Genomic DNA, 57671 nt, shown 5'->3' on the forward strand with positions numbered 1-57671 from the left:
GCCGATATAACAAAATCCATTGCCACTTGTGACATTCTTGCGATTGTCGATGAACACCTTGATGCCCCCTCCAGCCCGGCCTGCTCAGTTAATATAATTTCCGCTGACCAAACGGTTGCGCCGCAAAGGCTAAAACAGCTGCAAGAGTGGGGTAAAATGGTGATTCGAGAACGGGTAAAGCATGACATTTCTGCCCTGGAGGTGGAAAAAAGACAGCTTGGCTGCCACTTTATAGATCATAATCAATCCGACTATTTGGGGCAGGAACTATTAAAAAAATTCAATTTGCCCCAGGATGTCCTGCAAGCATCGAATAGGTGGATGCAAAACGAATTGGGTGACAAATACCAGGTTCCCGTGCAAAAACTGGTCGCGGCGGTCGAAGAACAAGTCGACTGCTTGGTTCCTGCCAAAATAGAGAATATTAATTCGTTTCAGTTGAAGTTCCTCGCCCAAAACACTGTCCCGTGGTTTTTGGATAATAGCAATCCGCTGTCGCTTGTCAGCAGTGGATGCTCCTGGCCTTCGTGCTTCAAAATATTGAATCAAAAACAGTTTCTTTTGCACGTCATCGCTGCGGTGGATTTCTCAGTGATCTCAAAAATTGATGCTTGGGTCGACTACGCCAACTTGCCTGCTAATAAAAATACATACGAGTTTAGCCGCAACTCTGTTGCCCATCTTTTTTCCTGTGCTTATGACAACAAGGCTGGTGACAGCTGCCGTTTTTCTTATATAGTTCACTATATCGATCAACAGAAACCACCCTTACTGATCATTTGGCCTAACGTAAAAGATCAAGCGCCCATTGTTATCAATCCCACAGATTCAGGCCATATTAAAACCACGTTTGATGCCGGGGTTGTTAATTTTGACACACAAGTAGAGTCGATTTCGGTATCCTTTTTCTATCAAAATTCAAGCGCCAATACGGCGCCGTTAACACGCCAGTTTGAATTGAACAATGATACCAGGGCGATCACTGTGCAAAGTATCGTAGAGCGGCCAATCAATAACCCCTACGTTTACACTGTCACTTATCAGTTGAAAAATGGTGAGCAATACGCGGCTCCCTGCCAAACATCCAATGCCGAGACCATCTACCTCCTGGGACCTGTACTGCCCTATCAACAAGGTTTTTTACTGGCCGACCATGCCCACGATGCAGTCGCTGAGGTGCAACTGAATGTCTACTACATAAATGCACAAAATAATAAAGTTGAGCAAGCCATCACATTAACACCGGATAAACCTATAGCTACTATGGATGTTTACTCAGCCGATGGCATAACGCTGCCGATCCACTATCAGGGGGTCATCAGCCACAAAGAAACAAGGCCCGATACCCTAGTGTCACCAACCACCATAGTTTCTTCAATTGTTGTCATTGATCCTGACTATCGTTATATCAGTTTGAAGTTGGACGCCTCACAAATAAAGTGGGAACAAAGCCTGGTCCAATTTCAGTTCAATGTTTCGGCGCATAACTCGACGAGCAACGCAATGTTGACCCGTTCATTTTTATTTACCAAGTTCCACAAAAGTGTTAGATATTGGGGGTATTATACCCAAAGGCAGCTGCCACCTGCTTATCAATGGAATGGGGTCTATTCTTTTAATGGCTGGTTTTCAATTTATATCCCTGCGGTACCCGGTAGCAGCGCAGGTGAATTTCTATTGCCCGATACTCCCTCTGCCGATAAAATGCGGGACTTTATCAATATGGCCCACCAGGCACCTGGTGAACTTGATGCTCAGGCAATGGCCAGTGCCCTAAGTGCATCACCCTATTTACCTATTCAAGTTTCACCTGTGATCAAGGCTCATTATGGTGAACTTGATATGGTTGCTATTATTAGCCAAGCTTTTGGTTTTACCCTAGCTTCACGTAACAATATAGCCTCATTGGCCGTTGCCCTAAAGGTCGCAGATTGCCAACTAGATACTGCTATCTCCTTAATTAAAAGCCATTATCAGAACGAATGTCCAGAAGGGGCGGGCGATGTCATCACGCAAGCCTATAGCAATACAAACTGGGGACATGCGCAATCATTGGCCAGTGACCGGGTATCGCCACTGCTGGCGGCGCCCCAGCTGATGGAAACATATTCCATGACAACTGGGAATTTGCTTATCTCGATTGCCTCTGCCTATGACTTAGCCAGCGCTTCTGCCAATGGCATGACCATCGCCAGGGCGATGAAAAATGCCGGCAGCTCTTTAGATGAAACCAGTGCGGCAATGAATTTGCAATGCTCTCCGGCCTGGACTCCTGTCGATTATGGACAGGTGTTAGATGCCTACAATTGGTATTAAACAAAAAAAAGGAATCTTCAAAATGTTATCCATGTTAAACAGCCTTGTCGAAACCAGCTTTAGAGACCAAAAAACGCTACAGCAGGCAGCGGAAGGCGCAAAAGCCGGTGGCTTTGACGTGGTGCAAAGTGCCCCTATCTTGTATCTTAGGTATTCAGATACCGCGGCCCAGGATATGGCAACAGTACTTGCTAATATCTGGTCTGCGAGCATAACCCCCAAAATATTAACGACAGCACTGCAAAGCTGTTTAATCTTGGCCAATTCCCGTGCTTATGATAACGTCGTCATATTAAGTAGCGTGCAGCAGATATTTCCCACACCTGCTGCGAACTTTGCCAGTCCAACGATAGAGACCAGTCACTGCAATGTCAATACAGGTCCGCGAACCCTTTACAAAGGTAGATACTGGATATTGCACGGAAATAATCAAAGTTACTTCAATATCACATTTAACAATAGCTTTGGGGGGTTTCCTGCACTGACAAAATCGACAATGAAATTGACCCACCTGTCTTCGGCACCTGGCCCTTCTAATATAACCATCATAATTAACGGCAGAGCCTACAAAAAAAGTTATAACCCACCGTCACACAATTGGGTTTATGACAGTTTTGATATTAGCGATTTTATAACCCAAGGCAGCAATACAATAGAGCTTAAATTGCTCAACAGTGCTGCCACCAATTATTGGCTAAACCATTTTAGTCTCGATTATTCGTAGGTATGTGAGCCTTTACCAAGGCGCTTGCTTGCCAATCATATAGCCGGTTCATCCGCTGAACCGACTGTTTATTACGCCTGTGCGATATTGGCTAACTCAAGCAGATTACTGTCGCCGATAGCGTCTTGCAGGGTGATGGTTTTACTGGTTCCATCCCTAAACCAATACTTGGCGCCCCAACTATATTGCGGTTTATCTGCTCTCATATGTGAAAATCCCCAAGATGCAGATGGCATGTCCGGCAGTAATGTCACCGTCTCTATCTTTTGCTTGTCTGTGACGCTGCCCTGGTTTAAGTCGACCTCTATCATGGAGACTTTTTTCCAGTCGACTTGGCTGGATTTGATTTGGGCTGAGAACCACCATGGCACATCCAAACCGATTTCAATCGTATCAGCGACCGGCCTGATGGTCTCCTTGATAGCGATAGCGTCGCTGCTTGTAATGATAGTTCCCTTGTATACAATATTCTTGGTGCCGGGTCCACAGGCATAATAGGCTTCAATATTGGGCTTGCCTGCGTTTAAAAACACCGCTGAATCATCGCCGACGGTCAGCGAAATGCCGCGAATATCGGCCGCTTCAAGCCCTTTGGCGACAAAATTGACGGTGCCAAATTGTAGCTCGTTATGCACCAACTGCTGTGGTTTGGTACTGTACATCAGCTCGGAGGTATAGACAGGGTCAGTTTTACCTTCTTGATAATATGACAGGGTATAAGAATAGGTATTGAGCACCGACACATTATAGCTACTGGAAGCCAATCCGGTCTTATTGTCTGCAAACAAGGTGAGTTGTTTGGTTGGTGCGTCCTTTTTAAGCCCAGAGAAATAGACATTGGCGACGACCCGTTTGATTTGTGTCTTTCCACTCCCAAAATTGATGCTCGAAGCATCAAAAATTACGCTTTGAACGCCCATTTCAGGGGCTGCAATGGTCACATCGCTATCGCTTTGGCTGATCGCTTCAGAGCTGAAAGGATGTGAACCATCTTTAAAATTGACTTTGTATTGAATGGTATACGTATCGCCCTGGGTTTCATTCCAATCAGCACTGAAAATATGCTGCATCTGGCTAGCCGTAAACTGATAGCTGTTGGCCTGTAACCCGGGATATTGCAGTGTCACGGTGACATCACTGACCAGCTGTTCAAAGTCAACATGTACTTTTACCAAGGTCTGGAATAAACGTGCCTTGGTTAGCTTTCTATAATACGTATTGTCAAAGTCTTTCAGTACCGGTAACTGCGACTGCGGCCTTTCGATCCAGTCGATGACCTGGCTTTGCGAGTATCGCATATTGAAAGAATTGACGTACTTCATGACATAACTATAGGCATCGGTCGGCGCTATCTTGCCTGCCTTCATTTTATTTGCCTGAATGGATGCGATGATGTACTGATGAACTTGCTCTTGTTGAATTCGCTTGGCCCAGTCGGTCACTTGCTCAATGATTTCCTGGCTGGGCGGAACCGGACCCAGTTGAACGTCCAGCGCTGCCGCTTGGGACTGGTGCAGCATAACCGCAATCACGATTTTTTCCCTGCCGCCATGACCACAGGCTGACTGGACAAAATCTTTGACACCGTTAAAGGCATCTTCTAGTACCTTGGCAACATCCTTAACTCCCTCAATAATGCCTTCACCAATGAGTTTGGCCCAGCGCCATAGTTCCTTAAACAGGTTGATCAAGAATTCTTTTACCTTTTCCCAAATCAAAGCAACCAGGTTTTTAAACGCCTCGGTGTTTATATCCAGACCGATTGACCCCAAGCTGTAGGATTCTCCGGCCAATTTAAAGCGTGCCGCTAACTTGGCAAAGAAACTCTGCTCCATGACACCGATAGATTGAGTGCCTTCAACGCCGGTACCAATAGATATTGTGCCCAATGGCCCCAGGTCGATATCATCAACGCCGATACCCAAAGTGCCGTCAATGGCCATGTTGTCAATCGCACTGTAATGTCCCTTTAAGTCAAAATAAATAGCGGGCAACAGACTACCTTTAACCTCAAAATACGCACCCTTCTCAGTAATATTGGCGTATATCGACTTACTCAACCCCAGTACTTCAAGGGCCCCATTGATATAAAAGTGAGGGGGTATGAATTCTGGTATTTTTTCTTGTTCCCGGGTATAGGTCGATATCGATACTACCGGACCACCGTCCCCGACAGCGGCTCTAATACTGAACAGACTTGGTGTACCTATCACAATTTTGCTCATGGCGGCATTGGCGCTGAAGCCTTTGGCGGTATCTATTTCTATTTCTGCCTGAGCATAGAAGCCAAAAATATCAATTTTTCCGTTAATAAGAAAGCCTTGATTGAATACCAGATCGCCAATACTGGTGTTTTGCGGCGCACAATAAAACTGGGCATTGAGGCTAACTTCTACATTATTGCCCTTAACTTCAAAGGCATAATGCTTCATTTTGTCGCTGAGATCCGTTAGATACCAAATATCTCCCGTTTGTGCTTTAGCCAACAACACCTGAGACATCTGAGACGGGATATTATAACCTTTCGCTGACATGGCGGTGGCAATGGCGCTCAGGTCACGGTTATCCAAATCGGTTTCTACTGCAATAGGCAGGTTGAAGCGGTTAGTACCTTCCAGAGCAATCCCGTTCAGCACAGAGATAATAGACGAAGGCAAAATGTTGCCTGTAAAGGTACTTAGCACATCACCCAGATGTAAATCGCTCACCGAGCCGGCCACCATGGAATTTTTCGGGTTGGTCGAATCAAAAAATACAGCGATGGAGGAAGTAAATTGTTCAACATAGATAGTGCCAGCTATACCAAAGCTAGGTACACCTGCCCAATCACATCCGACCATAACGGCCAAGTTGCCTAGTTTGAATACGCTAAAATCAATCGGTTTTGGACCTATCATTGACCCCGCTATATAAACACCACCGGCAGTAAAGGCACCGACAACCGAGAACTTTTGCACACTTTTCTGGATCGTCGCATCTAAGGTGAGTTTGATATAAAGCTCTAAATTGCTATTTTTCAGCCGGCCACCAAGCTGACCTGTGACCGGCATATTGGCGAGCTTTCCTTGATATCCGAGATAAAGGCTGGAGTTTTCGCTGGGATTGGGGCTGACGCTCAAAGTGATATCCAACAATCCATCCAGGTTAAAAAGGTCGCTGAGCAGTTTTTGGCTGTTGTTCTGAAGATTGATTTCCCACTGGGCATAGAAATTTAATCCGGCCTGCAAGCCGCTAGCTTGAGCTGGGATTGTGACACTGCTGGTGCGGATTGTGGGCGCGTTGAAAGCGGCCATATCCGGGAAACTAAATTGCGGGTTATCAAAAGAGGATACGACCAGCATCAGTTTTTTCAAGGAAAAAACATCTTGAAAAACAGATAGCACGCCCAGCCCGTTTAAGCTGGCAATGGCACCTTGGTCAAGATTCAGGCCTGCGGCAAAGCCCCATTCATTGCCGTTTTTTTGGATCTGAAAAGCTAAAGCTCCAAAATTTTCGACTGTCGTTGCTAAAAGAAACGTGTAGTTGTTTTCGGCTTTTTGGATCAATACGTAGTTGTTTTTGAAATCTAAATCAAAACCTGATGGCAAAGATAGGCTCTGATTACTCAATCCGTTAATCAAGCCATTTAATGTCGTTTCGGGCAGCGCCGCCCTCATCTCGAAATTATTGCTTGGCACTTCATAGCTCATCCGCAAGGAGGCAATATCGGCCAACGCCAGGGTACCGCCAAAACTCCCGGTTACTGGGGTATTAGCTTTTTTAGTGAAATTCAATGAAACATCACTGATGATAAGCGGTTTGGGGCCTAGGTCAATGGTCCAGGGATTCGGTTGGTCTGCCATGGCCAGGGCCATGCTGTAGTATTTCTTCGGTGCAACGGCTACCCGCAGCGTATTGATAGTCAGATCGCTAGGGGTAGGCAAAACAGGTGCGTAGGTTTCGACGAGTTGTTTAAGTGGAATGGTTTCTTCTTTTGCAAGCGAGGCATAAACGGTGAAGCCATCGCTGCTTTGTGCCGCAATGTTGACAGGTATCCCTTCAATCTCAAAGGTACCACCAACCCTGACCGAAAATTCACGCTTTTTGCTGTCCAAGGGGTTACTCACCGAGAAAGTGGCTGACAGTGCGGTAATAGCAAAATGATCGGGCCACACTTTCCAGTCGATGTCAGGCAGACCAAGGGTAAAGCTGGCCCAGCTTAGCGCCAATGCAGGACTGTCCATGCTTAATTCAATACCGGCATGGGTGAGTTCAATCTTGCCAAGCGCTGAGCCCAGCTTCTGAATTTCAGTCGGTAATTGAGCGGTCAAATCACCGCCGCCGGCAATGTCGGCCAGTGATGTCATTTTAGCCAGGGACAAACCTTTGAAGGCACCCAAGATCATTAAACTGTTGGCGCCCAAATCAATCGGAATACCGACATCCAGGGTAATATCCGCACTGGGAATATTGAATTCGCCGCTGTAGCACTGCCACGCAACGTGCGATTCGTTCTCGTCCAGCCACTCCTGGGATGTCGGTGTATATATCTTCAATAACGTCTTTGAAAAAGAAACATTGCCTACCTTAAAACCCAGACCGATATCCGCTTGCAAGCGGATGCCCGGAATTTCTTCTTTGAGCTCCCAGGGAAATGTCATTGCTGGCAGCGCCGGTGTGACTTCCGCAGATTTTGGCAGCACTATGTTGCCGTAAACTGTTAGGGCATCATCATAACCAAAAATACTTTTGACTATTGCCAAAGGTCCCTGAGGGTGAAGCTTACTAACAAAGTTAAAACCTACTTTTAGCGGTACGTTGAATTCTGCTTCTGTTTTGGCTTCACTGCTGACAACATAATAAGCATTAAAAAGTTTCAGCTGATCGAGTAAAACGCTTCCATCCTGGGAATATGTTTGGGTCCAGTCTGCGACTTTTGGTAAATCCTTAAAACTGTTTGAAAACTTCCAATCATTGGGGCCTGGCATATCGCCAAGTAATTTGTACTTGAGCTGCACCTGGGCGATGCCAGATGCATTTAAGTAAAAAGTTGCCGTTAACGCCAAATTGGCAAGGTTCAAAATATTGGATACGCCTGACACGACGATCTCTTTGCCGTTGTCCGAATCTATTGATGCTGTGGCAATCACCAAAGGTTGCGAAGCAAAATAACTGGCAATCAATCTCTTTATGTCAGTGCCCAGATTGTCGGGAGTAATAATGAAGGTGTTATTGGTGACGACAACAACTTTCTTAAGGTCTGAAAAATTCATCGGTTTGTTCTTCTTATAGTAATCGAATAGGGTTAGTGATTGGCGAGTCAGCCGAGTGACAAATGAAAACCTTATCGGTTAAATAGGTCCTGTAATCGGGTAGACGACAATACGCTGAGGGAAGATAAAAACCCCGCCATCCTTGTTTGGCACACATTCATCACCGACTAAGACTATGCTGGCGTCCGCCACCGCATCAATGGCCATTAAGGCCTTAGAATTCATGTTGCTAGGGGTTGAATCTTCAGCTCCATTTGTGTATTTGTTGATTTTTTTTTGTTGCGAGCGCGGGGCATTCGCGTAGCCATCATTTCTTAAAATATAACCATTGACAGTCGCAGCAACAGAGGTATCGTTGATGGTCATACCGCCTGCTGTCAGTAGATGTATTTGTGCATCTTGAACATTACCTTCTTGAACGGGCCAGTCATGTAAAACTTGTTTGCACACTTTCAAACGAACGGCAGCCAAATGGTCGAGACATATATCAAGACCAAAATTTATTCCGCCACTACTGAAACTACGACTCTTGCGTACCGCCCATCGTTGATAAAAAGGGACTAGGTCGGCATACCCGCCTGGCGTATAGGCACTGGGCACCCCATCAATACCGGAGGCTATTTTTTTTTCAATAATCCGGGTTGGTTGGTTTACTGCCCCCCCCCTCACGTGTAAAGCGGTATTATAAAATAGCTTGTTAACAGCATCGGGTGCCGGTCCATTCCAGAGCACTGTGCCAGGTATGATCAGCCAATTATCAAAATCATTATGTTGAAACATGGTATCAAAGGCACTGATCACTTCAGCGGCGATAGCGGTAGGATATGTGTCACTATCATAATTAGCCCCTGTTGCCGTAGGAGGGCGAAAGTAAAATTCAGGCGCCATAAATATTTTCAGCGTATTGGCATTATCTGCCCCGAGCGCCTGAACACGATCCCATGCCCGTTTTACGACGGCAGCAAAGCGCAGCAAGCGGGCCTCTACGTCGGCACTCAGTCCTGCGGGAACCGGTATTTTTGCCACGGCTGGGCAATTAGTTCCCGGCGGAAAACCGGAAACAACACCACCACTAGCCAAATGAGTCGCGGTGGGTAATTCGTAAGCTATATATCTGAAGTGTGTGTACGGCATAGTTTATTTCTCTTTATTATTGCTGTGAAAAGGGTCAGTGGTATGGTTTGGCGAGATTAAACTTTGATCACTTTCTTTTCATAACTGTATGCAACGGACGCATTAAATGTCGATTCAACGCTGATCAGCGGCAAACGTCCGGCAACGTAAAATTCATAACGGATAGTAAAAACACCCACCGAATCGTCACCGCCAAAATACCCCTTAAACAGCTTAAGCGCCGAGGCATCAAGATTGACCAAAAAAAGCGCCCGGTTCAGTTCAAACGGTGACGGGGATGTTGCTATTTCCTGATTGAGCAAACCGTCGGCGCTGATATAGGAAAATATGGCTTTGATATCAAAACGCCCTGTCATGATCTGCGGCACTGGGGTTAATTGCGGATGCGCGGTTGCCAACATGGTTTTAATTTGTGCAAGATCGCTTTCGGGCACACTGAGCCCGGTTTCAAACGTGCAAAAACCACCCGCGTTGTCCCCGGCATATTCAACCAGTGAAAAATTGTAATTGCCACTTTCCAGATTGGTCAAGGTAGCGACAGGTGAGACAAAAAAGCTATTTTCATCAACATCTGACTGATAAGTCTGCCAGCTCTGGTTGTCTTTTGTGGTGTAAGTTTTTTTTGAGTCGATTTTCAACATAGGGTTTAACTGCCATTATTAACGGTTATTATTGTGTGAATGAAGGTAAAGTCAGGAGATTGGATGAACCTTGGGCTGTTTTTAAAGCGATGGTTTTTACCGTGCCGTCCTTGAACCAATACTTGGCTCCCCAGTAGTAGCAAACCTCCTCTTGGGGTTGATACTCGTATCCCCAGTATTGGGATGCGCGGCCAGACGGCAGTATCATGATGGTTTCGCTTGATAGTGGTGCGAGCGCGGTGCCATGGCCGATTGTGACTTCAATAAAAGACAAGCCGTGCCAATGGATGAGTGACGAATCAAGCTGGACCGAAAACCACCATGGGACGTCTGCTCCTATGTCGATGAGTGGCGTCTCAGGCCTGGTGACCGACCTCATCATGACAGGTCCTCCTGCGGTCATTATTTGGGCACTATAAGTCACCAGTTTCTGCGCCGGAGAAAAAACGCAAGGTATGCGAAGGTGCTCATTGCCGGGCCTCAATGGTACGGCTTGCCCGGCATTAACCGTTAGCATAATGGCGAGGACTTTCTCCGTGTCGCTAGCATTGAAACCACTGCCGACAAAATCAACATGGCCAAAGGTCAAGGGATTAAAAATAACCTGGGCAGATTGGTTACTAACGATATTTTCTGTCGTATAAACGGCAGCGGTTTTGCCGGATTGAAAATAAGCAACCTGGTAATGATAGTCATTATCGACAGGAACTTGTTCAACACTGCTGATCCGTCCAAGACTTGTCTGTGCATTTAGCATCAGTATTTTACTTGGGCTGGGTCTGCCATTATCGCTAAAGACAAGGGATATTTCAATTCGGTCTAACTGATCTGCTGCTTGGCCAAAATTAATATTGGATGCATCGAAGTGGACGCTTTGCAGCCCAAGGTCCGGTGTGGTTATTGTTACCTCTTGATCGGATTGAATACATGGCGGGGCTACAAACTGCGGTATGTGTCCTTTATACGTGGCTGTGTATTCAATCGTGTATTTGTCCGCTTGAGTGAGATCCCAATCGCATTCAAACAGATGAAAACTTTGCTGCCCGGTTAAAGTGAAGCTGTTTATGGCCAACCCTGTATAACTGACCTTCACGACAATATTGTCGATAATATTGACAAAATCTACATCGGCCCTGACCAATAGCTCAAAACGCTTGGTTTCGGCTGTTTTGCGATATTGACTATTTGCAAAGTCACCAAAGCCAGGCCACTGTAGCGTGGTTTTTTGACACCAGTTTACTATTTGGTTTGGTTTTTCAATTTGGCTTACAGAGTGTAGTGAAGCAAAAACATCTAATCCTGTCTCACCAGATCTTTGCTTGGCAAGCCGATAGGCCTCGGCTATTTTGTCATCTAATTGCGCTATCGCCCAAGCGTTGATCCGGTCAAGCATTTTGCTGTCAATGGCCACGCCCTTTGTCGATTTAACGGTCACGGAACATGCAGCGGATAATCTCAACAGACTGCGTAAAATGAAGTCGTCATCATCGCTGTAACGCTGGATATTGGCGATTAACGCACTGGTATCATTGATAGTTTTAGTCAATGTTTCACTGTAATGGGTAAACTCCTGAGTCAGGCTTTCAAGCAAGCCCCAGGTATCGTGTAAAAGCTGTTTAACAGACAGTTGGCTGTTGGTGAACTTCTTTGCACAAGAAGCCGCTTTTACTGCATTGAAACTGGCGCTCACCTCCACGGCGGGCAGGCGTCCCGGCGCAGCAAACTCGTAGTTGACCGTGACAAAACCGGTTGTCTTGTTGCCAGAGAAGTAACGGTTGAAAAAGGCCATAGCCCGGGCATCAAGGTTCACCAGAAACACGGCGTTATTTTGTCCGTAAGACATTGCAGACGTTTCCACTTTATTTGCTACCTGACCATTATTGTCGGCGTAAATAAGCGATGCTTTGGCATCTGCAGCCTTTAGTGCGATGGCGCAGGGTTTTAGCGTTGCATAGTGTTGCTGCAAGAATACAGTGATCTGCGCCATCTCCTTTGCACAAACACCCAGGCATGTTTCAAAAAGGCAGTAACCGCCACTGTCAACGCCGGGGTACTCTACCAGTGAAAAATTATAGTCTCCTGTCGCCAAGGTCACTAATTGCACCTTAGGCACGACGAAAAAATCATTTTCATTGAGTTCTGACTGATAAATCTGCCAGATTTCACCATTGTCAGCGCGATAGCTGATCTCACTATTTATATTTAACAAATCATTGTCTCCTGGTTATTTTCGTTAATCTGTCGGCTCTGATAGCCTGAAGGACCTCGCTAGTCCAGTAGATTGTTCCATTCTGATGGCTGCAAATGGGCAAGTTATCAAGCTGCTTTTTCCTCAGGCAGGCCAGCAGCCAAGCTTGCTGACTTAGAAAATGAAATGCTGGTTGTAAATCTCCGCCCATGGCAACGGCATTTTCAAGGGCAAAATAGAGTTCAACAGCATCGGGATAATAGGGGCACAAGGAGGCAATAAACGTCTCGCATCCATCAGAGTTAACGATAGCATCATTGATCATTTGACACGTTTGCTGGTAGCCAGCAAGGTCTTTTAATCCACAGTGCGCCAGCAGGGCGATGATGTTGGTATTGACACAGCAATCGACTGGGTTAGGGGTTTCAAGGTAATCCAACCAAGTCAGAAAAACCCCTTGTTTTCGCCAGTCGTCGCGCGTCAGGTTTGAATCGAAGAAGCGATGTTGTTCGAGCACCTTTTGAGCCAAATTTGATGCCACTTCAATGTTTTGACGATGATAAAGCTGCAATTCAAGAGAAATGATCGCGCTGTCATCGGCATCTTCGGCAATGCAAAATGAACCCAACCATGAAGGGTGGTCAGCTTTGGGCCAAAAACGATACATTCCGGCAAAGCGGCTGGATTGACAGCGCGCCAAGAATGCCAGGGCTCGTTCAAATACGTCCGGTAAGGTGTGCATCAGTGACAAATGGCGACTGTGCCTGAGCACCAGGGCCGTAACAAAAGCGTTCTCGTCTTCGCAACAGCTAGCGTCGGGAAAATGTACCAAGGACCTGAATGCGCCGCTGGCAAGCTGACTATTGCGGATCAGCGCCAATAGTTCTTTGTTGGCGGGGGCGGATTTGACAGAAATTTGTGTTGTGCTCTGGCTTTTCATTGGTTGCTGGCCTGTTGTGGTTTTGGCGCAATTTTATGCGGTCGCAAGCCTGTGTAAATAGTCGTGTTGGCATTGCTATCTAGGGCAATACCGAAAAGCCCATGGTTGCTTGTTTCGCTTTTGTTCAGACCTCCTTGCGCGGTGAATTGGTCGTAGTAATCCATGTTGCAATTCATTTTGTCGCAAAGTGACAAAATGGCCTCTCGGGCATGTCGGTCCGAGCCGAACATGGATGAAGCAAATGTATACAAGGAAAACGCCTTATGCTTTGTTGCCGGTGAAAAAGCATAACTAAACCCCATCTCGCGGCTGGGTAACTTTCGGTAAATAGCGCTTTGATAAGCGCCTTGCAACTGTTCAACAAGCGAGTCCCGTTGTTGCTCCATGCCAACAGGCTTCAAAATTTCATCTATTTCCCATGGTGCCATATCGACAATACTAAAATAACACTCGATATCTTTGCTTTTCAACGAGTAACCGATAATTTCCAGTTTTATTTTATTGTGTTGTGCGATCGGCTTGCGGTAAAGGTCGATATCGAACGGCAACTGGCGGTTAAGCCACTCGACGGCCATGCTATCGCCGCCTTCTGGTACTTCAATATAAAGCTTATATTCATCGGCGTCGCTGCAATGTTGCCCGCCGACCCAACATCCATACGACAGTTTGCCGCACTGTTGCATCGTTGAAAAAAAATCCAAATCCTGCTCGGTCAACGTATCGGGTTGCAGCTGTGACAAAAGCTCCAATGCATAAGGCAACACTTGCTGTGGAACCACCTCGGCGGCAGCAACATCGACAGTATACTGAATGCCGCGTTGATTGGTTTTAAAGGTAAATTCAACCGGAAAACCACCCGCAAGCGAGCTGAATTTCCAGGCGTCTTGGTGGGCATTTTTACTGAGATTCTTTTGCAGCAGGGTGGCCAGAGAATGGCTGGCCCTGTCGATAATCCCGGGAAAATGTACTTCACTTATGTCTAGCCACCGTTTCAAAGTAGCAGGTAAATTGTTGCTTTTGTCGGCAGTATTATTCATATTGCATACCTGTTTTTTAACTAGAGCCGGTTGGGCACGGGAATGTCAATAGTGGCATTCCCGCGCCTAACCGGATAAAGCCGTGTTGTTACTGTGATACTCTTGTCAATATTTTCTAGCCAACATTTTCAGGTACTGCAGGTATAGTGAAAATGTTAACTGTTTGATCCGAATACGTCACTTTTACAGGAGGACGATTGGTATACGAATAGGTAACCTCGCAATAATATGATGGCGAATCAGTAGCATCATGGGAGTAATACCAATATTGCTTGATTGGTACGCCTGACTTGAATTGCTTTGCCCTAAGTGGGCCACTAGCGGTTTCAGCGACATCAAACTGAACCTGAGCCAGACCATCTTCTTCGAACTTCAGTAATGATGGATCTACTGTCACCGAGAAATAACGTTTACCATCATAAAGTGGCAAGAATGTATCAGAAGTGACAAATGAAGGGATCAATATGGGTCCCTTTTGAGTGACCATGTTTCCACTAACGTTATATGGCTGGTTGCTTGGATTCAATGTCGTCGTTGTGAATATGGAAGTAAGAGATTTACTATCCGTTGGTCTCATTTCCGCTTGACCGACAAACTTTTCTTGGCCATCGCCTTGGACTTCGTTTACTTTTGCGTTAAATAACAGCACTTCGCTGTCTTCGGTCGGTAAATACATCAAGGTATACTGAACCTGTGCTATCGCCGATTGTAGGTAAATAATGTTGTCGCGACTCACTGTACTGTCGGCAGCTGGGGTATCGCCCATAACGATATTGGCGTTGGAGTCTACCGGATCGGAAACAAGCTCGGTGCCGTCTGTCATACGGAATTTAGACGTGTAAATATAGCCGTTGTAGATAGGTTTTGTGGTTTTACTGACAAAATTGTAGGTCAAGTCATGTTGGTACACTGGATGGCCATCTGCATCTTTCTCTGCCGTTGGAAATCCAAATAATATGTTTTGCATCAAGGGGTTGTTTTGGCCAGAGAGATCTTTGTAGAAGAAGTCAACCTCCAGTCCATGTACCGCGGTTTCGCCGTTTGCATCTTCTTTGTTCATAAATGGAATTTGGCTGGTATTGAACTCTACATTGAGAATGCCGACATCAGGGGCACTGATAGTGATCGTCGAATCCTTTTGATTACTGCGCTCAACCTTAAGCTGTGTGTTGTCGTTGTAGGTAACTAGATATGACCAGTTATATTCAAGATTGCCTCCTTCGGCAATAGGCGACTCGAACATGTGCGAAGCGTTTGTCGGGGTCAGTACGACACTGTTGTTAGGTGCGTTGAGCGTCGGATAATCAACATTCACTGTTATTGACTTGACCTTATCGGCATTGGGTAACTTGCGATCATCAACATTCATGCTAACCAGCAGGGTAAAGTGGCGTAGATCGACAGTACTGAACAATGTACTCCAGGGAGCGCTATCGTTCACGGGTGAAGGCAATTGGGAAACCGGGTTGATATGCCACGGAATAACCTGGTTCTCCTGAAACTTGCGGTGAAATGAATAAAACCAGGTTGCTGGCGATTTATCTGCTTTTAATCGTTGCCCTTCCTCGACCATTTTGGTGATCTGCGCATCTAATTGAGCTTGGCCCCATACTTTCATCGCATCCATGACATCTTCCGACGGTGCAGGTGCACCCGGAGTAACCACCACAAAGTTTTTGCCTTTGGGCATGTTTTGGGTAACGGTGTCGGTTATATCGTGGGTATTTTTCTTCCAGGTATTATGGGTTACCTTATCTTGGTAATCTCTGACAATAGAGGCGTCAAAATTAATTTCAACGGTGACTGCTGGGGTGACACCGTTGACTTTTTCAAAATATTGTACTGGCCAGCCTTTTTCACCTTTTTTCGAGTAGGTGGCGACAAAGTTTTTCATTTCTTCTGGTCCGAACTGGCACAGGAAAGACGCACGGTTTTCTCCCAAAGCAGAGCTAATGGCTTGTACATTCAGGTTTTTGCTTGGATCCGTGGGGCTGGGGTAGCTAAAGACAGCCGTACCGCCATCGAGGTATTGTAACTGAGATATATTCGGATTCGAACTCAGGCCTTGTTTCTTAATATCGCTAATGATTAGGTTGATAACGTTATTGGGGACTGCAAGCTCAACGGTGAATGTGCAATACCCTGAACCATTGTATGAATCCGACGTATTATACTGAACCGCTTTGAATATGGGCAGTTTGGTGTCTGGGTCGACAGAAATTATTATTTGGGGTTCAATATAAAACTGGTTTGGGTCCTGATAATCGGGATAGTAGCTGTATTGTAAATCACCGTCCCCGGTATAAGTGTACGATTTGCTTAAATCAAGCATGTTTTTCTCCAAGTTATTGTTGTTTATTAATGTGTTAAATTGCTAAGCCTATCATCGGCTCAAATGCATTGGTGTTGCTAGTTGTGGTATTGGTGCAACAGAGCGGTGCCAATGAATCAAATACGCTTCAGCTGATTAACTGATAACAAAAGTGATTTTGTCAATTTACTTTTGAGCTGTATCTCATTCGAACGATCACTCGCCCAAAATCAACAAGAAATTCTTTTCAGTAAATGATTATATAATCCTGAAAATTAATAAACCTTTGCCTTACCCCCTAAAACCTTTGTTTGGTGCATGAATACTCCTAAGATAAAACAAAAAATTAACAAGACACCTATGTTAACTAGCAGCAAAAAAATTCGACTTATTACGATGGGTATCTTTCTAATTTCTTAGAAATTCTTTTCAGTTAATGATGGTATAATCCTGAAAATTAATAAACCTTTGCCTTATCCCCTAAAACCTTTGTTGGGTGCACGAACACTCCTAAGATAAAGATTGCCTGTAATGCCTAGGCGATAATTTATACCCACGCTTGAATGCGGTTGAAAAATTATTAGAATCAGGATAATCCACGTGGTCACCCACCTAAAAAACACTCAAAACAATTGTTTTTAATGGCTTTTTGGCCAAAGTCATGCGTTTTTCATGCAGCCAGGCGAACACGGTTAAGCCATAACGGGTTTTAAAAGCATCATTGAATTGATTCCGATGAGTGCCCATTTTAACAATCAGCTCACCAAGTTTGATATCTTCACCAAGCTGAGTTTGCAGATATGCAGCGGTATTTTTGACCAAGGCCATGGTTTTTGCTTAATTAAGGGGGCCGCTTTTAAGCGATCTTTGCTTGGTAAGGTAAAGCATGCAAAGGGCTTGCGCAGCTTCAAAATAATTGATGGCATGGGCTGTCCTGAAGGTTAATTCCTGAGGGATTAACGGACAGCTAAAGTGGTCAAATACACAAAAGTACGCAAAAAGTACGCACGGCGGTGTAACCCGCATTAAAAAAGTATTGCATTGTTATCGGTATTGCTGATTTAAACCGGGATATAACACAGTTTTTGAGTGTAAAACTAAGTTATTTATCTGTCTAAAATTAACAATACACCTATGGTAACAAGTACCCTAAGAAATAGTTTTCCGACTTATTACGGTAGGTGACTTTGTAATAATCCGCCAACGAGCATATAAGACCATCAATTTAAACGTAAACTCAGCGACCTAATAAAAGAGCTGATAAAAGAGCTGATAAAATCACATGTTGAGGTCATAGCGCATCAATAGCTTTACCCTTTTTTGAATAGTTTTGATGATCAAATGACTTGACCCCTTTTTGCTTTTCTGATTTTCTGATTTTCCTAAAATGCTGCAGAATGTCGGGGCCATCTGTCGTTATTTTATGAGCAGTGGCAAAGTGACACGTATTATGATGTTTGCCTATTTAACGACTTAGACTAAAATGCGCAAAGTGCCACACCGCTGACAAAACCACCCAGTATTTGCAACCACTCAGGAACCAAGCTAACTTTGGGAGGAGCTTTTAATAAATTGATATAACTTGTATTAATGCTTTCATACATACTGAATGCTTTATAGTAACCTTCTGACCACGCTTGGGCTTTTTCTCGCTCCAAATCTAATTTTTCATTGGTTAATGTTAATATGCTGGCAGTTAACGCACTTATTTGGTCTTTTAACACCACCTCTTCATCACAGGCAACAGCATTATTTTTTGTTTGTGTCATCAATTTTGAAACATCAATGGGCATGGCTAAAAACTTATTATGAAATATACGACCACTGGAGGTTGTTTCTGGTAAAAGAATAATCTTTACATTCTTGTCAGTAAGCTCGTAGGCGTGTTTAAAATCATTCGCTATGGTTTGCTCATCTGTTTCCACTGCTATTTTTTGATTGGCGACATTTAAATCGTCCTTTAAAGTGGCAATATCTGCGACGTATTGACTTATTTCTGTCTTTTTATCAGAAATTTCTGCAGCTAATATTTCTTGTTCTTTGGTTAAAACAACCACGTTTGCCTTTAATTCAACCGTTTCAGTTTGCGCTTTATCTAACGCCTCTTGTGCTTTATTTATTTTATCTTGGGCACCGTGCCAGGCTTTATAGTAACTTACGCCACCGACTATCAGCACTAAAAGTAGTACGCCCATTACAACCGTTTTTATTGTGTCTAGCATAAGTTTTCTCAGTCTCTATGACTTGTGATATGTGCTTTTAGCCTTTAGGGACAAGTCGTAAAGTTGTTCTCAGACAAGGTCACATTTCTTAAGTCGCAGCAATCTTGTAAATTAAGGCGATTACCGCCAGCTAGTAGATTAAATGCTACGGTATTTCCACCGTCATGCTCTGGTGCTATCAAATCTACACATGTATTCGTATTCTCTTGTAAGCAACGCAGCATTGCTTGGATTTTAACGCATATTGCAGGCTCTAACTTTGCCGCAATAATAAAATTTTGTTCAAGTGTATTAGCCATAGTTAGGGCTACTTTTTACCAATTTTTGTTATGCATCTAAGGCGCGTAATGTGTCAACCATATTATTAGCACGATCTTTTACCTGTCTGGCCCACTTAGAATCTAAATGCTCGTCCGCAGCATCGTTATAGCTAAAATCACCATTTTTTTCTACGGCAGATGCCAGTTTAAGCAAGCCGCTTTTAAACTTTGAATACCCATTAGCACCAATGTTAAAACACATTTCTGTCATAAAACGCTGAACAACATAATTTCCGTCAATATTCATACCGTGAGCAGCAGCTAAATTCTTCGCTGCACTTAAATGAATGGCAATATCATCTGCAAGTTGTTTGATTACATCTTTATCGTTAACACCTGCACGGCTATTATAGGCTTCACTATTCGTTATTAAGTGGCCAATACCCACAGTCTCTAACCCTTCTGTGTCCAAATAAGCGGGCCATAAATCATTGGCTTTACATTCCACGAAATTACAGCCTTCAGCAATTTTTACTTGACCAGATTCTATATATTGATAAATAAGTTGTTTCGTACCTTCATGCTTTATTATTGATGCCAGTAGTGCATCATCATCTTTGAATATCCAACGTTCCTGTGCCATGTGTGTCCTTTTATTCGCTCTTGTTAGCGGGGAGCGGGGGAGTTATCGAGTTTTTTTTCATCCTGTGATGGATCACTGATTGATGCTGTAATATCACTTAATGGCATCACGTTCCTCAGTATATTGTTTATCGCAGCTGAAATGGCTTTGGGATCACCACTATTGACCTGCTGCTGAAGGCAGATCAAGTCTCCTACACTTTTCATCTCTTTGTCTAGCCTGTTTATCTCTTTTGTAACTTGATTATTCACCAATGTTTTTGTACTGCCACGAAACAGCGACTCGAAGGTTTCGACTAGTCGATTTAATATAGTGTAAGCAAGGTCAGCAGAAAAGCCACCGAGTATAGCGAGTAATGGCCGGACAATTCCATCTTCAAGGAATTTACCTTCGGCGTTGGCGGCATCGAATGCCTCTTCTGATATGAGTACGGCCAGTATCAGCCCCGAAATCAAACCTAGGAAAAACCGTATCCAATACGAAGCTTGGTAGGTTGGGTCAAAGGTACCATTGGTAATATAACTATTGGCTTTATAAAGTGCATTAAATGAGGCTCCCAGCCCCGCAGCCGAGAGATAAAAAAGCAAATTGAGTAGGAGTTTCGAACCATCGGATTTGAGTATATTCCCTCCTGATGAATTAACTTCAGGAAAGAGCGCCAAGCCAATAAACATTATAAGTGAGATTAAACCAGCAATCATTAATTGACGTATCAGTGATACTGGCCCAAGAAAGCTAAGCCTTACTTTATGTTTTTTCTCTTGGTCGAGCAACAATACTGTGCGAGGTTTTGCTGGTTCAATGGTTCGGGTTAATGCTTCATGGGCTTTTACCAAAGGTTCAATGGGAAGATCTAAGCGGACACCATCAACGTAACCATCATTATATTCATCTATTTGATAGCGTTCCAGTGTACTAATTGCACTGGTTGGAATGTTAGAGCCATTAGTTAGCGCATATTGAGCCATTGCGTGTGCTTCTTGATAAAGCTGTTGACGGAGCTCGACTTTAGCCATAAAACTGATGGGTCTGGTGCTGGCTGTTGGAGCACTTTCTGGTTGAATATCGGGATCACTGTCAGTACTGTTCATTCCGAATTTTCCTATTACAATCCAATATTATTGATTAAAAACTAGAATCACTCATCAGCCAGAGCGCCAATACTTTTAAAAAAATCAACAGATTACTCATTACCACCAGCCTACCCAAAGAGATTTTTCAGTTTATTACTATGGGATACTTTCTAATTTCTTACTCGTATCTAATCAAAATCACTATATAACCCTAAAAATTAATAAACCTTTGCCTCATCCCCTGATACCTTTGTTTGGTGCACAAATTATCCTAAGATAAGGATTGTCTGTAACGTCTTGGCGATAATTTATACTCACGCTTGAATGCGGTTGAGATATTATTAAAATCTGGATAACTCACTTGCCCAGCAACATGCGTTTTTTAAGCAGCCAGGTAAACACGATTAGGCCATAACTGGTTTTAAAAGCATCATTGAGTTTATTACGATTAGTGCGCATTTTAACAATCAGCTCACTGAGTTTGATATCTTCATCAAGTTTGGATTGCAGATATGCAGCGGTATTTTTGGCCAAGGCCATCGCTTTTGCTTGATTAAGGTAAAGACGTACAAAGGTGCTTGCGCAGCTTAAAAATAATTGATGGCATGGGTTATTCTGAGATTTAATTCCTGAGGGATTAACGGACAACTGATATAGTCAAATACCCCAGAGTATAAATCTCATGCTTATTACGTTTGTTAACATCAACAAGGGATAACACTGGGCGGTGTAAACTAGATTGATAAAATATCGAATTTTGCCCATCTTTGACTGACTTGAGCACCGTTTGGTCATGGCTTTTGGCATCAACAATGGTCAGGCAACTCTTACTTATCTTTTCATTGTCGATTTTTAAGATGCGGCTTTTATTGTTGCCTTCATTGCTGATTTCAATCGGTAATTAACAAAGACACCCATGATAACGAACCTCCCAAAATTAATTTTCAACTTATCACTATGGGTACCTTTCTAATTGTCAGCGAGCAGCGTTGTCTTTGTCGATATGCACGACCACATGAGTATGATTACTCATTACCGCATAGGCACTAATATCAATAGCAAACACTGAAGTCAACATGATCAGTCGGTCTTCTACCCAACTCCGGCGATGCTAGTAACTTTGATCGGAATAGGTATCCACACCATATAAAAATGAAAGACGTATACACGCGGCACGCAGTGATAATAAGGCGTATCCAGTAAACTGACTTGGCTAAGACGAGCTTGAGGCATAAAACACCCATTTGATTAAAAATAATATAGAGCTCTAAGAATGTAGTGTTGTATAAAATTTAGTCAGGGTGTCTTGGTAAATTGGGGTACGTATATTTTTGTACATAAAAAAACCTTCGATAAATCGAAGGACTTCTTATTTGGAGCGGTTAATGAGACTAGAGCTCACGACCTACAGCATGGCAAGCTGTCGCTCTAGCCAACTGAACTACAGCCGTCTGAGTGTTTTTGGGCACTTCTGGCTTAGGCGGCACATATTGCGGAGGTTTTCATATTGTCCAGTGCTCGTTTTTAAACTATTGTAAATGTCTACAGTAACTGTACCTGAGGTTCTCATATCTAGATGGCAAGCAAACCTGTAGCTATACTCATTGCCTCCTTGCCCGCCTCTTGGCCCTCCCAATAGGCTGCCTGCAATGTTCCATAGGCCTTTTCATTAAGAGCCTCTCCAGCAAAGCATATTCGTCCCAAAGGCTTGCTCAGTTGAGCACGGGCATTCAGAGCGGTGGTGCTGGCCTGACCGCCACCGATTTAGGCCGTATACGAGTAGGCGCCAGCCACAAGAGGATCTGCGTTCCAATTGGTGGCAATCTTTGTTGAGCGCAGTGCTATAGTTGTATCTTCATAGGCCTCTGTAAGCGCTGCTTTAAACGCCCGATACACATCACTATCAGGCATCGCATCAAGCTGCTCTGCAAAGTCACCGGACATGTGGGCAATTAATACATTTTTTGGATAATCGCTGTGGCGATAAAATTGCCACATTTCTTCAGGGGTATTGTTGTTGCCGTCATTATATAAATAATAATTGGTATTCTCTTGTATCTCAGGTGGCATATGAGCCAACTCAACTGCGATTTTTTTATACGACCCCATACGCAATGCCTTTAAAGCTTTTGTGTATATAGCTGGTAAAGCAGGTTTAAAAGCAATACTACCGGCTGCAAGTACGCCAACTGATACCGTGACGATACAGGCATCTACCATAGTTTTTATGCTGCCCCCCCTTCGTAATCACCTTTACTGCATCATCGGTATAATGAATACTCTCTACGGCTGTATTTAGATACTGGTGAAAGCGTGAGCCGTACTGCGTCTGAATGCGAGCACCATATGCGGCTACAACTTTACCCAGACCTTCTTTTACAAACATATACCAGAGCCCTGTTCTTCCCGTGCTCTATCTGCGGCTATATATTGCCACGGTTCGGCCGCTTCGGTAAACGGACCATAAGTAGACAGTGCCAAGCCAAACCATTCATCTTGTGACTGTAATGATGGTTTTACCATAACCCGTGCATTGGGATGTAGTGGCATAGTTAATTTGGCCACCTAACTAGAGGTGTTATTATACACCTCATCAAACCTTAGGTACACTATGACAAAAAGAACAAAACCCAATTTTACACCAGAATTCAGACTTGAATGTGCTCAATTAGTCGTTGATAAAGGCCACTCTGTACTTGAAACGGCAAAAGCAATGAATGTAGGTAAATCATCACCAGATCAACTTGAAATTCGACAGCTTAAAAAGCGTATTGCTCGTATTGAAGAAGAAAAGGAAATCCTAAAAAAGGCTGTGGTGATATCAAGTGGTCAGTGCAACATAATCAAAGCCCTTAAAGGGAGTCATGCTGTTAAACGTTGCTGTGATGTGTTTAATATTCATCGCAGCAGCTATAAATATTGGGCAAAGCAAGTGAGACGTATTAAACCTGAAAAGGTTAAAGCACTTGCCATGGTAAAAAACATTTACGCTGAAAGTAACAGCTCTGCTGGTGCTCGAACTATCTCGGTTATTGCCACAACAAGAGGCTTGGCTATGAGTCGCTATGTTGCTACTCGTTTGATGAAAGAGCAAGGCTTAGTCAGTTGTCAGCTGCCTAGTCATAAATATAAGAAAGCAACGCAGCCTCATGTAGCGATACCTAACACACTTGAACGCCAGTTTGCCGTATGTCAGCCTGATCAAGTTTGGTGTGGTGATATAACGTTTATTTGGACGGGAAATCGCTGGGCTTACCTGGCTGTTGTGATGGACTTATTTGCCCGAAAGCTAGTGGGTTGGGCAATGTCATATTCACCAGATACAAAACTAGCCGCGAAAGCTTTATCGATGGCATTTGAGTCAAGAGGACGACCAAAAGGCGTTATGTTCCATTCAGATCAAGGTAGCACCTATACGAGCAGAAACTATCGACAACTATTATGGCGCTATCAGATTGAACAAAGTATGAGTCGACGAGGAAATTGTTGGGATAATAGCCCGATGGAGCGATTCTTTAGAAGTTTAAAAACAGAGTGGATACCGACAACAGGTTATGGCTCATTTATTGAGGCTGAAAGCTCAGTTGTTAACTACATCATTGGATATTACAGCAAAGTTAGGCCTCACAGTTATAACGGAGGATTAACACCTAATGAGTCAGAGAAAAGATACTGGCTTGAATACAAATCCGTGGCCAGTTTTACTTGACCACTACAGGATAGGCTTTATTTGATTCATAGTCTTTGGTAATATCTGTATTCACTGCATTGACATCAGGATCACTGGTGGTGCAGATAGTTTCAAATCCATGTCCACGATCGACACGCATCTCATATCCATCGACATCTTCTTGTAACGTGAACCCAAGATTTTCCGCTATTGTTTTCCATGGATTATTTTCTGGATCCTGCAGGTACACCGGACCCATATCAAATGCCAAACCTTTTATACTGTAAGCATCTGTATGCGCCCTAACGCCATAGTAACTTTTTGCCTCAAAGAGGTGGACCTGAGCCTCGCTATCACTCGATAAAATCTGATAAGCCGCAGCGATACCCGCCGCACCACCACCAATAATTGCATATTTTTTCATAAGAAAGTCCTTGTTTTTATAATTATTTTAATAGAGCCTAGCGAGCAACGATAAGCGTCTGTTGCCAACCAAAGCATGCTGGAGATAGGTCACGTGACCCGCATTAATTTCTTGCACGGGGACCACTGTTAAAATCGGGTGATCACCTCAGACCTCTTCAGATCGTGTATTTACAATGTTTTTAGTGTCTCATTGGGTATACTCCACCGCTTGGTTCCCCGGAGTATTAATATTGTTTGTCACACCAAGGGACCAGAGTTCCCGCGTATATCAATGATCCAAGGCCATCATTACCGAATACTCACTTGCACCAGCTACAGGCGTTAAACTAAAAATTAACAAGACCCCATGATAACGAACATCCAAAAAAAATTTCAATTTATTACTATGGATGTCTTTCTAATTTCTTATTCATTTCTTCTTACAGAACGACTATATAACCCTCAAAATTAATAAACCTTTGCCTAATCCCCTAATACCTTGGTTGGGTGCACAAATGATCCTAAGATAAGGATTGTCTGTAATGCCTCGGCGATAATTTATACTCACGCTTGAATGCGGTTGAAAAATTATTAGAGTCTGGATAACCCACGTGGTCACCCACCTGCAAAATACTCAAAGTGGTTGTTTTTAATAATTTTTGAGCCAATGACATGCGTTTTTCATGTAGCCAGGCGAACACGGTTAAGCCATAACTGGTTTTAAAAGCATCATTAAGTTTATTGCGATTAGTGCCCATTTTAACAATCAACTCGCTGAGCTTGATATCTTCACCAAGCTTGGTTTGCAGATATGCAGCGGTATTTTTGGCCAATGCCACGGTTTTTTGCCTAATTAATGGTGAAGCCGCTTTTGGGCGACCCTTTCTGGGTAAGGCAAGGGTGTACAAAGCTGCTTGCGAAGTTTCAAAATAATTGATGGCATGGCTTATTCTGAGCGTTAATTCCTGAGGGATTAACGGACAGCTGATATAGTCAAATACTCCAAGAGTATACAGTTCATGCTTATTACATTTGTTAACATCAACAAGTGATAAAACAGGGCGGTGTAACCTAGATTGAGAAAATATCGTATTTTGTGCTTCGTTAACTGACTTGAGCACCTTTTGGTCATGACTTTCGTCATCAACAATGATCAGGCAGCTATTGCTGATTTTTAAGATGCGGCTTTCGTTGCTGTCTGCATTGGTTATTTCAACCGGGATATAACCCAGTGTTTTTAGTATGTAACTAAGTTGTTGTTTATCTGGCGAACAAATTTTAACCAGCAAAACATGTTTTTTTTCATAGCTAACTTGCTTGCTATTAGTGTGTTTATCAAAAGGTGCTGAAATATTGTCAAGGCTATGTAAAGGTTCATCCATGTGTTTTTCCTAACCAATCTGTTGTGTGTTTTTGTCATCCATTTATTGTTAAATAATTTAGTAAAAAAATCGCAAAACTACCTTCCGGTAACCTTCTGATTTTCAGGCTATTGATTTTATTGTGTTTATTTTATTTTATTTGTAGAGGTGTTGGCTATCTAAAGATTTAATTTTCAAGTATTAAGGTTAAGTGCCAAAATTAATGTCTCTTATTGGTCAACAAAGAAAGCGCAATAAACAAGCATTCAAACACCAGCGAAAAGCAGCGTAATGAGTGGAAGTTAAAGTTCATAGAACCCGTTGAAGAGTTGTTAAATTGTGTAGATTCTTAAGACGAAAGTAGCCACTAACAAAGAGTGTGTTAGCAACATCTTTAATAAAAGCTATTTAAGTAAAAATATAATTAAATTAACAAGACACTCATGACAAGAAGTAACCCAAAAAATAGTTTTGCGATGTATGACTATGGGTGTCTTTCTAATTGTTCTAATAGATGTGTGGCAGAATAAATCATTAAAAAAAACGCTGGCACTGGACGATCAGCGTTTGGATTTTGTAAACTAGAAATAGGTATCAACAGCGTGGCTGGCGCATCACAAAAAATGACCGACGAACACACCGTGATACACAATGGTAATGCGGGTATCCGTCAAACAAATTAAACTGGCTCGTTTCTGAGTCATCTAGCCTCCAAAAATCGATTGTTACCAATCGCTTAACTAAAAGCTAGTCCAATTCACTATATATTTAAATTACATTGGGTGACTCTGAAAACTCATAAACGGATCTTAGTCTGGTTTATTTACAATTCTGGGGTCTGGACTAGCGTAAGTATTTCCGTATGTATCTTGTACCACAAGTTGTACCGCAATCTCTTCTTGATCTAGATCGGTATCACTTAGTGTCAGAATTTGTTTATCTTCAGATAAATTTGCAGTAATGTCGCGAGGTGCATCTATAGGTACATAGGCAACTAGAGGTGCTGCAAATGACAACCCTGTACTGTCTGAGTCACTTAATGTAAAAACTACATCTGTTGATTCAGTAATATTAATCTTGCCGTCTGGCAAATAACTAAACGAAGCAATTCCATTCGTTATATTGACGGTAACAGTGATATTTTTGCTTGCTTTACTCATTTTCAATTTTCCTTATTTTGGGTTGAAGGTTTGGTTATTCTGAAATCGCTCACTTTTATTCTCATTTCTTCTAAATATGCTAATTCTGTCTTGACTTTATTTCGTTCCCCAATGCAGTCATGCGCTTGAATATAAGGTAATAAATATTCAACACTGCGACTTTTTTTTACTAAGGGGTCTAGAAGTTCAATGACTTGTTTGCATGTTTTAGACAGATCAAACATATTATTGTCATTAATAAGATGAGAGGCCTCTAGTAGTTTTAAATGTGAAAAGGCTAAAGTCTCTCTAGCATCGCTTATATTCGATGGATTTTTAAATTCTAAGTTTTGTAGGGAGTGTTGAATTAAATTAGAACTTGCCTTCCAGTTACCAACAGTTTGATAGTATTTGATAACTGCTACAAGGGTATTTGGATCTTGAATTTTTCTAATGTTTTTTGGACTCATTTTGGTTAAAAATTCATCATTTTCAGGTATTCCTATTTTCTTAGAAAATAATAATTTTGATAATTTTATTTTGAGTAAATCCTTATTCCATACTTCATTTCCTGGATCCTGCATCAATACTTTTTGTAAGGTTTTAAATGCTTTAGATATGTAAATATATGCTTGTGAATAAGCATTTTGATAATCTAAAAGTATAGCTTGCCTCCAATGTAAATAAGCTAAACGTTCTAACAGGTTTGCATTATTCCCTTCTAATGCTAGAGCCTCTTGTATTATCCCTTGACCTTCTTCTAGCAACAAAAGTGTTGCCTCTAAGTTACCTCTATGTTGCTCAGTGGTCGCTAGCCATAATAGAGCATCGACTTTGTCTGAATGCATTACACTATCATTGGGATATTTTATTAGGAGTTGGTTTGTTTTACTCAATGATGATTGGAATGCTGTTTTAGCTACATCATAGCGTTGTTGTCTTAAATAGAGTGTCCCTATTACGCTTAATGCATTATATAACTCAATCTTTCCATCCATATTTTCTGGCTCTAACCGATTCATTTCCATACTGTAATCACGGTACAACTCAAACGACGGCTGAGCACTATCAAAATCACTTTTGTCATACGCCAACTGCCCCAACCAAAATGCATTGGCACCTAAAGTCTTTAATAACTCTAAATTATCATCCTGTTCTATATACAGCTTATCTAGTATGATTTTCGCAGAACTAAAAGCCTGCACCGCCTCATCAGTTTTAGCTCGAGAATACGCCACCTCCCCCATAGCCCCTAAAGTTTGCGCATGTTGAAACCTTGCTTTAAAGTTAAGTGAGCTGTTAGACAATGAAAACAAACCACTATCGTCGTAATCGTCCTCTTGCTGACTAAAATACTCCAAGGCCTTATTACTAATGCCATCGAGCAAATCCATACGTTTAACACTGCGCAATTTGTCCGCAAATTCACCAACCATAAAACCCAATAGACTTTCGGCTTCTAAACGCTTTTGCAGTGCTAGGCCCTCAGCTTGTTGGCTTTTTACGCTCATAAATATAGCGGTAAAGGTTAATAAACATAATAAGGTGATGGTTGAGCGAGTTAACCAGCGTTTAGTTTTAACTTTTTGTTGTGAGGCTTTTAGCAGATCCAGTTCATCGGCATCTAAAGTAAAAACTGGCATATTTTGCAGGCTAAGAGCTTCTTCTAAGGGTTTTCCTTGTGGTAATAAGTAAGCCGAACTTTTGTCTTCCTTAAGCCAACGTTCAGTTAATTGCTGCAAGCGAATTTTAATCGTAAGACTGTCTTTGTGAGCAGAGATCCATTCACTGGCCCTGGGCCAACGTCTTAATAATGCTTCGTGCGCTAAACTAAAACAAGGTTCGTTATTTTGCAGGTGAGACACAAATAAACGGCTATTAACCATTGCTTGGACAAAAGAGGTTTCACTGGTCTGGGATAATTCTGACCAACGCGCCGTGCGACTCGTAATCGTTTCGCCGTCTGGGCTTAATGTAACAAGGCGTGATAACACTGCGGCTAATTGTGATTGATGCTCGGCGGGTAATTGTTGATAAATTTCCTCCGCTTTTTTACCAATTGCCCCTTCAATGCCCCCTAGCGTTTTATATACTGACACCTGCAATTCATCGGATTCACTACGCTGCAAATATAATTCTTGTAAGGTATATTGCAACATGGGCAAGGTGTCTGGGTTATTGGACGCTTCAGCACATAACATTTGGTCAAGGGGGGTCGCTGAATCGGCATCGACTGACCATGTTAAGTTAGCGGCTTTCGCTGGTAATCTGATCATTTGCATCAGTTCAGCGTGGGTCGGGGCAAGTAAGTCAAAATGTCCACCGTTCCCTTTATTTGCCATTAGGCTGGGGTGATTCACCACCAAAGGATAAAAATCGTTTCGACAAGCGCTGATGACAATAATGGCACCGCTGGTGGCGAGTTTTTCAATTAATATTAAAAAAGCAACTCGTTCATCATCACTAAAAACAGGTGACGACAACAGCACTTCAAGCCGGTCGATAAATAATAAAAACTGCGATTTGCTATAACGTTGCTGTGTTTTTTTAAGTGCTTGAATACATTGTTCAATTGAAGTATTGCTGTCTTTTTGCAGCTGTTGGGCCAAGTTTTCGGCACTCATACCTGCAAATACTGGCTGGTCGTTTACGTCCCAGTCGAGCATGGCAGAGGCTAAATCTATGAACAGTCGTTCAAGGCTGATGTCGGCAAAATCAATACTGGTGTGTGATATCACGCCAATACCGTTATACCCATTTTTGCTGGTTAACGCTGGCAATAAACCGGCATTCACTAAAGATGATTTGCCTGTGCCACTGGGGCCTAATATTAAGCAAAAAGTATGTTGGGCACTGATTTGGTTTGATAGTCGTTCTAAAAGGGTTGAAATCTGAGTGTTACGGCCAAAAAATACTTGAGCGTCTTTGCCTTCAAAGGCCACTAGACCCGGAAACGGTGAGGCTCCCTGCCAGTTTTTTTGTTCCGCTTTTAGCTCGTCATCAAGGGGGAAATCTAGCTTGGCAATAATGTGATAGCCGCGTTTGCGGATGGTCTCAATATAAGTCGGTGTACTGGCTTTATCACCTAGAGCTTTACGCAATTGGGTAATGGCTTTGTGTACTGGGTTGTCGCCAATATCCATCCCCCAACATTGGGTCGCGATATTATCAGCACTTAATACTTGCCCTTGCTGCGCGCATAAAAGTAGTAATACATCCATTGCCTTGGGCTCAAGCTGTTTAATAAGCTCGCCACGGCGCAAAGTATTGGTACTTGGATTAACTTGCCAATCTCCGAGAAAAAAAAGTGAAGTGTCCATCAACACACACCATTTCTCTCGTTATAACGAACATCCATCGGGTCTGTATCAGCTCGGTTATAAGTATTGAGCTGATGAAGAAAAATTTTCTTGCCCCATTTTTCAAAGCGAACTAATCGTTTATCTCCCCGTTGGCCTCGGTCAAGTCCAATATTCTGAGCACCAAGCCCTTGTGAAAAAGCACTTTGGAATAAAAAGTCTTGCTGATAATCTTTCGCTTTGACAAAGTCACTATAACTTTGAGTGCCTGCGCTAAGCGCGGCTATTGAAAACGTACTACAGATAAATATTAAAAAGACACGAAGTGTGAATTTCATCGTTTTTTCCTATTTTATTTTTAGTTCTATAAATATTTATTCAAGTCATTCCATTATTTTTGTTATCATTGGCACAAAGGTAAAGGTTAAACGATTTCATCGCTACCTTCCATAATAAAATAATAAATTAAAAATGCAGCTGCTATTATTTGCTATGTAACGGCACTAAGTAGCCAACAATTTTATGACTCAATATATCAGAGTCTTACTCTAAATCAATTAGGTAACCCGATGCAACGACTAGCACCAGCTTTACGCCAAGATAATGTTCCACTCGATTTAATTTCGCTGATTAAAACAATTTTAGCGGCAACTAAAGAAATTTCATTTCGTGTTAGCCAAGGCCATTTAAGTGACTTAATGGGGTCAACGTTGGATGAAAACATTCAAGGTGAAGTTCAAAAAGAATTAGATGTTGTTGCAAATGAACTACTAAAAGATATTTTACTGGAGTCTGGTTTTGTTAAAGCGATCTCTTCTGAAGAGGAAGATACCTCAGTTGCTGGTGAAAAAGACGGGAAATACCTTGTTTCTTTCGACCCACTTGATGGTAGCTCTAATATTGAGATTAACTCATTAATTGGGACTATTTTCTCTATCCATGAAGCGCCAAGCGATATGGATGCTAGTGATCCGGATATGTTTAAGCAAGCAGGTAATAAGCAGATTTGTGCCGGCTATGTATTGTATGGTCCATCGACGATGTTGGTAATGACAACAGGCAGCGGAACTCACTTTTACGTGCTAGATCGCACCCACGGTGGTTTCTTATTAGTTGAACGTAATGTTCAAGTGCCTACCGACACACAAGAGTTTGCCGTTAACATGTCTAATCAACGCTTTTGGCAAGCACCAATGCAGAATTACATTAGTGACTTACTCGCTGGCGATACCGGCCCGCGAGGAAAAAACTTCAACATGCGCTGGATTGCAGCAATGGTAGGCGACATTCATCGCGTATTAACACGCGGTGGGCTTTTTACTTATCCACAAGACAGTAAAAACCCGAAACAACCTCACAAGCTGCGATTAATGTATGAAGCCAACCCAATGAGTTTTCTCATTGAACAAGCCGGCGGACTAGCAATGACCAGCGAAGGCCGCATTATGGATATGCAGCCAAACAGCATACATCAGCGTGTCGAAGTTATTATGGGTTCTAAAAACGAAGTAGAAGCGTGTTTAGCTTATTACAAGTAACTAACACTTTTCGTTTACCAATATAAAAAAAAGCTCAATTCATTGAGCTTTTTTTTATTATTAAATTTAATATCCCCTTCATATTTTTACGATACAATAACTAATATAACTGGCTTGCTTTTAACGAAATTTTTATGAAAAAAACATTTGAAGTATTTTGGCGTTTTTTAGTCTTAGGTTGTATCAGTTTTGGTGGACCTGCTGCGCATATTGGCTACTTTCAAAAAATATTTGTTGAGAAGCTTAAATGGTTAGATCAAACAAGCTTTGCAAACTTGATCTCGTTAAGTCAGTTTTTACCCGGTCCTGGCTCTAGCCAATTAGGTTTTGCTATTGGCCTAAGACAAGCTGGACTATTAGGCGGTATTGCCGCATTTTTGGGCTTTACACTCCCCTCATTTACACTGCTTTATTTACTTGCTATAAATATTACTGGTGCTGAACAACCCTGGGTTGGTCACGTAATTCATGGCTTAAAATTATTAGCGGTTGTTGTTGTTGCTGATGCTTGTTTTACGATGTTTAAAAGCTTTTGTAATAATTACACGCATAAGTTAATTGCGACTATAACAGCGATTGCTTTAATTGCTTTACCGAGTTTAACGACGCAAATGTTCATACTTATCATCGCCGCAGGCTTTGGTTTTTTCGTCAATCAGTCATTAACATCGGTTAGCTCTGAAGTTGCTAAACCTGCAGTACTCACCTCAAGACAGTTTAAAATACTGCCATTGACTTTGTTCTTCGTCATTCTTTTTGCTTTACCATTATCAATCTATGCTGGGGTGACTAAAGCCCCCTCTGAACTTATTATATTATTTAATCAGTTCTACCAAGCAGGCAGTATGGTCTTTGGTGGCGGGCACGTGGTATTACCGTTATTGCAGCAAACAATTGGTGAAGCGTTATCTAACGATGTTTTTCTTAGCGGTTATGCGGCGGCACAAGCAGTGCCTGGCCCAATGTTTACCCTCGCGACTTTTCTAGGTGCTGAGCTTTTTACACAAAATCCATTATTAGGTGCTGCAGTCGCCACTTTAGCTGTTTTCTTACCCGGATTTTTATTACTGTTAACCTTTGAGAACTCTTGGCATTCCTTAGCAAAAAAACCGAGAATAGCCAGTGCAGTGATGGCCGTAAACGCCGCGGTCGTTGGGTTATTATTTTCTGCACTTTATCATCCTATTTTTAGTAGTGCTGTTAGCTCAGTGGTAGAATGTAGTTGTGTACTATTGGGATTTTATTTACTAAGAATAATCAAACTCCCTATTATTGTTTTAGTACTCACCTTTGTTGGTTTAGGTTTATTACTCGCTCAGTTAGCCCATTTGAATATAATTTAGTGCCTTAATGTAAGCTTTAACTTTTCACTCGCGGTGTTTATTTGCTAAAATATTGTCAATTTAAAACATTGCCTCAATATAACACGCTAAAACGAGAATTTTTTTATGCCTAATTACGCTGTTGGACACAAAACTCCTGATTCAGACTCGATCTGTTCAGCCATTGCCCTTTCCTATTTAAAAACAACTCTAGGTGAAGAAACCCTACCAGCCCGATTAGGAGAGCTTTCACCAGAAACAATGTTTATTTTAGACAAGTTTGGTTTTGAGCAACCTGAATTAAAAACAAGTTTTGCTGGTGAAGGTATTTACATTGTTGATCATTCAGACCGTATTCAAGGACCTGATGATATCGATGAAGCAACAATATTAGGTATTATTGACCATCACAAATTAGGTGACATTACCACTTCTACACCTCTAGAAATTTGGGTTCGCCCTGTTGGTTGTACCAATACCATCATTAAAATGATGTACGATTTTTACGATGTAGAAATTCCAAAAGATATTGCTGGTGCAATGATGTGCGCTATTTTATCAGATACCGTTATTTTTAAATCACCCACCTGTACCACTGCTGATATCAAGTGTGTTGAAGCATTAGCTGAAATTGCTGGCATCAGCGACGCTAAAGCCCTAGGTATGGAAATGTTTGAAGTTAAATCAGCCGTATTAGGCACACCAGTACGCGACTTAGTTTTACGTGATTTTAAAGATTTTAATATGCATGGTAACTTAGTGGGTATTGGTCAATTAGAAGTACTCGACTTAGCAATTTTTGATGATATGAAGCTTGAACTGTTTGCTGACATTGCAAAATTAAAAGCCGAAGGTAAGCGCCATACTGTTTTATTATTACTTACTGATATCATGAAAGAAGGCTCTGAAATGTTAGTGATCAGCGACAATGCTGACTTAACTGAAAAAGCCTATGGCAAACCACTTGTTGACGGTAAAGTTTGGTTAGATGGTGTACTAAGCCGTAAAAAACAAGTGGTACCACCACTACAAGACTCTTTAGTTTAACGATACCCCAGTCAATAAAATGAAAATTAATAACTCTGCTCGACTTAGCTACCAATTAATGACAATTGACGACGCAGAGTTATTGTATCAACTTGATCAAGACCCTGAAGTGATGCGTTTTATCAGCGATGGTAATCCATCTTCACGCGAGACTATTTATAACGTTTTAGTGCCTCGCATGCAAAAATACTTGAACTCAACAAAAGGTTGGGGAATATGGCAAGTTAATAGCACTGAAACCAATGAATACATTGGTTGGGTACTTGTTCGGCCAATGAATTTTTTCTCTACTTCACCTGAATTTGATAACCTAGAACTCGGCTGGCGATTTTTTCAAACTTCGTGGGGCAAAGGCTTTGCCAGTGAAGCGGCGCAACATATTAAAGATGTCTTAGCAGCCAAGTCTGAATACAAAAAATTTAGCGCGATTGCTGACGAAAATAATCTCGGTTCAATTGGTGTCATGAAGAATATAGGTATGTCTTACGTTAAAACATACAGACACATCGACCCATTATTTGAATTTGATGTCGCGTATTACCAGATAAAAAACGCATAAACTCAGAACAATCAATAAAGATTTAAAATATCTTACGTTTTAAAAATAATTCTCTTTTCTTGTAATAAAATTGCTAATTATCATACTAAGTTCACAATGATTAATTTTTATAGTTTTAATTAAGGAAAGAAAAACCATGGAGCTAGTTGTAACTCACGTCCAAAAAAATTATGCCAATGTAGCCGCGATCAAGAACCTGTCATTTAACGTTAGCCAAGGTGAAATTTTTGCTTTGTTAGGGCCAAATGGTGCGGGTAAATCTTCCTTAGTACGCATGTTAACGGGTTTTACTCAACCTGATAGTGGCACCATAACATTAACCATGGACGGAAATAAATACTCATCTATTCCTTCTCATACCTTAGGATATTTACCTGAAGATAGAGGTTTATACCCTGAAAAATCACTGATGAAGAATTTGATATATTTTGCACAACTTAATGGTGTTGATAAAAAGTCGGCAATAGAAGAAGCTGAATTTTGGTTAGAGCGTTTTGACATATTAGAGCGCAAAGACGATCAACTGAAAACCTTATCTAAAGGCAACCAGCAAAAAGTCCAATTAATCACTGCCGTTATTCATAAGCCAAAATGGGTTATTTTAGATGAACCATTTTCCGGTTTAGACCCCGTCAATCAAGAAAAAGTCGTTATATTTTTGTCTGAACTAAGAGCCAAAGGAATGACCGTTATATTAAGCGCTCATCAAATGGCTATGGTGGAAAAATTGGCTGATCGGATGTTATTAATGAACTTAGGCGAAGCAGTTTTATACGGCAGTTTACAAGAAATTCAGCAGAAAATTGATTCATCAACGCATTTAACCGCGCAATTTTCAGAAGAGCTTGATTCAAGTAAAGTATCAGAAATACTGGCTGATACCAAACACAGCTTAACTAACAACAAAACGCTTGAGCTGAGTTTAACACCTTTACAGTCAATCAATGAGTTACTTCAACGCTTAACCTCCATAGGTGACCTTGAAGCTATGCATAGCAAAAAAATGGATTTACATCAGCTTTATCTAAATGCTATCGCTAATCACGGAGCTATAAACAATGATTAAAAAAAATAGTAAAAAGCAGCAAGTTTGGTTAGTAACGTCTTGGGAATTCATGCATTTTTTCAAATGGAAACAAGAAATAATATCAAAGTTAATCATTGTCGCCATTGGGTTAATAATTATGTTGTGGCAATATATAAAAGATGATCAACTTACTGTTTATAAAGTTGCTGTACCTGCAACGATGTCACAACTTCAAAATAGTGATAGCTTTGAATTTATTGCCAGTAACGCCCCTCTTAAACAATTAAAAAAACAATTAGCCCAGGAAGATAGCTGGGACGCGGTATTATCAGAAACACCGTCTACAAACTCGGTAAAACAAATTACTCTTTACAGTAAAAACAAACAAAGTTGGCTCGGCGAGTTAAAACAAACGCTGAGTCAACAATATACCGTACAATACGCTAGTAGTTTAGGTTTGGCGGAAGAACAGTTAAATGTTTTAAATCAATCCTCTATCTTTGAAAATAAGTACTTAGATGAGAGTATAAAGTCTGATAATAGCCCCGCGAAGGCAACGGCAATTGCTATGATTGTTATTTTGGCTATTGGTATTTTCACTTCTTTTGGTCAACTGTTTGTCAGTGTTACGGGTGAAAAACAACAACGCGTAACCGAGCAGTTATATGCTTGTATATCAGCGCAAACTTGGATCGACGGCAAAATTTTAGGTCAAATGTTACACTCAATTAAAGCCATGATCACAATAGTGATTACTGGCATGTTGGGCTATGCCTTTGTTACCGTAATTATTAAAGGCGGTATCATTGATTTTTCCATGATAGATTGGTCATTACTGCCCTGGTTAATACCATTTGCCTTAACCGGTGTTTACCTTTGTACTGCCTTTATGGCAGCAATTGCAGCAGCGATTGACGATCCGAACCATAGCGCAAAAACAAGTATAATGCTGTTACCCTTAGTACCGATGATTCTGGCATTCATCACAATGGATGGTCCTTCTGGTTGGGCTTTAACCTTTTTGAGTTTCTTCCCTTTAACTTCCTTTGTCGCTATGCCAGTAAAAATGTCGCTTATCGATGTTCCGCTTTGGCATTCATTATTATCGCTTAGTTTATTGGTGATTTTATGTTTTTGGGTAAGGACTGCTGCTGCAAGGTTATTTAAAATGGGCATGAGTATGTACGGTAAAGAGCCAAGTTTTAAAGATATGATGCGTTGGGTGGCAAAAGAAAAGTAGTACATTTTTACTTATAAAATAATAAAGCTCACCGAAGTGAGCTTTATTTACATTAATAATACGCGGTTAAATTTTACAATTAAACGCGTTCAATTACCGTTGCAATACCTTGACCTAAACCGATACACATAGTCGCTAAACCTATGCTGACATCTTGACCTTCCATTAGGTTCAATAAAGTACCTGTGATACGCGAGCCAGAACACCCTAATGGATGACCTAAGGCGATAGCGCCACCGTTTAAGTTAATCATATCTTCAGCTCGGTCTTCTAAGCCTAAAGACTTAACACACGATAAGGCTTGAGCCGCAAAGGCTTCATTAAATTCAGCTAATTCAATATCAGCTAAAGATAAACCGGCACGTTTTAATGCTTTTTTCGTGGCTGGAACAGGACCAAAGCCCATCGTAGACGGATCACAACCTGCAACCGCCATACCACGAATACGCGCACGAGGCGTTAAACCAAGCTCTTTTGCACGATCAGCTGACATTACTAACATTGCTGATGCACCATCAGACAACGCTGAAGAAGTACCGGCCGTTACTGTCCCGTTAACTGGGTCAAACACTGGACGTAAACCGGCAAGCGTTTCAATCGTTGTTTCAGGACGAATAACTTCATCATGTTCAACAAGCGTTAACGCGCCCATTGCATCGTGTCCTTGGGTGGCAACAATTTCATTGTCCCAACGACCAGCGAGCTGTGCTTCATAAGCTTTTCTGTGTGAACGTGCTGCAAAAGCGTCTTGTTGTTCACGAGTAATACCAAACTGCTTACCAAGTAACTCTGCGGTTAACCCCATGTTGCCAGCCGCACGAGAAATATACTTACTCAAGGCCGGATCAAAATCTACGTCGTACATCATAGGAACGTGTCCCATGTGCTCAACACCACCAACGATAAAGACATCACCTTGGCCACACATAATATTGGTTGTTGCATCATGCAAAGCTTGCATTGATGAACCACATAAACGGTTAACCGTTACCGCGCCAACAGTTTTTGGAATGTCAGTTAATAACTGTGCATTACGCGCAATGTTAAAACCTTGTTCTTTAGTTTGCTTAACGTTGCCCCAAATAATATCTTCAATTAATGAAGGGTCCAAATTAGGGTTACGCACTAATAATTGCTGCATTAAATGCGCTGATAAACCTTCAGCACGAACGTTACGAAAAACGCCAGCTTTAGAGCGTCCCATTGGTGTACGAATACAATCTACAATGACTACTTCTTTCATGTTCTTCTCCTTAGCTTATGCTGTTTTTACGTCTGTGTTGAAATAAGATTTACCTGATTTAGCCATTTCGCGTAATCCGTCAGTTACCTGATAAATTTCACCTAAATGCGCATACTTATCGGCCATAGCAATAAAGTTAGTTAAACCTAACGTTTCTAAATAACGAATTGCACCACCTCTAAACGGTGGGAAGCCAATACCGTAAATTAAGCCCATATCAGCTTCAGCGGCAGTATCAACAACACCTTCTTCTAAACAACGCACCACTTCATTGACCATAGGGATCATTAAGCGAGCAATAATGTCTTCACTACTGAATTCTTTTTTGTCTGCACAGGTACTTTCAAACAATGCGTAAGCATCAGCAGAAGCTACTTTTGTTGGACGGCCGCGCTTGTCTTGACCGTAATCATAAAAGCCTTTGCCATTTTTCTGACCAAGGCGCTTGTTACTATACAAAGTGCTTACTGGGTCATTATCGATTTTTGCCATACGCGTAGGAAAACCAGATGACATGACACCCGTACAGTGATCGGCGGTATCAACACCAACAACATCAAGTAAGTATGCTGGGCCCATTGGCCAACCAAATTGTTTTTCCATAATTTTATCAACAGCTGCAAAATCAACGCCTTCAAGCATTAATTGGCTAAAGCCAGCAAAATATGGGAATAAAACACGGTTGATATAAAAGCCAGGGCAGTCGTTAACAACAATCGGTGACTTACCCATTTTAGCGGCGTAAGCAACAACAGCTGCAACAGTTTCTTCAGAAGTTGCTTTACCACGAATAACTTCAACCAATGGCATTTTGTTTACCGGATTAAAGAAATGCATACCACAGAAGTTTTCTGGACGCTTTACACTTTGCGCTAACAAATCGATAGAAATTGTTGAGGTGTTAGAAGTTAAAATCGCATCCTCAGAAAGAAAACTTTCTACTTCAGCAAGTACCATACCTTTTACTTTAGGGTTTTCTACTACGGCTTCAACCACAATATCAACATCTTTAACACTATCGTAGCTAAGTGTTGGTGTGATGTTATTTAACACGCCAGCCATAGTCTTAACATTCATGCGACCACGTTCAACTTGCTTGGTTAAAATGCCAGCAGCGGTATTTAAACCTAAATCCAGTGCCGCATCATTAATGTCTTTCATGATGATTGGCGTACCTTTATAGGCAGACTGGTAAGCAATACCTCCGCCCATAATGCCAGCACCTAATACAGCGGCTTTATTCACTTGTTTAGTTGCCATTTTAGCGGCTTTCTTTGCTTTGCCTTTAACCACTTGGTCTGCCATAAACAAGCCAATTTGCGCGGTAGCAGCATCAGTTTTAGCAAGTTTAGCAAAGTTAGCATTTTCAATAAGCATCGCTTCTGTTCTACCGAGTAAAGCTGCAGCTTCGATAGTTTTTACCATCATCATTGGTGCAGGGTAATGTTTACCGGCTTTAGCGGCGATCATACCTTTACACGTATTGAAGGTCATAATTGATTCAACAGGGCTAAGTTTTAGCGCGTCGAGTTTCTGTTGACGTTTAGCTTGCCAATTTAACTTGCCTGCCATTGCTTCTTTAAGCATGCTAATAGCCGCTTCACGCAAATACTCAGGGGCAACAACAGCATCCAATAAACCGACAGCCATAGCTTGTTCTGGTTTAAAAGCTTTACCGGTAGACATCCATTCAACCGCGTTATCAGCGCCAATAATTCTGGGTAAGCGCACTGTGCCACCAAAACCAGGAATAAGACCTAATTTAACCTCAGGTAAACCTATTGAACATGTTGTATCAGCAATACGGTAGTCACAAGCTAAGCTCATTTCACAACCGCCACCTAAAGCAAAACCATTAAGCGCAACAACTGTTGGCAAATTAATGTCTTCAAATGAGTCAAAAACGTCTGAACCACCTTTGATCCAAGGAACAAGTTCCGCTTCTGGCAGTTTAAACATTGCTAAAAATTCAGTGATATCCGCACCAACAATAAAGTTAGACTTTCCAGACGTCACTAAAACGCCTTTCGCATCGCTACAATTATTAATCGCAGCAACCACTTCAATATATTCTTTAAAAGTTTCCTGATCGAACTTATTCACTGAGCCTTGTGCGTCAAATTTAAATTCAACAATGCCGTCATTCAGTAATTCGGCAGAAAGGTTTTGACCTTGAAATAACATGCCTAGTTTCCTCGTTTAGTGGGATAAAAATAGGGTCTGATACCGATTAAATAATAATTTAATGATCAGTTTTTATAATAATAGACGATTGAGTGTGCCTTGAAAGAAAAATAAATGCAAATTATTTAAACGGGCGTTTTAATTAGGTGTATTAATCTATCGTTTTTTAGCTAAATCACTAAAAAACAGCTTAGTCGAAAGCTCATTTATCGAGTCGACAGGTCAATAGACTAAGCAGTCATTAAAGATGTGATGGACCATTTAACGAAGTAAGAAATAGACTTGACCATTTGCTCAGTGCAAACCTACCGCGTTAACGTTCCTGTGAAAAAGATAACATTAATGTATTCAAAAGCGTTTACAAGACATGTAAACGCTTTTGAAAGCCGTTAGTCACTTTGTAAGGCGTCGATAGGGTCAAGTTTTGATGCTTTGATTGCAGGGTAAACACCGAAGGTTAACCCTACAAGTGCACAAATACTAAAAGACAAAATAATTGCACTCGTTGACCATGATACGGCCCATTCAGAATAAAGCGCGATAAGCTCTGAGAGCATGATCCCAAAAAACACCCCCAAGATGCCCCCCATAATTGAAATAGTAAAACTCTCGGCAATAAACTGTAAACGAATATCTTTTTGCGTGGCACCAACCGCTCGCAACAAACCAATTTCTTTGGTTCGTTCTAATACGGTAGCAAGCATAATATTCATAATACCGATGCCCCCCACTAATAAAGAGATACCGGCAACACAAGACATCACAATATTAAATATTTGTTGTGTCTGTTTTTGCTGAGCTAATAAAGCGGCGGGAATAACCAAGTTATAATCATCGACTTCATTATGGCGACGGTCAAGTAAATGACTCACCGCTTTCGCGGCGCTAATAGGATCAACACTGTCATCAAGTTTGAGTTTAATGCTAGTGACTTCACTTGCAAGTTTCTTACTGGCAAATTTATGTATCGCTGTTTTTAAGGGAATAAACACCTGACGTTGGTCGCCACCGAGTTTTATGCCCTGAAACTCCTGCTTCTTTAAAAAAGGCGCTTGTAATACTCCGACCACTTTAAACCAAAGGTGATTGATTTTAATATTTTGGCCAATAGCATTACCTTGTGGAAAAAGCTGCTTTGCTGTCGATGAACCAAGCAGTGCCACCTGAGAAAAGTTTTGATCGTCAGTTTCGTTGAGTAAACGCCCCTGTGCTAAATTGAATTTAGATAATGCAAAAAAGCTGGCACTTACTCCTGTTGCTTCACCATCACTTTTACCCTCTCCACTAAATATACTGTAAGTATCTATTAGTTTTTGCGCACTAAATGCCGTAACAAAGGGTAATGAACTCGCACTGATTTCACCATCTCTGATACTTAGCCCTGTGGAGTGCTTACGTTGTTCTTGTAACTCTTTCTCTTCAAAAACCTTCCCTTCTATGATCAAGTTATGCAGTCCCATTGAGTCGATCATTTTCATCGCTTCAGCTTCAGCTCCCTCACCAATATTAAGCATCGCGATAACTGCGCCAACGCCGAATATCATACCGAGTAACGTTAATAAAGTACGTAGCTTATGCTGGGCAAGCTCGGAAAAAGTATCGAGAAAAATCGCTAAATATTTCATTAACTATGCTCCTTATTGGTTAATGCTATTTTCTGACCTTCTTTAAGCCCTGATAAAATTTCAACATGACTTAAACTTGACTGCCCTAATGTAACGGGGGTAGAGATGTAATCGCCATTTTTATATAAATAAACAAAAGATTGTTTCGCTTCTACAAATACGCTCTGCAGTGGAATAACCATTTTCTTACTGGTGGCGATAATTTCAATATTGGCTTCTAACTTTCTTCCAGGAACAAATAGCTCAGTGTTTTGCTCTGTTAAAACAACAATAACTTCAAAATATTTTTGCGGATCGCCCCGCTTTATCGACGTAGGAAAAGGGGCAACTGTTTCAACAGTGCCTTTAAAGGGTTTATCCGTATAGGCGTTTAAAGTAATGCTTACCGGTTTATCTATCGCTAAGTTTATTGCTTCACTTTCTAAGACGAATAGCTTCACTTTCATGTTACTGATGTCAGGTAATTCAGCGATTTTTTGCCCTGGCCATAGTGATTGCCCTTCGCGAGGTTTTTCACCACGCCAATTGGCTTTATAAGCAAGTAACCCATCGTGGGGTGCTTTAACTTCTAGCTTTGCTAAACCTTCACTCAACTGCTTTAATTTACTCTTGCTTTGCGCTTGCTTCATTTCTAACAAGCCCATGTCTCCTGCTGAACTCGCGCTAAAACTATCATTTTTCCAATAAAGATATTCTTCTTTTGATCCCAAGTATTGGGTGTTTTGTAATGAATCAAGTATCTCTAATTTTGAACGTATTTGATCATCATTGATTGAGAAATTTTCAGCAAAACTTTTCTCTTGCCCCACCATACCAATATCTTTACTTATTGAGTCAAGTGCTTGGTTGAGCATACCTGTTTTTTCAATGATTTCTTGTTTAGTGATTGATAATTCGTTACGTCTATCTTTGCTTTGAATTTCCATGGCTTCGCCGTCAAAGCGTGCAATAACATCTCCTTTTTTAACACGTGAAAACTCTGGTGCTAGCCAAGAAATATTTTGCGGTCCTTGCCTGCTTATCGGTGCACTTATAACGGTTGCTTTTGCTGCAAACAACTCTCCTTTTGCAGGTACATTAACCACAAATTCTTGCTGAGTAACCTCATATAACAAAGGATCACTTTCTTGGCCTGAACAGCCTGTTATTGCAATAAACAGTAAACTGACAATTAATGTTTTTTTCAGTATTTTTTGTTGTGAATATCTCATAAAGTCACTATATCTCCTTGTGATAAGCCACTTTTAATGACCACTTTATCTCCCACAATATGGGCAATTTTAATCCTTTGAATATGATCAGATAAAAGACCAGGAATTAACACACTCCCTTGACCATTCTCTAACTTAACCGCTTGAGAAGACAAGGTTAACGCGTTATCGATCACTTCAGTAACCACCTCTATACGTGCGGTCATCCCAGGACGTATAACAATGTCTTCAGGTTGTTCAAAAGCAATGATTGCATCGAACACGCGGCGTTTATCTTGAGAAGACTTATCACGAAAAACACGACCTAATTCAACAATTTCTCCCTGTAGAACAATTTCTTGTGTACCATCAATCATGATTTTAACTTGTTGGTTCAGCTTGATTTTGCCACTATCAGGTTCAGCAATTTGTGCCTTTAATTGCATTTGTTCAATAACGGCAAGCTCAACAACCGGCTGACCAAATTGAATACTCTCGCCAACCGCTGGTTTTTCTCCTTGAAAGTTTGCTCGATAAATAACCATACCGTCAATAGGCGCTTTCACTTTCAAACGTTCTATATCACTTTTAAACTCATCAACTTCAGCCCTTAATCGATGTACCTTCCCTTTAGCTAACTTTAAATTTAGTGCCTTATTATTCTCATGAAATTTAAGTCTTTCTTTTGCAAGAAAAAAATCATTTTCAGCAATAGTGAAATCAATAATCGATTTTTTACGATCGTTATCAGAACGACTGTAATCGATAATATCAGCCTTGCGTTCTGCTTTTTCATAGTCCATTTGCTTTTCAGCGATACTGAGAATCAGCTCTTGTTCTGTCTCTGTTGCCTTAATTTCCTTATTTTCTAATTCCTGTTGAGCACGTGCTAAATCGGCTTGTTTATCAACCAACCTATCCATGACTTTTTTACTGTCAAAAGCAACAATCAATTCACCTTTTTTAATACGCGTATTCTCTTGTGCAAGCTTTTTAATTTGATACTGCCACATACCAGAAACAGATGGAGGGGCTATCATTGCGGTTTGCTTTGACTCTAATTCACCACTGGCGGTTACAATAAGCCTTACCTTTTCTAACTTCACTGTTTCGCTGGGTACTTTTTCACATGCACACAACAATACTAGCCATATAATGGGCAGATATTTATTCACTTGGGTCTACTCCTGTAAACTCTAATTGAGCGCTCATGCCTGGTAACAACGTTAAGGCTTCGTCAACGGTAAAAGAAAAAACAGCGCGATAATAAACATCGCTTCCCCATTCTTTACGTTCTTCGGGTTGGCTAGATATTTCGGTTAATGTTGCAGCAAGGTTATATTGTGGAAAGGCGTCAAGTTTGAAATCTACCACTGACTTTAATTGCAAATTTTTATAGTCAACCTCATGGACCCAAGCTTCAACGTACAAACCATTCACCGAAGGAATTTTGGCAATTTCCCACGAAGGTTGCGCTGTCATACCGACAAACACTTTCTCTCCGTACCATGGATGAGTACCATAAAGAACAGGACCAGTGCGCTCAGCATAACCACTCATTTGCTTGAGTTTATATTCATTGTATTGCAACTTATCTTGATGTTTTATGATGGTAATTTTTTGCTTAGTCACTGCAACCGTATTAGCTAGGTTGACTTGCTTTAAATTTTCAAGGGCTTTCGCATTAGCGACAACCGTTTTTTCGAGCTCAAGTTGGTTTTTTTGGTATTCATACTGACTTAAATGCACAACAGAAATACTGGCATCGATACGTGCTTTATCAAGAAGCAGCGCGGTTCTTTTTTGCCCGTAAGTTGCTTCCAAAAGTGATTGTTCTGCCGTACTGGTAATTCGAAATAACTCTTCATTGGCAGCAATTAAACTCACTTTTTCTTGTTCTATTTGACTTTGGATTGAGCCACTATCAAATACAACAACTAAGTCGCCTTTTTTGGCAATGTCACCCTCAGGCAACAACCACTGCACTTGTACATTCCAACTATCTGTTTTAGGAGAATAAAATGTTTGATTGTCACTGGCTTTAATTTGACCTGATAATATTAAAGGGATTTGCGTTAAGGCTAAGGTACAGCAACTATAAAAAAGTGTAATGCTTGATATTATTAGTTTTTTATACATAATCGGTCCTCAATCACGTTACCATCTTTCATACGGATCATTCTGTCAGCATATGCCGCAATATCTTCTTCATGAGTTACCATCACAATAGTTTGTCCTTGAGCATGCAATTCACAAAGTAAACCCATGATTTCATAAGACGTTTTTGAATCTAGGTTACCTGTCGGTTCATCAGCAAAAATGACTTCAGGGCGATTGACTAAAGCTCGGGCAATAGCAACACGTTGGCGTTGCCCACCAGACATTTCGAAAGGTTTATGATGCCATCTTGAAGTTAAGCCCACTTTATCGAGCATTTCCATGCCGCGTTTTTTTGCATCCTCGGGATCTGCATTACTGTAACGTAAAGGTAAAATAACATTATCAAGTGCTGTTAATCGGGGTAATAAATGAAAGGTTTGGAAAATAAAGCCTATTTTTCGATTACGTATTTGCGACAAGCTTTCATCATCAATATTTTTTATCGACTCTCCCGACAATAAATATTCACCTGACGTGGGTGTATCGAGGCAACCCAAGATACTCATTAAGGTTGATTTACCTGAACCCGAGGTTCCCATTACCGCAACGAATTCATTATTTTCAATGGTTAATGAAACATTATTCAGTGCTATAACTTGTGTTTCACCTTCGCCATAAATTCGACTGATGTTATCAATCTTGATCACTATTACGCTCCATGAAAATTAATCCTTATTAATGCGATAACTTTTACCCAATAAATAAAGGTAAAATATCTAATACAACAATATATCGTTTTAAAATTTAATCACAAACGTCTGAATTGTAATAATTTATTTCAATAAAGACAAAATTTAGTAGCCAAAACTTTTAGAAAACATGTCAATGAAATATTAGAAAAATATCGAGTAGGTTAACCTTTTTTAAACATTCAATACGATAAGTTATAGATACAACAAGTTAACTATATGTATATATCACGTTAAATAAAAAGCAGTACTAGGCTATTCTCAAAGATTGACCGGCTATTTTTTAGACAGTCTTTTATGTTTTTATATACACCTATACTCATTTTAATAATCTAATAAGGATACTTATGAGAATCAAAACTATAATTTTAGCGATAGCAATCACTGCATCAACAGCATTTACTGCATTAGCAGCTACACATCAGTCTGTATCAGGCTCTAGTATTTGGGGAGATACTTATGGTGAAGCTTATGGAGGAGCATACCAAAACCTTACATCACAGTATCCTGGCGTTCATGAAATTAACGTACGATGTCTTGATATGAAAGGTGCTTGGAAATGTTATGCAGCGGAGTTATAGACATTTAAATATATATGTTTTTACTGTATCGATTACAGTTGAAGGAGTAAACATAGAAAGCCAGGATAATATATCTTGGCTTTCTTTTAATGAAACAAAAGATTAGTTAACGTTAATTATTATTACGTAAAAACGTTAAAAATTCATCAGCAGGCATGGGTTTAGCGTAAAAGAAACCTTGTACTTCGTCACACCCTTGAGCAATTAAATGGGCTTGTTGTGCTTCTTCTTCAATACCTTCAGCAATAACTTTTAAGTTCATTTGCTTACCTAAGTTTATAATGGTGTCAGCAATTAATGATTGTCCTGGCTGTGCAATATCAGTAATAAATGATCGATCCACTTTTAAACGGTCAAGTGGTAGTTTTTGTAAGTAACTCATTGAAGAATACCCTGTACCGAAATCATCAAGAGCGATACTAATACCTTCTGCTTTTAATTTAACTAATGCGTCAATAACAACTTGAGGCTCGTCCATTAAAATATTTTCGGTTATTTCTAATTCAAGCTTACTCGGTTTAACATCATGTCTAATCGTTGCTTGAATAACACTGTCAACAAAGTTATCACGTTTAAATTGAGGAATAGAAACATTCACTGAAATACCTACATGGTCAAATTTCTGCTGCTCTAATACTTTAATTTGTTTACATGCTTGGTTAATAACCCAGTCACCAATCTCAACGATTAAACCTGAGTATTCTGCAAGAGGAATAAACACGGCAGGTGAAATAAATTTACCTTCAGCGGTGCGCCAGCGCAGTAATGCTTCAGCGCCAATAACCTTGCGTGCTATTAAACTCAGTTGAGGTTGATACCAAAGTTCCAAACGATTATCAGCAAAATCAGTACGTAATTGCCTGATCATACCTAAACGCCATAGGGTTTCATCTTCCATTTCTTTTTTATAATAAACAAAATTCACATTGTCGCTTTTTTTAGCTAAATTCAATGCGATGTTTATTTGATTAAGCACTTTTACCCCTTGTTCCCCTGCACTACTTTTTGAACATAAGCCAAAACATGCCGTAACCGGTAAACGCTGTTCACCCGCGGTAAATGAACGATAAAATAATGACATTAACCTATCAGGATTTACGCTATCAGCAGGGCCAATAACACCAAACACGTCAGCACCCATACGAGCAATTTGACAACCGTTGCCTAACTCTTTCATTCTTTCTGTTACCGCAAGGAGAAGTTTATTACCTAAATCTTGTCCCAAACCATCATTGATATCACTAAAGTGATTAATATCAATTAAGGCAGCAACAAGATCTGTCTCTTCTGATTGAATAAAGCGGTCAAGTAAATTAACAAACTCTAAACGATTCGGTAATTCAGTAAGCCAGTCACGATATGCGGCATTTCTCAACTTTTGAAATAAATGAACATTTTCATAGCCGATCGCTACATTGGCTAAAAACACTTCAATTAATTGTATTTGAATTTCTGTTAATTCTTGCTCAAGCTCAAGATAAATAACAGCACGGTATCCACCACTCGCTAAATACAATGCCGCATGGTCATGATTATAACCATGTTGCTTTTGGGTAAAACAACGGCTAATGCGGTCTTGTAATACGTTGCTATCGAAGCAAGATATTTTTTGATTTATTAATTCGGTGCTATGCCCCATTTGACCTAAAACATGTAAGCTTAAATCGTCAGAGCCTTCTATTATACCTTGCCCACGGGCACAAAAAACACTGCAATGGCTCTTACTCAACTTAATTAATTGCGACAATACACCTTCTGCATATTCATGAATACTATGGAGTTCAAGCAGGTCTGCAGTGGCACTAATAATTTTTTCTAAACCAAGGCGGTTTTGGTTTACTGAGTGAATTTGTTGGTATGAACGAATAGCAGCATATACTGTTGTGACTAATTTACGGCGAGTTAATTCTGTTTTAGTTTTATAGTCGTTGATATCATAATCTTTGATGACACTCTCTTCTGGTGCGTAACCTGGCTGACCCGTTCTAAGTACGATACGTATATCTTGGCGGCAGAGCGTTTCGCGAATATGTTTAACAACATTCAAGCCAGCATCATCAGTTTCCATGACAACGTCGAGTAATACCAAAACGATATCCTCGTGCTCTTCAATAAGCAGGCATGCATCGCGTCCAGAATAAGCGTGGATATACTCTATATTTTTACCTAAGACAACTAAATCGGAGAGTGCTAACTGAGTAACAGAGTGAATTTCGGGATCATCATCAACAATCAATACTTTCCACGTTTCAGCACTACCATCATTTAGAATTTCATCTTCATCACTATCATCAATAAATAAAAAGTCGTCATTATTATTTTCAGAAGCCTGCATATCGCCCTCAATTAACCAGTGAAACATAACTGATTAAGATTTTTTTAACATCAAATTTATTATGAACTATATTCCCAATAAACTACATAATAAGAGTCAGTTAAATAATATTCAACCTAGAATTACAATTATATTCATAATTTCAATTGCTTCCTTATTTTATGTTAAGTTTAGATTAATAAAGAGAAGATTGCTGATTTTAATTTTCCAGCGTATGCTTAGAAAAAATAGTAATAAAAATAATATATTAGTTACGGTAATTTTTTATGAAAGACATAAACGAACCCTCAACTGTACCCCTTGTTATTACTGACAAGCCTGTTAACAACGAAGTCATAAAAACAACATCTACCAGTAAAAATGGTGGCAATAAAAAAAATGCAGGGGTTTCCTCGCAAATGCAGCTTTTAGCATTAGCTAAGAACTTCGTACTTGATGGCGGGTTAGCTTCACTAGAAAAACAAATGCCCTTGGAAGAAAGAACTCAAAAAAGAGCACGAATTTCTGCATTACGAAAGCAAGAAAATCTTGAAGCAATTATTAAAAGGTCAATCAATTACTGTTCTGCGACAGAGTTCGCAAATAAAGCAGACGCGGATTGGTTTAGTACCTTCACTGAACTCGCTGAAGATGTTAGTAATACGACAATGCAAAACTTGTGGGCCAAAATCCTCGCGGGTGAAATATCACAACCCGGTTCGTTCTCAACTAAAACGCTTAAAATTTTTCGTGCGATGAGTATTACCGAGGCTAAATTGTTAGCAAAGGCTTGCAGTTTGGCAGTGACAGAGCCAGCGAAAAGAAATATTCGTATTATCTCAGGAGCCTATCAGACACCAAGCTTGTTCAACTTTTTTAGTAAAAACAGAGAGCAAAACATACCCTTTAGTCAGTTTTCATTAAGCTACGCTGACTTACTCATTTTGGCTGATAATCACCTCGTTTTTATACAAGAAACAGAGTCTAACCCCATGGATAAGTCAGAAGCGTTTACTTTTAATTTTAACGGTAGGCCATTAACACTTACGGCAAAAAAGTCTTCCTGTGTACTGAAGTTTTATAAATTTACCCCGGTTGGTAGCGAGCTGGCACGTCTGATCAGCGATAATGTTGATGATGCTTATTTACAGCATTTGAAAAGTGCAATAAGTGAGAGTTTTTCGGTTGTTGAAGGTTGATGTTTGCGGGTACCAGCCCCCAAATTCCCTCTTATTGAAAGACAATTTTCTGTTCCATAAAAAATCAGTGCCTACATTTATATAGGCCAATTGAATATGACGTTAACAGTATTAAACATAAAAAGGACAAGCATCCAAGATGTTTGTCCTTAAGATTAAATCTTTAGTAAGACTTACTTTAAATACCGTCACCGTCAGTATGTAGGCCACATTCTCTCGCCATGCCAGAAAAACGGGTATCACTTTCAGTCATACCTAACGTTAACGGTCGTGTACTGTGCGTGTCGCCAACGGATACATAACCTTTGTCCCATAATGGATGATAAGGCAAATTATGCTTCGTTAGGTACTCATGTACATCTTTATTACTCCAATCAATAATTGGATGAACTTTAAAGCGACCGCGTAAAATACTGACAACAGGCAAACCTTGACGATGCTCTGATTGCTGACGCCTAACACCAGAAAACCATGTTGCCGCATGCAGTTCATCTAAACCACGCTCGAGGGGTTCAACTTTATTACGGCGATTATAGGCTTTTAAAGATGCCTCATCTTTCGCCCATTCTTCGCCATATTTTGCTTGTTGCCATGCCGCACTTTCAGCTGCACTATACACTTGTAAGTTCAAGTTCAAACGTTCGTTGAGCTTTTCAATAAACTGATAGGTTTCAGGGAATAAGTGTCCGGTATCAGTAATAAGTACTGGGATATTTGCGTCAACTTGCGTCAACATATGCAACATAACCGCCGATTGAATACCAAAACTTGATGACAAAACAAACTGCGACGGTAAATTTTCCATCGACCACTCAACACGCTCGGTGGCGGTTTGCTTTTCTAACAACTCATTCCATTGATTTAACCATGGCTTAGGCAAAGAAGCGGGGAAACGGTTATTAATCGACGCCTTTATCTCTGTAACATTCGTACTGCTGCTTATAACTTTAGTCATGAAAATCTCGCTTGCTGTTTTTCACTTCTGCGATAATACCGGTGCGGATAGTAAAGTCGCCAAACGCTTCTCTATCCGTGCGCTCTGAAGACCAACGCCCCACTAGCGCATCCATTTCATCAAGAATATCTTGTTCGCTTAAGTTTTCTTTATACATTTTTGGTACACGCGTTCCGGCTAAGTTTCCACCTAAATGCATATTGTATTTACCCGGACCTTTACCGACTAAGCCAATTTCGGCCAACATTGCACGGCCACAGCCATTTGGACAACCCGTAACCCGTAAAATAATACTTTCATCACTCATCTTGTGTTTCGCTAAAATCCCCTCAACATCGGTGACAAAACCGGGTAAATATCGCTCGGCTTCTGCCATCGCTAATGGACAGGTTGGAAATGATACACAAGCCATAGAGTCTTTACGTTGCTTTGAAACAGTGTCATTCATCAAGCCATATTCACGAGCAATCGCTTCAATTTTTGCTTTGTCTTCGCTTGCCACTCCGGCCACAATTAAGTTCTGATTGGCTGTCATACGAAAATCACCTTTATGAATTTTCGCGATTTCAGCAACACCTGATTTAAGGGGTTTACCTGGTTTATCAAGTAAGCGACCGTTCTCAATAAATAATGCTAAGTGATGTCTACCATCAAAACCTTCAACCCAACCGATACGATCGCCACGTTCTGTGAACTCGTAAGGACGTGAGGTTTCAAACGTAATACCAGCACGTTGTTCAACTTCCGATTTAAAGGTCTCTACACCGACTCGGTCAAGCGTGTATTTAGTTTTGGCATTTTTACGGTTTACTCGGTTACCCCAATCGCGTTGTGTTGTAACAACCGCGGTCGCAACAGCTAAGGTATGAGCTAAAGGCACATAACCAAAGTCGTCTGCTTTGCGAGGATACGTTGACTTATCGCCATGGGTCATTGCTAAACCACCGCCAACGAGTACGTTGAAACCGACTAACTTGCCGTTTTTAGCAATCGCGATGAAATTTAAGTCATTGGCATGAACGTCAATGTCATTTTGTGGCGGAATAACGACCGTTGTTTTGAATTTACGTGGTAAGTAGTTACTGCCTAAAATAGGCTCTTCAGTTTCTTTACCTTCAGGGCCTTCAAGCTTTTCACCGTCTAACCAAATTTCGGCATAAGCACGAGTTTTTGGTAATAAATGCTCACTAATTTTTATTGCCCATTCATACGCTTCTTGATGAAGTTCTGACTCAATAGGATTAGAAGTACATAAAACATTACGGTTAACATCGCCAGCAGTAGCAATTGAATCGATACCAATACTGTTTAATGTTTGATGCATTAATTTAATATTTGGCTTTAATACGCCATGAAACTGAAACGTTTGACGTGTTGTTAAACGTATACTGCCATATGAGGTACTTTCTTGAGCAAATTTATCAATAGCTAACCACTGCTCTGGCTTGATAATACCGCCAGGCATACGAGCACGTAACATAACGTTATGTAATGGTTCTAACTTTTGCTTGGTGCGTTCACCACGAATATCACGGTCATCTTGCTGATACATACCATGAGTTCTAATAATATGATAATTGTCGGCAGTAAAACCACCTGTTGTCTGATCTTTTAAGTCATCAACGATTGTGCCACGTAAAAAATTACTGTCTGCTTTTAAACGTTCATTATCAGCTTGCTTACCTTCAACAATTAGTGGGCCTGGACCTGTTAGTACGATATCTTTATTTGTTGTCGTCATTAGTAAACATCCTTCTGGAAACGCTTCGCGTTGCGTAATTCTTTTAAATAGTCTTGTGCTTGTTCGATGCTTAATTTGCCATGCTCAGCAATAATATCGACTAAAGCGAGTTCAACATCTTTTGCCATACGGCTCATGTCACCACAAATATATAAATGTGCGCCACGCTCTAACCAAGCAAAAACTTCGCTGGCTTTTGCACGTAAACGATCTTGCACATATATTTTTGTTGCTTGGTCACGAGAAAAAGCTAAATCAAGGTTTGTTAACAAACCTGATTTTAAATAACCTTGCCATTCAACTTGGTATAAAAAGTCTTGTGTGAACGTTTGGTCACCAAAAAACAACCAGTTATCACCACTTGCTGTCGTCGCTTCACGTTCTTGCATGAAGGCTCTAAAAGGCGCAATACCTGTCCCTGGGCCAATCATTATTACCGGAGTATCGCCATTTTCAGGTAAACGAAAATTGTCGTTGTGTTCAATGAAAACTTTAACCATACCGCCTTCTTCAAGACGTTTACCTAAGAAGCTTGAAGCCCCCCCGGTTCTTAAATGATCATTGTCATTGTATTCAACTAAGCCTACAGTTAAATGCACTTCTTCTTCGACTTCCGCTTGACTAGAAGCAATAGAATATAAACGCGGGGTGATTTTTCTCAGAGCATCAGCAAAATCTTGCGCGGTAACTTCAGCCGGAGCCGCTTTGACTACATCAACAATTTGATGGTTACCCGCATATTCACGAGCAGCATTTTTATCTTCGCTTAAGGTAAGCAAGTTTTTATCTTTTGATTTATCAGCCCAAAAACTAATAAAATTAACCGCTGTTTGGGTGATTTCTAGTTTTGATGTTAACGCTTGGGCTAACGATAAACTTTCGCCCGCCACTTCAATGTTTTCATCTGCTGACAAATTCAATACTGAAATAAGTTCTGCCACTAAGCTTTCGTCATTTTCAAACCAAACACCTAAAGCATCGCCTGCTTGATAAGTTATACCTGAATCAGCTAAATCAATTTCAATATGGCGAACATCTTTCGCTGAATCACGGCCGGTAATTTTCTGACTTAAACTTAATTCAGCAGCATAAGGTGCTTGTTTAGTATATTCACTCATTGCACCTGCTGTTGGCATAGCAACGACATTGTTGGTGTCTACTTCGCTACCAAACAATGCTTTCGCTTTATTAACGACACTGTCTGACCATGCTTTTACATCTGCGTCATAATCAACATCGCAATCTACACGTGGCGACATTTGCTTTGCACCCAACTTACTTAAGTATTCGTCAAAATCTTTACCTGTTTGACAGAAAAACTCATAGCTGGTGTCGCCAAGAGCTAAAACACTATAGTATAAGTTGTCGAGCTTAGGGGCTTTCTTCGAGGCTAAAAATTCATGTAATGCAATGGCGTCATCAGGTGCTTCACCTTCGCCATTTGTACTCGCAACAATTAGTAAGTGTGTAAGATTCTTAATACTCTTAGGCTTAAAGTCGCTCATGCTTTTTAAGTCAACGACCATACCTTGCGCATGTGCTTGTGCGGCTAACGCTTTAGCAACACCTTTAGCATTTCCTGTTTGCGAACCAAATAAAATCGTTAGCGTTGCCGCCGGGGCTGCAACAGCTGATGGGCTAACGCCTGCGGATGCACCTTCAGATTTAGCCGCTAAATAACCACTTGCCCACGCAAGTTGTAACGCAGAGTAACTGCCAATAGTGTGTTGTAATGATGAAAGTTGATTTGCATCTAGCATAGTTTTCTGTAAGTTCTGTTGGTTTGGCAACATAAGGTCAATTCGCCCATTTAAATTTAATAAAATAATAATAGACTGGCTTTGCCGATAATAAAAAGAATAGAAAAGGCTTTTTTATTCCAAAATGGAATAAAAAAACTTTCAAACTAACAATGTTTATTGGTCATAGCTTTAAGCTATTCTTTTTCTTGATCTTTATATAAGAGACGACCACACTCTTAATAAGCTAACGTGATAGATGAAGTTATGGAAAAAGTAGCGGCGATAATTATTGGTGCAGGGGTTGTCGGGTTAGCCATTGGCGCTAAATTGAGTAACGATGTAAATAATGTCCTTATTATTGATAAAAACCCCCATTTTGGCGAGGAAACTAGTAGCCGTAATAGTGAAGTTATTCATGCTGGCATTTATTATCCTCAGCACAGTTTAAAAGCCAAACTCTGCGTAAAAGGCAAAGAAAAACTTTACCAATATTGTAAAGACCGCAATATTCCCCATCAACGCTTAGGAAAACTTCTCGTTGCCCATGGCCGCGCCGAAGAAATATCCTTAAAAAACACGTTAAAGCAAGCCGCACTTAATGGTGTTAATGATCTTACTTGGCTAACGGAAAGTGAGCTTAAAGTGTCTAATCCACAGTTGCATGCCACTGCAGCTTTACTTTCCCCCTCAACAGGTATTATTGATGTTCATTGCTATATGCAAGCATTACTGGCAGACATTGAACACAATAAAGGCCAGTTTGTTGGACAAACCCAGTTTATTAACGCAGAAAAAAGTTGTGATGGATTTATTGTTACCTTAAATAGCCAAGGTGAGATCATGCAGTTACATTGTCATTATTTGATTAATGCCGGGGGATTACACAGCACCAAAGTGGCCGAAAACATTAAGGCTTTAGCAAAAACACATATTCCAAAACTTTATTATTGTCGAGGGCACTATTTTTCCTACCAAGGAAAAAGCCCTTTTACGCAACTGATTTATCCGCTACCTCAAGCATATGGTCTAGGTATTCATGCCTCATTAGATATTGGCGGACAATTAAAGTTTGGCCCAGACACGCAGTATATCGATAGTATTGACTACCAAGTATCGGCTCATTTAAAAGCTAAATTTGTTAGCGCTATTCAACGCTACTACCCAACTTTAGATGAGTCACGCTTGCAACCGGCTTATTCTGGTATACGCCCTAAACTGCAGGGTCCCTCTGATGGTTTTAAAGATTTTATTATTCAAGGCGAAAAAGAACATGGTTTAAAGGGATTAGTTAATTTATTTGGTATTGATTCGCCCGGCCTAACTTCCAGTTTAGCTATCGCTGAGTATGTTGGCGAGCAACTGGCAATATAAGATTATATCTTTGAATATCGGAGAATGACCATCCTGAACATATACGTTCCTTCCCATCCATGGCAACGCGTTATACCGTTCATCCTGAACATATACGCTCCTTCCCATCCATGGCAACGCGTTATACCGTTCATCCTGAACATAAAAAAGCCAATTGTTTACACAATTGGCTTTTTTGACAGAAACGTTATTACTGACTATTTAATCGCTTCTTCTGGTGTAGCTGCCTTTTTAATGTCTAATAATTCAATTTCAAACTGTAATACTGAATTACCTGGCATCCCATTTTGTGGGTTACCAGCTGGTCCGTAGGCTAAATCAGAGGGAATAGTAAAAATATACTTTGAGCCAACTGACATTAACTGTACGCCTTCCGTCCAACCTTTAATAACACGGTTTAATGGGAATACTGACGGCTTGCCGCGGTCGTGTGAACTGTCAAACTTTTCACCATCGATGAAAGTGCCAGTGTAGTGAACAGTTACCGTATCAGCGGCGCTAGGTTTTTCACCTTCACTTTCAGTTACAACAACATATTGAATACCTGATTCAGTAATTTTTACACCGTCTTTCTTAGCATTTTCTTCTAAAAACTTGGTGCCTTGTTCAATTGCTGCAGCAGATTCAGCTGTCGCTGCTTCTTGTTGTTTTGCTTTCATTTGTTCATCAAGACTCATTAATAACGCTTGAATCTCTTCTTTTTCAATAATTGACTTGCCAGCAAGACTGTCGGTAAATCCGCGGGTAATTAATGCTTGGTCAAGTGGAACACCTAATTTTTCATGTTGATCAAGGTTCTTTTGCATGTACATGCCAATTGAAGCACCTAAACTGTAAGATTGCTTTTGTATTTCAGTTTCTAAAACAGGCGCTGGTGCTGTTTGTTCTACACTTTCTTGACAGCCAAACACTGACACAAGTGCAATAGCTAACATAGTTGGCTTAAATAATTTCATTTTTTCTCCGTTAACATAACCTAGTACTCAGGTGGAGGAAGTCCCCTAAGCTATTGATTAAATATTATGTATTGTTAGACAATGCGGCTTATACTAACGATAAATTAACTAAGAAAAAAGTATTAATATTGTGAACAAGTGTAATAACAAGCTAACACTGCTTTTCGTCTGTCTCTTTTCCTTACTTAATAGCGCTTGTCAGCCTGCTGGCGACAAACCTATACAACGCTGGCAGCATGCTACAGAAGGCTCCTACGCGGCTAATCTTTCTAATGATGCTAAATATAGTGTTGTTTCTTCTATTCATCATGGTTTAAGTTTATGGGACATAGAAAAAAATGCACTAAAATACCGCTGGTCACAACAGCAAAAC

At 40.9% G+C, this 57671-nt stretch carries 45 protein-coding genes and 1 pseudogene (2 of these 46 running past the window's edge); 13 read left to right on the top strand and 33 right to left on the bottom strand.

Annotated features, from left to right (window positions below; translation table 11 throughout):
* Positions 1 to 2316, top strand: partial view of a hypothetical protein gene (locus tag H4J52_RS12705; protein WP_182224829.1) — the 3' portion only. 627 nt of this gene lie to the left of the window's left edge; 2316 of the gene's 2943 nt are visible here — the last part of the coding sequence; the start codon falls outside the window, past its left edge; the stop codon is at positions 2314 to 2316.
* On the top strand, positions 2297 to 3040 hold the full coding sequence (locus tag H4J52_RS12710; RefSeq protein WP_182224831.1) for a hypothetical protein: 744 nt from the start codon (positions 2297 to 2299) through the stop codon (positions 3038 to 3040). Before H4J52_RS12705 ends, H4J52_RS12710 begins: the two co-directional genes overlap by 20 nt.
* Before the next feature lie 71 nt (positions 3041 to 3111).
* Here H4J52_RS12710 and H4J52_RS12715 read toward each other — a convergent pair whose 3' ends face one another.
* From H4J52_RS12715 to H4J52_RS12790, 16 genes and pseudogenes are all read right to left on the bottom strand, one after another.
* Positions 3112 to 8292: a hypothetical protein gene (locus H4J52_RS12715; protein ID WP_182224833.1), complete on the bottom strand. Its 5181-nt coding sequence runs from the start codon at positions 8290 to 8292 to the stop codon at positions 3112 to 3114.
* A 78-nt stretch (positions 8293 to 8370) separates the two neighbouring features.
* On the bottom strand, positions 8371 to 9180 hold the full coding sequence (locus H4J52_RS12720) for a hypothetical protein (RefSeq protein ID WP_182224835.1): 810 nt from the start codon (positions 9178 to 9180) through the stop codon (positions 8371 to 8373).
* A 302-nt stretch (positions 9181 to 9482) separates the two neighbouring features.
* Positions 9483 to 10067, bottom strand: a complete 585-nt coding sequence (locus H4J52_RS12725) for a hypothetical protein (protein WP_182224837.1) — start codon at positions 10065 to 10067, stop codon at positions 9483 to 9485.
* 28 nt (positions 10068 to 10095) lie between these two features.
* Positions 10096 to 12276, bottom strand: coding sequence for a hypothetical protein (locus H4J52_RS12730; RefSeq protein WP_182224839.1), 2181 nt, complete (start codon positions 12274 to 12276; stop codon positions 10096 to 10098).
* A gap of 1 nt (position 12277) precedes the next feature.
* On the bottom strand, positions 12278 to 13195 hold the full coding sequence (locus tag H4J52_RS12735) for a hypothetical protein (protein WP_182224841.1): 918 nt from the start codon (positions 13193 to 13195) through the stop codon (positions 12278 to 12280).
* Positions 13192 to 14232: a hypothetical protein gene (locus tag H4J52_RS12740; protein ID WP_182224843.1), complete on the bottom strand. Its 1041-nt coding sequence runs from the start codon at positions 14230 to 14232 to the stop codon at positions 13192 to 13194. Before H4J52_RS12740 ends, H4J52_RS12735 begins: the two co-directional genes overlap by 4 nt.
* A gap of 115 nt (positions 14233 to 14347) precedes the next feature.
* Positions 14348 to 16564 carry a hypothetical protein gene (locus H4J52_RS12745; RefSeq protein WP_182224845.1) on the bottom strand — a complete coding sequence of 739 codons (2217 nt, stop codon included), beginning with the start codon at positions 16562 to 16564 and terminating at the stop codon, positions 14348 to 14350.
* 591 nt (positions 16565 to 17155) lie between these two features.
* On the bottom strand, positions 17156 to 17371 hold the full coding sequence (locus H4J52_RS12750; protein WP_182224847.1) for a helix-turn-helix transcriptional regulator: 216 nt from the start codon (positions 17369 to 17371) through the stop codon (positions 17156 to 17158).
* 650 nt (positions 17372 to 18021) lie between these two features.
* On the bottom strand, positions 18022 to 18765 hold the full coding sequence (locus tag H4J52_RS12755; protein ID WP_182224849.1) for a hypothetical protein: 744 nt from the start codon (positions 18763 to 18765) through the stop codon (positions 18022 to 18024).
* Between the two features lie 44 nt (positions 18766 to 18809).
* Complete coding sequence (locus H4J52_RS12760; RefSeq protein ID WP_182224851.1) at positions 18810 to 19064, bottom strand: hypothetical protein; 255 nt, start codon at positions 19062 to 19064, stop codon at positions 18810 to 18812.
* 28 nt (positions 19065 to 19092) lie between these two features.
* The gene (locus tag H4J52_RS12765) at positions 19093 to 19668 is read right to left on the bottom strand and encodes a hypothetical protein (protein WP_182224853.1); all 576 of its coding nucleotides are present in this window, start codon (positions 19666 to 19668) and stop codon (positions 19093 to 19095) included.
* Positions 19669 to 19691: 23 nt separating this feature from the next.
* Entirely contained in the window at positions 19692 to 20759 is a 1068-nt protein-coding gene (locus H4J52_RS12770) for a hypothetical protein (RefSeq protein ID WP_182224855.1), read from the bottom strand.
* 339 nt (positions 20760 to 21098) lie between these two features.
* On the bottom strand, positions 21099 to 21389 hold the full coding sequence (locus H4J52_RS12775) for a helix-turn-helix transcriptional regulator (protein WP_182224857.1): 291 nt from the start codon (positions 21387 to 21389) through the stop codon (positions 21099 to 21101).
* Positions 21390 to 21735: 346 nt separating this feature from the next.
* Positions 21736 to 21974, bottom strand: a pseudogene (locus H4J52_RS12780) (transposase); the annotation flags it as partial.
* Positions 21975 to 22505: 531 nt separating this feature from the next.
* On the bottom strand, positions 22506 to 22961 hold the full coding sequence (locus H4J52_RS12785; RefSeq protein WP_182224859.1) for an FAD-dependent oxidoreductase: 456 nt from the start codon (positions 22959 to 22961) through the stop codon (positions 22506 to 22508).
* Positions 22962 to 23117: 156 nt separating this feature from the next.
* Positions 23118 to 23291, bottom strand: coding sequence for a hypothetical protein (locus H4J52_RS12790; protein ID WP_182224861.1), 174 nt, complete (start codon positions 23289 to 23291; stop codon positions 23118 to 23120).
* 61 nt (positions 23292 to 23352) lie between these two features.
* Here H4J52_RS12790 and H4J52_RS12795 point away from each other — a divergent pair, with 61 nt between their 5' ends.
* A complete protein-coding gene (locus H4J52_RS12795) occupies positions 23353 to 24450 on the top strand; it encodes an IS3 family transposase (protein WP_182224863.1) in 1098 nt (365 codons plus the stop codon).
* On the opposite strand, the gene H4J52_RS12800 is transcribed toward H4J52_RS12795, so the two are convergent.
* From H4J52_RS12800 to H4J52_RS12820, 5 genes are all read right to left on the bottom strand, one after another.
* Entirely contained in the window at positions 24443 to 24835 is a 393-nt protein-coding gene (locus H4J52_RS12800) for an NAD(P)-binding protein (protein ID WP_182224864.1), read from the bottom strand. The two genes, H4J52_RS12795 and H4J52_RS12800, sit on opposite strands and share 8 nt — an antisense overlap.
* A 502-nt stretch (positions 24836 to 25337) precedes the next feature.
* Positions 25338 to 26198 (bottom strand): AraC family transcriptional regulator, encoded by an 861-nt coding sequence (locus H4J52_RS12805; RefSeq protein WP_182223581.1) that lies wholly within the window; start codon positions 26196 to 26198, stop codon positions 25338 to 25340.
* A gap of 788 nt (positions 26199 to 26986) precedes the next feature.
* Complete coding sequence (locus H4J52_RS12810; RefSeq protein ID WP_182177423.1) at positions 26987 to 27337, bottom strand: DP-EP family protein; 351 nt, start codon at positions 27335 to 27337, stop codon at positions 26987 to 26989.
* A gap of 2 nt (positions 27338 to 27339) precedes the next feature.
* Positions 27340 to 30636, bottom strand: a complete 3297-nt coding sequence (locus H4J52_RS12815) for a winged helix-turn-helix domain-containing protein (protein WP_182224866.1) — start codon at positions 30634 to 30636, stop codon at positions 27340 to 27342.
* Complete coding sequence (locus tag H4J52_RS12820; RefSeq protein WP_182224868.1) at positions 30636 to 30953, bottom strand: hypothetical protein; 318 nt, start codon at positions 30951 to 30953, stop codon at positions 30636 to 30638. Before H4J52_RS12820 ends, H4J52_RS12815 begins: the two co-directional genes overlap by 1 nt.
* 231 nt (positions 30954 to 31184) lie before the next feature.
* Here H4J52_RS12820 and H4J52_RS12825 point away from each other — a divergent pair, with 231 nt between their 5' ends.
* The 6 genes from H4J52_RS12825 (at position 31185) to H4J52_RS12850 (ending at position 37348) form a co-directional block, all read left to right on the top strand.
* A complete protein-coding gene (locus H4J52_RS12825; RefSeq protein ID WP_182177428.1) occupies positions 31185 to 32153 on the top strand; it encodes a class 1 fructose-bisphosphatase in 969 nt (322 codons plus the stop codon).
* 134 nt (positions 32154 to 32287) lie between these two features.
* Positions 32288 to 33496, top strand: coding sequence for a chromate efflux transporter (gene chrA, locus H4J52_RS12830; RefSeq protein ID WP_182224870.1), 1209 nt, complete (start codon positions 32288 to 32290; stop codon positions 33494 to 33496).
* Between the two features lie 105 nt (positions 33497 to 33601).
* Positions 33602 to 34522: a manganese-dependent inorganic pyrophosphatase gene (locus H4J52_RS12835; RefSeq protein ID WP_182177432.1), complete on the top strand. Its 921-nt coding sequence runs from the start codon at positions 33602 to 33604 to the stop codon at positions 34520 to 34522.
* Between the two features lie 19 nt (positions 34523 to 34541).
* Positions 34542 to 35081, top strand: coding sequence for a GNAT family N-acetyltransferase (locus H4J52_RS12840; RefSeq protein ID WP_182177434.1), 540 nt, complete (start codon positions 34542 to 34544; stop codon positions 35079 to 35081).
* 136 nt (positions 35082 to 35217) lie between these two features.
* Positions 35218 to 36147 (top strand): ABC transporter ATP-binding protein, encoded by a 930-nt coding sequence (locus tag H4J52_RS12845; RefSeq protein ID WP_182224872.1) that lies wholly within the window; start codon positions 35218 to 35220, stop codon positions 36145 to 36147.
* Positions 36140 to 37348, top strand: coding sequence for an ABC transporter permease (locus H4J52_RS12850; protein ID WP_182224874.1), 1209 nt, complete (start codon positions 36140 to 36142; stop codon positions 37346 to 37348). Before H4J52_RS12845 ends, H4J52_RS12850 begins: the two co-directional genes overlap by 8 nt.
* Positions 37349 to 37427: 79 nt before the next feature.
* Here H4J52_RS12850 and fadA read toward each other — a convergent pair whose 3' ends face one another.
* The 7 genes from fadA to H4J52_RS12885 form a co-directional block, all read right to left on the bottom strand.
* Positions 37428 to 38591, bottom strand: a complete 1164-nt coding sequence (gene fadA, locus H4J52_RS12855; protein ID WP_182203291.1) for an acetyl-CoA C-acyltransferase FadA — start codon at positions 38589 to 38591, stop codon at positions 37428 to 37430.
* Between the two features lie 15 nt (positions 38592 to 38606).
* Positions 38607 to 40775, bottom strand: coding sequence for a fatty acid oxidation complex subunit alpha FadB (gene fadB, locus H4J52_RS12860; RefSeq protein ID WP_182177442.1), 2169 nt, complete (start codon positions 40773 to 40775; stop codon positions 38607 to 38609).
* Between the two features lie 389 nt (positions 40776 to 41164).
* Positions 41165 to 42400, bottom strand: a complete 1236-nt coding sequence (locus H4J52_RS12865) for an ABC transporter permease (RefSeq protein WP_182177444.1) — start codon at positions 42398 to 42400, stop codon at positions 41165 to 41167.
* Positions 42400 to 43611: an efflux RND transporter periplasmic adaptor subunit gene (locus H4J52_RS12870; protein WP_182177446.1), complete on the bottom strand. Its 1212-nt coding sequence runs from the start codon at positions 43609 to 43611 to the stop codon at positions 42400 to 42402. The genes H4J52_RS12865 and H4J52_RS12870 overlap by 1 nt, the downstream gene beginning before the upstream one ends.
* A complete protein-coding gene (locus H4J52_RS12875) occupies positions 43608 to 44765 on the bottom strand; it encodes an HlyD family efflux transporter periplasmic adaptor subunit (protein WP_182177448.1) in 1158 nt (385 codons plus the stop codon). Before H4J52_RS12875 ends, H4J52_RS12870 begins: the two co-directional genes overlap by 4 nt.
* Positions 44758 to 45729: an HlyD family efflux transporter periplasmic adaptor subunit gene (locus H4J52_RS12880; RefSeq protein ID WP_182224876.1), complete on the bottom strand. Its 972-nt coding sequence runs from the start codon at positions 45727 to 45729 to the stop codon at positions 44758 to 44760. Before H4J52_RS12880 ends, H4J52_RS12875 begins: the two co-directional genes overlap by 8 nt.
* Positions 45714 to 46397, bottom strand: coding sequence for an ABC transporter ATP-binding protein (locus H4J52_RS12885; protein WP_182177452.1), 684 nt, complete (start codon positions 46395 to 46397; stop codon positions 45714 to 45716). Before H4J52_RS12885 ends, H4J52_RS12880 begins: the two co-directional genes overlap by 16 nt.
* Before the next feature lie 389 nt (positions 46398 to 46786).
* Here H4J52_RS12885 and H4J52_RS12890 point away from each other — a divergent pair, with 389 nt between their 5' ends.
* Complete coding sequence (locus tag H4J52_RS12890) at positions 46787 to 47020, top strand: hypothetical protein (protein WP_182177454.1); 234 nt, start codon at positions 46787 to 46789, stop codon at positions 47018 to 47020.
* Between the two features lie 112 nt (positions 47021 to 47132).
* Here H4J52_RS12890 and H4J52_RS12895 read toward each other — a convergent pair whose 3' ends face one another.
* Complete coding sequence (locus H4J52_RS12895) at positions 47133 to 49355, bottom strand: EAL domain-containing protein (RefSeq protein WP_182177456.1); 2223 nt, start codon at positions 49353 to 49355, stop codon at positions 47133 to 47135.
* A gap of 266 nt (positions 49356 to 49621) precedes the next feature.
* Here H4J52_RS12895 and H4J52_RS12900 point away from each other — a divergent pair, with 266 nt between their 5' ends.
* Positions 49622 to 50533, top strand: coding sequence for a TIGR03899 family protein (locus H4J52_RS12900; protein WP_182177458.1), 912 nt, complete (start codon positions 49622 to 49624; stop codon positions 50531 to 50533).
* Positions 50534 to 50711: 178 nt separating this feature from the next.
* On the opposite strand, the gene H4J52_RS12905 is transcribed toward H4J52_RS12900, so the two are convergent.
* From H4J52_RS12905 to H4J52_RS12915, 3 genes are read right to left on the bottom strand one after another with little or no spacing between them, the layout of a single operon-like run.
* Positions 50712 to 51488: a phosphoadenylyl-sulfate reductase gene (locus H4J52_RS12905; protein ID WP_182177460.1), complete on the bottom strand. Its 777-nt coding sequence runs from the start codon at positions 51486 to 51488 to the stop codon at positions 50712 to 50714.
* Positions 51481 to 53229, bottom strand: a complete 1749-nt coding sequence (cysI, locus tag H4J52_RS12910; RefSeq protein ID WP_220459976.1) for an assimilatory sulfite reductase (NADPH) hemoprotein subunit — start codon at positions 53227 to 53229, stop codon at positions 51481 to 51483. The genes H4J52_RS12905 and cysI overlap by 8 nt, the downstream gene beginning before the upstream one ends.
* Complete coding sequence (locus H4J52_RS12915; protein ID WP_182177462.1) at positions 53229 to 55022, bottom strand: assimilatory sulfite reductase (NADPH) flavoprotein subunit; 1794 nt, start codon at positions 55020 to 55022, stop codon at positions 53229 to 53231. Before H4J52_RS12915 ends, cysI begins: the two co-directional genes overlap by 1 nt.
* 213 nt (positions 55023 to 55235) lie before the next feature.
* Here H4J52_RS12915 and H4J52_RS12920 point away from each other — a divergent pair, with 213 nt between their 5' ends.
* Positions 55236 to 56342: an NAD(P)/FAD-dependent oxidoreductase gene (locus H4J52_RS12920; protein ID WP_182177464.1), complete on the top strand. Its 1107-nt coding sequence runs from the start codon at positions 55236 to 55238 to the stop codon at positions 56340 to 56342.
* Positions 56343 to 56539: 197 nt separating this feature from the next.
* On the opposite strand, the gene H4J52_RS12925 is transcribed toward H4J52_RS12920, so the two are convergent.
* Positions 56540 to 57298, bottom strand: a complete 759-nt coding sequence (locus H4J52_RS12925; protein ID WP_182177466.1) for an FKBP-type peptidyl-prolyl cis-trans isomerase — start codon at positions 57296 to 57298, stop codon at positions 56540 to 56542.
* 130 nt (positions 57299 to 57428) lie between these two features.
* Here H4J52_RS12925 and H4J52_RS12930 point away from each other — a divergent pair, with 130 nt between their 5' ends.
* On the top strand, positions 57429 to 57671 hold the 5' portion of the coding sequence (locus H4J52_RS12930; RefSeq protein ID WP_310649985.1) for a hypothetical protein. Its footprint extends 750 nt past the window's final position; 243 of the gene's 993 nt are visible here — the first part of the coding sequence; the start codon lies at positions 57429 to 57431; the stop codon falls past the right edge of the window.

It is taken from the genome of Colwellia sp. MB02u-14 (genome assembly GCF_014076915.1).
Lineage (GTDB): Bacteria > Pseudomonadota > Gammaproteobacteria > Enterobacterales > Alteromonadaceae > Colwellia_A.

Bases quoted from the DNA above. Each gene is read 5' to 3' on its own strand.
- H4J52_RS12890 (WP_182177454.1), top strand. From the start codon at position 46,787: ATGAGAATCAAAACTATAATTTTAGCGATAGCAATCACTGCATCAACA.
- H4J52_RS12795 (WP_182224863.1), top strand. From the start codon at position 23,353: ATGACAAAAAGAACAAAACCCAATTTTACACCAGAATTCAGACTTGAA.
- H4J52_RS12865 (WP_182177444.1), bottom strand. From the start codon at position 42,400: ATGAAATATTTAGCGATTTTTCTCGATACTTTTTCCGAGCTTGCCCAG.
- H4J52_RS12785 (WP_182224859.1), bottom strand. From the start codon at position 22,961: ATGGTAGATGCCTGTATCGTCACGGTATCAGTTGGCGTACTTGCAGCC.
- H4J52_RS12725 (WP_182224837.1), bottom strand. From the start codon at position 10,067: ATGTTGAAAATCGACTCAAAAAAAACTTACACCACAAAAGACAACCAG.
- H4J52_RS12750 (WP_182224847.1), bottom strand. From the start codon at position 17,371: ATGGCCTTGGTCAAAAATACCGCTGCATATCTGCAAACTCAGCTTGGT.
- H4J52_RS12880 (WP_182224876.1), bottom strand. From the start codon at position 45,729: ATGTATAAAAAACTAATAATATCAAGCATTACACTTTTTTATAGTTGC.
- H4J52_RS12835 (WP_182177432.1), top strand. From the start codon at position 33,602: ATGCCTAATTACGCTGTTGGACACAAAACTCCTGATTCAGACTCGATC.
- H4J52_RS12870 (WP_182177446.1), bottom strand. From the start codon at position 43,611: ATGAGATATTCACAACAAAAAATACTGAAAAAAACATTAATTGTCAGT.
- fadB (WP_182177442.1), bottom strand. From the start codon at position 40,775: ATGTTATTTCAAGGTCAAAACCTTTCTGCCGAATTACTGAATGACGGC.
- H4J52_RS12905 (WP_182177460.1), bottom strand. From the start codon at position 51,488: ATGACTAAAGTTATAAGCAGCAGTACGAATGTTACAGAGATAAAGGCG.
- H4J52_RS12745 (WP_182224845.1), bottom strand. From the start codon at position 16,564: ATGCTTGATTTAAGCAAATCGTACACTTATACCGGGGACGGTGATTTA.
- H4J52_RS12820 (WP_182224868.1), bottom strand. From the start codon at position 30,953: ATGAAATTCACACTTCGTGTCTTTTTAATATTTATCTGTAGTACGTTT.
- H4J52_RS12790 (WP_182224861.1), bottom strand. From the start codon at position 23,291: ATGCCACTACATCCCAATGCACGGGTTATGGTAAAACCATCATTACAG.
- H4J52_RS12755 (WP_182224849.1), bottom strand. From the start codon at position 18,765: ATGCTAGACACAATAAAAACGGTTGTAATGGGCGTACTACTTTTAGTG.
- chrA (WP_182224870.1), top strand. From the start codon at position 32,288: ATGAAAAAAACATTTGAAGTATTTTGGCGTTTTTTAGTCTTAGGTTGT.
- H4J52_RS12710 (WP_182224831.1), top strand. From the start codon at position 2,297: ATGCCTACAATTGGTATTAAACAAAAAAAAGGAATCTTCAAAATGTTA.
- H4J52_RS12760 (WP_182224851.1), bottom strand. From the start codon at position 19,064: ATGGCTAATACACTTGAACAAAATTTTATTATTGCGGCAAAGTTAGAG.
- H4J52_RS12895 (WP_182177456.1), bottom strand. From the start codon at position 49,355: ATGCAGGCTTCTGAAAATAATAATGACGACTTTTTATTTATTGATGAT.
- H4J52_RS12840 (WP_182177434.1), top strand. From the start codon at position 34,542: ATGAAAATTAATAACTCTGCTCGACTTAGCTACCAATTAATGACAATT.
- H4J52_RS12715 (WP_182224833.1), bottom strand. From the start codon at position 8,292: ATGAATTTTTCAGACCTTAAGAAAGTTGTTGTCGTCACCAATAACACC.
- H4J52_RS12805 (WP_182223581.1), bottom strand. From the start codon at position 26,198: ATGGATGAACCTTTACATAGCCTTGACAATATTTCAGCACCTTTTGAT.
- cysI (WP_220459976.1), bottom strand. From the start codon at position 53,229: ATGACGACAACAAATAAAGATATCGTACTAACAGGTCCAGGCCCACTA.
- fadA (WP_182203291.1), bottom strand. From the start codon at position 38,591: ATGAAAGAAGTAGTCATTGTAGATTGTATTCGTACACCAATGGGACGC.
- H4J52_RS12810 (WP_182177423.1), bottom strand. From the start codon at position 27,337: ATGAGTAAAGCAAGCAAAAATATCACTGTTACCGTCAATATAACGAAT.
- H4J52_RS12925 (WP_182177466.1), bottom strand. From the start codon at position 57,298: ATGAAATTATTTAAGCCAACTATGTTAGCTATTGCACTTGTGTCAGTG.
- H4J52_RS12900 (WP_182177458.1), top strand. From the start codon at position 49,622: ATGAAAGACATAAACGAACCCTCAACTGTACCCCTTGTTATTACTGAC.
- H4J52_RS12735 (WP_182224841.1), bottom strand. From the start codon at position 13,195: ATGAAAAGCCAGAGCACAACACAAATTTCTGTCAAATCCGCCCCCGCC.
- H4J52_RS12920 (WP_182177464.1), top strand. From the start codon at position 55,236: ATGGAAAAAGTAGCGGCGATAATTATTGGTGCAGGGGTTGTCGGGTTA.
- H4J52_RS12720 (WP_182224835.1), bottom strand. From the start codon at position 9,180: ATGGCGCCTGAATTTTACTTTCGCCCTCCTACGGCAACAGGGGCTAAT.
- H4J52_RS12815 (WP_182224866.1), bottom strand. From the start codon at position 30,636: ATGGACACTTCACTTTTTTTTCTCGGAGATTGGCAAGTTAATCCAAGT.
- H4J52_RS12800 (WP_182224864.1), bottom strand. From the start codon at position 24,835: ATGAAAAAATATGCAATTATTGGTGGTGGTGCGGCGGGTATCGCTGCG.
- H4J52_RS12765 (WP_182224853.1), bottom strand. From the start codon at position 19,668: ATGGCACAGGAACGTTGGATATTCAAAGATGATGATGCACTACTGGCA.
- H4J52_RS12825 (WP_182177428.1), top strand. From the start codon at position 31,185: ATGCAACGACTAGCACCAGCTTTACGCCAAGATAATGTTCCACTCGAT.
- H4J52_RS12740 (WP_182224843.1), bottom strand. From the start codon at position 14,232: ATGAATAATACTGCCGACAAAAGCAACAATTTACCTGCTACTTTGAAA.
- H4J52_RS12915 (WP_182177462.1), bottom strand. From the start codon at position 55,022: ATGTTGCCAAACCAACAGAACTTACAGAAAACTATGCTAGATGCAAAT.
- H4J52_RS12770 (WP_182224855.1), bottom strand. From the start codon at position 20,759: ATGAACAGTACTGACAGTGATCCCGATATTCAACCAGAAAGTGCTCCA.
- H4J52_RS12850 (WP_182224874.1), top strand. From the start codon at position 36,140: ATGATTAAAAAAAATAGTAAAAAGCAGCAAGTTTGGTTAGTAACGTCT.
- H4J52_RS12845 (WP_182224872.1), top strand. From the start codon at position 35,218: ATGGAGCTAGTTGTAACTCACGTCCAAAAAAATTATGCCAATGTAGCC.